The sequence below is a fragment of the Pseudomonas pharyngis genome (assembly GCF_021602345.1).
Taxonomy (GTDB): domain Bacteria; phylum Pseudomonadota; class Gammaproteobacteria; order Pseudomonadales; family Pseudomonadaceae; genus Aquipseudomonas; species Aquipseudomonas pharyngis.
On sequence record NZ_BQID01000004.1, the window covers coordinates 221599 to 275847 of the forward strand.

Sequence of the window (54249 nt, forward strand, 5' to 3'; positions counted from 1 at the left end):
ACGCCGGATTCCGAAGACAGGAAGATCACCCGGCCCCAGCCCTGTTCGACCATCGCCGGTACGTAATGCCGCGACAGGCGAACGCCGGAGATCACGTTGATTTCGTAGAAGCGCGTCCACTCATCGTCCGGCGCATCGAAGAAATCCACGGCGTTGTAGATGCCGAGGTTGTTCACCAGGATGTCGGCTTTCGGTTCAGCGGCGAACAGTTTCTGCGCGCCTTCGGCCGTGCCCAGATCCGCCGTCAGACCGCGCAGTTGCGCGCCCGGCACTTTGCCTCGAATGCTTGCCAGCGCCTGCTCGACCTTGGCCGCGTCGCGACCGATCACCACCACCGTGGCGCCCGCCTCGGCCAGCGACTGGCTGATGCCCAAACCGATGCCCGCCGTGCTGCCGCTGACAATCGCCAGTTTTCCGCTCAGATCGATCTTCATGCTTTCACCTCGTCGATGGGTAATGGTGCACGTTCGGACACCAGTTTCGCTTCACGCATGGCCTGCCAGAAACCGGCCGGAATGACCGCCGACAGCGCCGCCACATCTTCAGCGATGCGCCCCGGTTTGCTCGCGCCGGGAATCACGGCTGCCACGGCCGGATTGGCCAGCGAGAATTGTAGTGCAGCCGCTTTGACATCCACGCCATGGGCCGCAGCAATGCGTTTGATCTGCTCGACCTTCGCCACGATCTCAGGGCTGGCCTTCTGGTATTCGAAGTGCGCGCCGCCGGCCAGGATCCCCGAGCTGTAGGGACCGCCGACCACGATTTCAACATTCTGCGCCCGCGCCGAATCCATCAAACGCTGCAAGGCGCGGTCGTGGTCGAGCAAGGTATAGCGGCCGGCCAGCAGGAAGCCGTCAGGCTGCGCCTCGGTCAGGTCCAGCGTCAACTCGCACGGCTCGACCTTGTTCACGCCCAGGCCCCAACCCTTGATCACGCCTTCTTCACGCAGACGGGTCAGGACTTTAAAGGCGCCGGTGCGGGCCTGATTGAAGTACTCGAGCCATTGATCGCCGTAGAAATCCTGAGCGATGTCGTGGACCCAGACGATGTCGAGGCGATCGGTTTTCAGACGCTTGAGGCTGTCTTCGATCGAGCGCAGCGTGGCGTCGGCGCTGTAGTCGTTGACAATCTTGTTCGGGCGACCGTGTTCGAACACCCCACTTTTCTCGCCCAGATCCCGGGCGGCGGCGTCTTCGACTTCATCGAGAATCACCCGGCCGACCTTGGTGCTGAGCACATAGTCGTCGCGCTTGTAGCGGGACAGTGCTTCGCCGAGGCGGATTTCCGAGAGGCCCGAGCCGTAGAACGGTGCGGTGTCGAAGTACCGCACGCCGGCATCCCACGCTGCGTGCACGGTGGCTTGCGCTTCTTCTTCAGGAATGGCGCGAAACATGTTGCCCAGTGGCGCGGTGCCGAAGCCGAGTTGGCCGGGGAGTTTGTCTTTCAAGCTCATGATGCTGTCCTCGTAGTTCGTGGTCGGTGTTGACCGTTGAGCAAATCCTAGATTGCGCCACTCAGACCGTCCAAGACATAATCCGCAGCACTTGAGTCCCTGAAGGTCTGACATGATCGACATCCGCCAATTGCGCTACTTCGTCGCCGTCGCCGAGGAAGAACACGTCGGCCGCGCCGCCGAGCGCCTGCACATTTCCCAGTCGCCCCTGAGCCGACAGATCGCCCAGCTCGAAGAACGCCTGGGCCTGACCCTGTTCGAACGCAGCCAACAGCGCATTCGCCTGACCCGCGACGGCCAGACCTTTCTCGCCGAAACCCGCGCCCTGCTGACCCACGCCAACCGCCTGGAATCCCTCGGCAAACGCCTGGGCCGTGGCGAAGAAGGCGGCCTGTGCATCGGCTACATCGAGAACGCGATGCACGCCGGGGTTTTGCCCAATGCCTTGCGCGTACTGCGGTTCGATCGGCCTAACGTGCATGTCGCGCTGTACAACCTGAGTTCTGCCGAACAACTGGAAGGCCTGCGTCAGCGTAGCCTCGATATCGCGCTGGTCAGTGAACCGCCGACGATCGACGATCCCGACCTGCTGGGCTTTCAGGTGCTGGACGACCCGATGCTGCTGGCGCTGCCCGAAGGACACCCGCTGAACCAACTGGCGTCGCTGACCCCGGCGGATCTGGCCGATCAGGAATGGATCGGCGTGCAGCCACGCCAAGGGGCCGACGATGAGTTCGTCAGCGCCTGCATCCGTGCAGGCTTCACCCCGGATGTGCGGATGCAGGCCACCGAGCCGTTTACCGCGCTGGGGCTGGTCGCCTCGGGCCTGGGGATCGCGATGATCCAGAAAGGCCTGAGCCACAACGCACCGCCGGGCGTGGTGCTGCGGGAAGTGCCGTGGCTGGCGTTCACCACACCGTTGTGGGCGGCGTGGCACCGGATCAACCTGCGGCCGCTGGTGGAAACGTTTCGCAAGGTATTGACCGGCGTCGATCCCGCCCAGTGACCCGACAGCGAAAGACTTTGCTGCTTTACTGAAAAGACTCAAAAAAACAGCGAGTCTTCCGGCATGAACCGCAATGACCTGCGTCGCGTGGACATGAACCTGTTGGTGATTTTCGAAACCCTGATGTTCGAAAAGAACCTGACCCGCGCCGGGGAAAAGCTGTTCCTTGGCCAACCCGCCGTCAGTGCTTCACTGGCGAAACTGCGCGACCTATTTGACGACCCGTTGCTGGTGCGCAACGGTCGCGTGCTGGAGCCGACCCAGCGGGCGCTGGCGATCCTCAAGGAATTGCAGCCGGCGATGGACACCATTTCCGGCGCGGTCAGCCGGGCCAAGGATTTCGACCCGCTGAGCAGCCGCGACGTGTTTCGCATCGGTCTGTCGGACGATGCCGAGTTCGGCCTGCTGCCGCCGCTGCTCAAGCAATTGCGCGAGGAAGCGCCGGACGTGGTGGTCGTCATCCGCCGGGTTAATTTCCTGCTGATGTCGTCGATGCTGGCGTCCGGGGAGATTTCCGTCGGCGTCAGTTACACCACTGAACTGCCGGCCAATGCCAAACGCAAAAAACTGCGGGACCTGCGCTGCAAGATCCTGCGCGGCGATGATCGTCCCGGCGCGCTGACCCTCGACGACTACTGCGAACGGCCCCATGCGCTGGTGTCGTTTTCCGGCGATCTGGGCGGTGCCATCGACAACGATCTGGCGCGAATCAACCGTGCACGTCGTGTCGTGCTGGCAGTGCCGCAATTCGCTCCGCTGCGGGCGATTCTGGCCGGCACCGACATGCTCGCCACCGTGCCGGATTTCGCCGCTTGTGCGCTGGTCGAAGGCAGCAGCGTGCTGCGCGCCGACGACCCGCCGTTCGACATCGTGCCTTCGGAGCTTTCGATGGTCTGGAACGGGGTCAACGACAACGATCCGGCGGAACGCTGGTTGCGCTCGCTGATTGCCCATCACATGTCGGCGCCGCTTCCGCCACAGGCGCACTGATCGGCTTGAACCCCGGATCGACCTCGCGCAGGTACACCGGCAGGTCGGTCATCGGCGGCATCTGCGGGATCTCGAAATACATCTGCACCACCCAGCCACGGTGGTAGTTGTTGTGGTTGATCACGTGCATCAGGATCGCCCCGGCGTTCATGGTGCCGCCATCGCCGGAAACAAATTTGAAATCGATCGAGCGGTTCAGCGAGGCTTCGGTCTGCTGCGCGCTCCAGGTGCGATACCAGCCATCGACTTCCTGCTGGGCCTGGCGCAACTCGCCGAGGTCGGCGTGCACCAGATCATGGGACGTCGTGAAACCGTGCTCGCGCCCTTCGAGGTGCGCCTGCCAGATCCGGTCGACCACGTAGATGTGGTTCAGCGTACCGATCATGTTCTTGAAAACCGTCTTGCGCTCCCTCGTCGTCTCCCCCGCCGGCAGCGCTTGCAGGCTGTCGAACAGACGCTGATTGGCCCAGGTCTTGTAGTCCGTGAGCAGATGGGCCGTGGCCAGATTGATCATCGCGGGTCACCGTAGGCACGAAAAAGGGCTTCGCCTAGGATAGACCTCTCTCGCGGGAATGGCGGTGGTGCTGACTATTGGTCGAAGGGGAATACCTTCCGCTTTCGCTCAAGCGCCCAACCGCGCCCACCCCGCCACCAGTTGCGCACTGATACTTACCCCGCCACAAACAATGATCACCACATCCCGTGCCCCCGCCAGCGCCGGGAGGTCAAGATACGCCACCGCCAGTGAAATCCCGCACGCCGTTGATCCTCCATACGCCGTTGCCAGCGGCTAAACGCCGGGGATCGTGCCGGGATCTACACTGAACGGAACAGCCCGTGAGGTGCCTATGAAAATGTCTGCGCAAATGACCGTGGTCGCCGTGCTCGCCACCCTCGCCTATCTGGGCCTGGCGATGTGGGGCATCGGTGGCGTGGCGGTGTTTTTTTCTCACGGCGCATTGGTCGTGGTGGCCTTGGCCACGCTGGCCATGGTGGTGGCGTCGCTGTTCACGGAAGTGAATCTGAGCACCGGCGAGCGCGAGGACCGGGCCAATCGCTGGGTGATTCCGGCGTTCGCCGTAATCGGATTGGTCAGTGCCTTTCTGCCGGCTTATTGCGACCGCATCGGCTTTTGGACCATCGGCCGCGAAGGCACCCGTTGGCTGGGAGCGCTGTTGTTTATCGTCGGCGGCGGATTGCGTTTATGGCCGGTGTTTGTGCTGGGCCATCGGTTCAGCGGGTTGGTGGCGATTCAGCCGGGGCACAGGTTGGTCACCGAAGGCATCTACAGCATCTGCGCAACCCCAGTTATCTGGGGCTGGTGATCAATGCGATCGGCTGGGCACTGGCGTTTCGTTCGGTGGTCGGCCTGTTGCTGGCGGCGCTGACGCTGATCCCGCTGATCGCCCGCATCCACGCCGAAGAGGCCCTGCTGCGTGCGCAGTTCGGCGCCGAATACGACGCTTATTGCGCGCGCAGCTGGCGACTGGTGCCCTGGGTTTATTGAGGTTGCAGGCGCAGCTGGCCGTCGCTGTCGATGCTCAGCGCAATGTCGCGGTAACTGGCGATGGTCGCGTGTGCAGTTTCAAGCGGATGCTGGTGAGTCGTGGTGATGATCATCAACGGCGCACCGGCGGCTTCAGCGGCCTGGATGCCGACGGTGGCGTCTTCGAAAATCAGGCAGTCCGCCGGCTCAAGGCCCAGGCGTTTGGCCGCCAGTCGATAACCGGCCGGATCCGGTTTGCCGGCGCTCACGTCTTCAGCGGTGATCATCACCGCCGGTTCAGGAATCCCCGCCGCCGCCATCCGCCGCAATGCCAGATCCCGTGGCGCCGAGGTCACCATGGCCCAGCGATCCGCCGGCAACGACTTGAGAAACGCCGCAGCACCGGGAATCTCGACAATGCCTTCGACGTCTTCGATTTCCGCCGTGGTGATGAACGCCGCTTGCGCCTCGGCGTCCACGCCCGGCAGGTTCAAACGCGTGATGGTGTCGATGGCGCGCACGCCATGGATGGTCGGCAGGAACGTTTCGACGTTCACCCCGTGGCGCACGGCCCAGGCGGACCAGATCCGCTCGGCGGCGGCGATGGAGTTGAGGACGGTGCCGTCCATGTCGAACAGGAACGCGCCGAACGCGCGGTTGAAAATAGTCTCGTGAGCTGACAAAAGATCACTTCCTCGCAAGGGGCCGGGCAACGATGCCCGGCAATGTAGCACTTGCAGGACGCTTCAGTGCAGACGCGGCGCCCTGGATTTGAACGCACTGTCCACGCAATCGAGCAACTGGCCGATTGCCCAAGGCTTCTTGATGAACGCCACCGGATGTTTCACCCCTGAGGTTTCCGGCGTTTCATAACCGGACATGACCATCACCGGTTTGTCCGGCCAGCGATCGCCGACCAGATTGGCCAGGTCCGCGCCGTTAAGGGTGCCGGGCATGGTGATGTCGGTGAGCAGCAGCGCCACTTCCGGCGCGTGCTCTTCCAGGTATTGCGAGGCCGCATCGGCACTGGTCTGCGGCTCGACCTTGAAACCTTCCTCCTGAAGAATTTCGCAAAGAAACTCCAGAATCAACGGATCGTCCTCGACTACCAGAATCAATCCGCCAGGAAGGTGCGCGCTCGACGTCGAAATTGGACACATGAACTGGCACTCCCTGAATTGCATGAACGATTTAGCGGCTTGATCCCGCTGCTTATCTGGTATGAGCAGCGCCTTCTACAGAAATTCATTTTTGATACAGGTCTTTTCGATAACAGCCGTTCGACGGGCAGTCGCCGGCGCATAATTGCGGTTAAAATGCGCGCCCTTTTGCTGGCCGATCCTGATTGATGAACCCTCAAGCCCTCGCCGTTCTCCATGCCCACCTGCTCACTGCGCTGACTTCGGCCCCGGCCGAAACCCGGCGTCTGTTCCATGGGCGCGGGCGTTGCTGGCCGGGGCTGGAGCAAGTCACTGTGGATTGGCTGCAGGGCGTGGTGCTGGTGTCATTGTTCAAGGAGCCCGAGGCTTCGCAGCTGGACGACCTCAAGCGCCTGCTGCTGGAAATCACCGGTTCGGAGCCATGGCAGCAGTCCGGCGCCCACACCCTGCTGATCCAGCACCGTTACTTGCCGCAAAGCACCGCCGAATGGCTGCTCGGTGAAGAAATCGACGAAATGACCATCGTCGAAGGCGGGCTCAAATACCGCGTGGATCTGGGCCGCAAGCAGAACGCCGGGCTGTTCCTCGACATGCGTTACGGGCGCAACTGGGTGCGTGAGCAGGCGGCGGGCAAACGGGTGCTGAACCTGTTCGCCTACACCTGCGGTTTTTCGGTGGCAGCGATCAAGGGCGGCGCCAGTCACGTGGTCAACCTCGACATGTCCCGCGCCGCGCTGAGCCGGGGCCGTGACAATCACCGGCTGAACGGGCATGACCTGAGCAAGGTGAGTTTCCTCGGCCACGACCTGTTCAAGTCCTGGGGCAAGGTCATCAACAGCGGCCCGTATGATCTGGTGATAATCGACCCGCCATCGTTCCAGAAAGGCAGTTTTCTGCTGACCAAGGATTACCAGCGCGTGCTGCGTCGTCTGCCGGAATTGCTGACGGCGCAGGGCACGGTGCTGGCCTGCATGAACGACCCTTCGTTCGGTTCGGACTTCCTGATCGACGGCGTGACCCGGGAAGCGCCGAGCCTGCGCTTCGAGCAGCGGCTGGAAAATCCGCCGGAGTTTCCGGATATCGACCCGGAAAGCGGTCTGAAAGCGCTGCTGTTCAAGCAGATCGGCTGACCCGCTCAGCGCGGCCGCAACACCAGCGCAAACAACTCGCCATGCCCGGTGACGTTGAGCTTGTGATAGAGATTGCGCCGGTGCACCTTCACGGTCTCCGGCGAAATGTTCATGTGCTGGGCGATGGCCTTGCTGGAAAAGCCCTGGAGAATCAGACGAGCCGTGTCGATCTCGCGCGCGGTCAGGCGGGCGTCGAAGCGGTCGAGCAGCGCCGCAATATCGCCGACCGGCGCTTCGACCGCCGCGCCTTGCGGCGGCATCAACTGCACATGCCGACGCATCGCTGACAGCACCCAATCCCGCACGCAGAGCAGGCGCCCCTGCTCCTGCAAACTGAACGCCGTCGAGCGGCCCATCGACAAGCCGAGCACGCCGTCGTCGAGGTTGACCAGAAATTGCAGCTCATCCGCGCCGACCACCGAGCGGAAGTAACTCTGGTAGTACTCGCTGTGCAGAAACTGGTCCGGCGCCACGGATGCAAGGCTGTGCAAACCGTCGGAGATCCCGCCGCAGGCGGCCTGATAGAACGGATCAAGCAGGTACATTCCGGCACAGTAACCAGCCAGTTCTTCCTGCTCGTCGGCGCGGCCCTGGCTGTCGAAGTCGATCAGCAATTGCGGCGGGCGCCCCGTTTGCATCACCGCCACCAGCGCATTGTCCAGCGGCACCAGCAACCGCAGCGTATCGACCAGCGCCCGCCAGAAACCGTCCTGACCTACCGTAGCGAACACTCGCGACAGGCTCTGATGCACCGGCAATTCCTGCAGCAACGCGTCCACGCACTACCCCTTTTGAGTAACCCATGATGGGAATGGGTGCGGCGCGGCCCGCCCGATAGGCTGACCACTCCTGTTCATCACCGGCCTGCCAACAGGCCAGGAGTGCCGCATCATGCGTGGTCATCGTGGGTATATCAACCTGGGTCTGATGGGCGTTTTGTCCGCGGCGCTGAGTGCGCAGGCGGCCGATGCGCCGAGCGTGCATGTCTATAACTGGTACGACTACATCGGCCCGAACACCCTGCATGATTTCAAGCGTGACAGCGGTATCGAACCGGTCTACGACACCTTCGACAGTGCCGAAGTACTGGAAGGCAAACTGATGACCAGTCGCAGCGGCTACGACGTGGTGGTGGCGAGCAACTTCAGCCTGCCGACCCTGATCAAGGCCGGCGCCCTCGCCCCGCTGCCCCGCGATCAACTGCCGGGCTGGAAGAACCTCGACAACGATCTGCTGAGCAAACTGGCCAACAACGACCCCGGCAACCAGTACGCCGTGCCTTACCTGTGGGGCACCAACGGCATCGGCTACAACGTCGACAAGGTGCGCGCGGTGATGGGTGACAAGGCCCCGGTAGACTCCTGGGATCTGGTGTTCAAGGAAGAGAACCTGGCCAAACTCGGCGAATGCGGCGTGGCGATGCTCGATTCGCCGTCGGAAATGCTCCCGGTCGCGCTGCACTACCTCGGCCTGCCGCCGAACAGCACCAAGGCCGAGGACTATCAGAAAGCCGAAGCGCTGCTGCTGAAACTGCGCCCGCACATTGCCTACTTCAATTCCTCGAAATTCATCAGTGATCTGTCCAACGGCAACATCTGCGTGGCGGTCGGTTGGTCCGGCGCGATGCTCGAAGCCAAGACCACCGCCGAGCAGGCCGGCAACGGCGTGAAGATTCAGTACAGCCTGCCGAAGGAAGGCGCGCCGGTGTGGTTCGACACGCTGGTCTTGCTCAAGGACGCGCCGCATCCGGCCCAAGGCCTGGCGTTCATCGACTATTTGCTGCGGCCCGATGTGATTGCGCCGGTCAGCGATCACCTGTCCTACCCCAACGGCAACCGCGCTGCCACGGCGCTGGTTGCCCAGGCCACCCGCGACAACCCGGCGGTGTACCCGTCACCCACGGCGATGGCCACGTTGTACACCCTCGAGCCCTTGCCCAAAGCCACCGAACGGGTGCGCACGCGGGTGTGGAGCAAGGTCAAGAACGGTCAGTAACAGCCCTTCGAATCACTGCCTTCAATAGAGAGAACATCAATGAAACCACGTGCCCGCGATCTCCATATCCGCATCGGTCAATTGCAGCCTGGTCCGCTCAACGCCATCACCGACGTACCCGGCGTAAGGGTCGGCCACAGCAACGTGCGCGGCCGCAGCGCCAGCGGTCGTGACATCTGCAGCGGCGTCACCCTGATCGAACCACGCGCCGGTTCGACCAACGCACAACCGTGTTTCGCCGGCGTCCACGTACTCAACGGAAACGGTGATGCCACAGGACTGGAGTGGATTCGCGAAGCCGGTCTGCTGACCAGTCCGATCGCCTTCACCAACACCCACAGCCTCGGCGTGGTGCGCGATGCCTTGATCGAACTGGATCGCGCGCAGCAACCGGACGACGGTCGGCTCTACTGGAACATGCCGGTGGTGCTTGAAACCTTCGATGGGTTGCTCAACGACATCAACGGCTTTCATGTGAAGCCCAAACATGTGGCCGAAGCGATGAGCAATGCCGTTGACGGCCCGGTGCAGGAAGGCGCAGTGGGCGGTGGCAGCGGCATGATCTGTCATGAATTCAAGGGCGGGATCGGCACCGCATCACGCCGCTTGAGCAAGGCTCAGGGTGGCTGGACAGTGGGTGCCATCGTGCAGGCCAACCACGGGATTCGCAGCGAACTGCGAGTCGACGGCTACCCGGTCGGGCGCTACATGGAACAAGTGGATTCGCCGTTCCTGCGCGCTTCGTTGCCGCATCCTGGCATGGGCTCGATCGTAGTGGCCCTCGCCACCGATGCACCGCTGTTGCCGCATCAATGCACGCGACTGGCGCAACGGGCGAGCCTCGGTCTGGCGCGCACCGGCGGCGGCAATGAGGATCACAGCGGTGACATCTTCATCGCCTTCGCCACTGGCAACGGTCATATCCCGCCCGCCGCCTACGAAGGTAAAGGCGCATCGACCTGCGACGGCTTGCGGATGGTCAACAACGATCACATCAGCGAGCTGTTCCTGGCGGCGACCGAGGCGGTGGAAGAAGCGATCATCAATGCCTTGCTGGCCAGCGACAGCACCGAAGGCAACGGGCATTCGGTGCCGGGGCTGGATGCCGCCACCCTGCTCGCGGCCCTGGATAAAGCCGGCTGGCCGGGTGCGCGCTGATACCATGACGCCCTTATGCGCCCCCTCCGCCAGCGCCCCAACAGCAGGTGACTGACGGTACTTGAGCGCATCCCCCCACCTTCCTACGATGGAATGACGCAGCCGCTTGGCCCGCCAAACCGCTGCGTAGGTGCGGGTGCTCTGAACCCCAATCAAGCCCGCACCTGGCTTCATGCGCATCTTGAGCCTCGCGGGCTCTACTTCCTCCCCATCAAAGAGTCTTGAGGCTCTTTTTTGCCCTGACAAATGTAATCCACAAGAATTGCTACGCAGTGCTGGCGCTTTGACACCAAGCAGCCATACTCTATTTGTTTTGCGGGTTCAGTTGTCACGCCAAACAGGGAATCTGGGCGGCAGCGAAATTTTTCAGTCGTTTTTGCATATACCGCCAGGATGAATCTATTTAGCGGAAACTTTCCGCCTTTAGATAAAGGTATCGATATGCAAAATCTTGGAATCGCCGTGTTGCTAGCGCTGGCGTCAACTCTGGTCGCATGTTCCTCTCACCTTGAAACCCGGGAGTTTGTACCCGGCGGTGCAACACCCACTGGCGTACCCTACCGACTGACATTCAATCAGTACGACATCACGGTCAAGTGGCAGGCAACTGAATGCAATCGTCAAACTAACGAATTAGCCATAAAAATCAGCGCATCTCTTAAACAGAAGACAGCGCATGACCCGGAGGTTTATTACATTGATCCGCGATCACTTACCGGCTGGTTCAAAACAGGAGAAAGTACATTTGAGTGGCACCCCAATCGAGCAACCAAGTCGGTAAACGCTTCAGCTGACGACAAACTGGGTCAAGCCATAGTTAACATTGCTACAGGAATCGGAAAAATCATTCCTGCCACGATAGCCGGTGGATCACCCAGAGGCCAAACATGTACGAGCTTGATGGCACAGAACATTAACGATGTGGACTCTGCTCAGGACAAGGTATTACGTGCGAGCGATAACGTCGCCGCAATGACACTCGAACTGACACGTCAAAATTCGCGAATCACATCCATGGGATCAAATGTTGATCGAGCATCGAGCAAAGCCAAATCAAAAGCAGTGCGACAATTGGAAGTCACCACCCTTAATCTGGAACAAGAAAAACTGGCTCTGGAGCAGGCTCTGAAAAAAGTCAGCTTCCAACAAACCCAAACCTGGCCAGCCACACCTGACGAACTTAAATCAACAACAGCGTTAAAGTTACCAACTCTATTTGTGAAGAAATGGGGACTGTCCTCGGGCAAAAGCTCCGACACATTAAAAACAATTAATGATCTTGACGTGTACTTCCAGCTTTCCACCATTCACAACATGACATATCCCTCCTCTGCACCGGTAAAAATCGATTCGGAACGAGTTGCGAGTAAATCCGTTGATGTCCGTGGATGGAAGGGTCTTCCCTATAGGGAGCCGGTAGACGGAGTACTGACAGTTTGCGCAAAAAAAGCCTGTTCTCAATCGGGATCGATAGCCGTTGATTCCATTGAAGTACAGTCACTTCAGTTAGGGCCAATGCTTGTGATGCCGTTCGAGGGACGCCCCTTTGCATCCAACAAGGCTTCCGCCGTTTTCGCAGAGGACGGCACGTTGAGCTCCGCAGGCTATTCCCAGATAAGGTCGACAGCGGAGGGCGTTACCGAAACATTCAAAAACTCCTCGGAGCAATTGGCACCAGTCATTACTGCAGAGAGAGAGGAGGAGCTGAAAACTTTGACCTTGAAGGCGAACACAGCAAAAGCCAAAAAGGAACTTGAGGATGCACGAGCCAATCCGACCGCGGATGAAGCTCTTTTAAAATCGCTTGAAAGCGAACTTGCCCTGGCCGAGGCCGAAACAAAACTGATCAATGCAAAAAAAGCGTTGATTGCGGCTAAAAATGGAGGTGCGCAATGAGCCCCGCTAAAATAAAATCTGGCAGCCTCAACCCCGAACTCAGATCAGCCTTACTTGAAAAGGAGCTTACTTGGAAAGTAGCTGATCAAAAATCCCCCCCATTTATTGCCGAACCAGAAACTCTCGATATTCGCACCGTATCGCTTGAGAAAAACGTAATAGATGTTTTCGCCAAACACGTAGACATCGCATTCCCCCTAATCACCGACAAATCCAATTTTCAACCTGTTAAAGATCAGGGAGAAACTCAAGCGTGCACAAGTTTCGCTTTGGCATCCACAATAGAAGACCGCCTGCGTGTATCCAACAAAGCCACACTCAGCCTCTCGCCTCTTTTTATTCATTACTGCATTGCAGAGCTGACGTTGGATAGTCCGCTGGATTTAACCTACGCGATGGAAACCGACGCACCCAACGCCACATTCGCCTTGTCTGAATCGGGGGATTCCAAAGATTTACCCGCTCAGTGCGGTACCAGACAGGGTGCTGTTCGCTTGATAAATATTGCGCCAGTCACTGGTGACGAAGAAGCGCGTAACGCACTGCAAACAGGCCCGATCATCGCGACAATGGAAGACTGGGAAGACTTTCACAGGTTCTACGGCGGAGGTGTTTATCGGCATGCCTCGGGCGTCGGAAAACAACTACATACAATTGAGGTCGTGGGCTTCGATAGTGAGAGTTGGATAGTAAAAAACAGCTGGGGAACGTCATGGGGAGAAAAAGGTTTCGCCAGAATTGCTTTTGGCGAATGTAATCTTTTCAAGCTTGCAGCATTCAGCTTCGACCCCGTACTGACCTGATGCTTAGCGATGGCTAGCAAACCTGCCCGATCCGGGGCACAGGCCGGATCGGGTACCGCCGCCCTGGAGAAACCAATCAATGCAAGATCAGGCGCTGACGAACAAATTCTTCGGTGCGGCGGGTGACCTGATCCAGATGCCGGTCGCGCTGTTTCTCGGCATCGAGCATCGCGCGCTTGCCGTGCTTTTGCAGAAGGTAGGTGTGGATTTGCTGCACTTCCAGCGAACGGTAGATCGGTGTCGTGTCGATAAAACCGCGCAACCCGTTGCTGCGGTAATGCCGAGTGCTCATCAGCACCTGCGTTTCGAGCTGGCCCAGCACCTCGAAACCCAGCGCTTCGAAATACGGCACCTTGCCGACGCTGCAGGTCAGTTCGGCATGGGGGTAACGCGCCACCATGTCCGCGATCAACGAACGGGCCACACCCTGACGCCGATGCCCCTCGCGCACCGCCAGATAGGCCACGTTGCACGCCTCCCAATCGCCCTGCACCGGCAGGTACAACAGGAAGCCGATCACCTGCTCCGGATCATCGTCGTCGGTGGCCACCAGCAGCTCCACTTCGGTGCCCTTCTCGCCGTTCAACGCCTCCAGGTACAGATGAACCTCGTAGCCGACCGCGTACTGATAAACGTTGTACAGCAGATTGCTCGGGCCCAGCCCTACAGCGCTGATGTCGGTCAGATAGTCGACCACCATCTGCAGGATCTGGCTGTTGACGCCTTCGGGACATGGGGATTTGTAGTGGGTGATGCGGGGCATGGCGGGCGGACTCCAACGGTAAAACACAGGTTGCCGGGAGAGTTGAGCGACCGGCGAACCGCGACATCATACCTTGTGCACGCCTGACAAAAATTTCATCTGCCCGAGAACGGATCTTTCGCCGATTTGGCGTCCAATTTTTCAACTGCGTTCATTTCCCGACGCAGGCCTTGAGGAGTTGCCATGAACGTTCTGCGTTCCGCGAAAACCATCAAATCCTTGCTCGCTGCCGCGCTGGTAGCGATCACCCTCTCGGGCTGTGTCGTCGAACCGGTTCGCCCGCATCGGCCACCTCCGATCGTTGAGGTGGTTCCGGTCATGCCTGCGCCGGGTTATCACTGGGTCGCCGGGCATTACCGCTGGGCCGGCAACCAATGGCGCTGGATGCCAGGGCATTGGCGAGCGTACTGAGGCCAGTCACTGCGCGGGGGCAACGACCTTGAACTTGATGTCGATGTCCTTGGAAACCACGGTGTCCGCCCACTCCCCTGCACCAAGCCCGAACTGGTCGCGCTTGAGCACCAGTTCGCCGTCGAAAATGCCGATGCTGCTATCGGGTTTGAGTTGCACCGGCACCTGCACCTCACGGGTGATGCCTTTGAGCGTGAGATGGCCGTTAACCAGATAACGGTTGTCGCCGGCCGGGCTGAAGCGGGTCGATTCGAACACCGCCACCGGGAATTTCTCGGTGTCGAACCATGCCGGTTTCACCAGCTCGGTGTTGGCGTCTTCACTGCCGGCGTCGATGCTGGTCAGGTCGATGTGCAGCGTGGTGCGGGCATTGGCGAGATTGTCGCTGTCGAAATCCAGCGTCGCATCGAACTTGCCGAACGTGCCGTACATCCGCGAGCCCATCTGGTTGTAGGTGAAACTGATCTGACTGGCGGTGGTATTGACGCGGGTGTACTCCACCGCTTGCACAGCAGGGACGACAATCAGGCAACACGCGGCAGCCAATAACAATTGAATCGACATGGAGAGCTCCGGCGCCCGATGGGGCTCGAATGACTTAAGCAAACATCCGTCACTTGCGCCAGCCCCGCCAAGGCCCACCCGGCCCGTCACACCAATCGCTCGATCTTCTGATGCTTCCAGACTCGTTTGTAATACAGCGTCTGCAGCACCAGCATCCCCAGATACGCAATCGGAAACGCCATCCACACACCCTGCAGACCGAACTGCCCGTCCAGCCAATAGGCCGCCGGCAACTGCACGCCGAGCACGCAGATGATCGCCACGCCCACCGGCACCAGCACCGTGCCGCTGGCGCGCATGATGCCGCCGATGATCGCCTGGAAACCGAAGATCAACAGGCTCCACAACATGATGTGCAGCAGGTGCTCGGCCATCGCCCGGGTCGAGTCTTCGGTCAGGAACAACCCCAACAACCAGTGCGACAACAGGTAACCCGACAGGATCAAGCCACCGGTCAGGCACACGTTGATCCACAGCCCGGTGCGCAGGATCGGGCCCATTCGCTCCAACCGCCCGGCACCGATCGCCTGGGCGCCGAGGATCGACGCGGTGATCGCAATCGACAGCGCCGGGAACTGCACGTAGTTGACGATCTGCGTCACCGCACCATAGGCCGCCGTCGCCTGCGAGCCGTGCTGGTTGACCAGCGCCAGAATCACCAGCTCCGACAGCGACAGCACAATCATCTGCACCCCGGTCGGCAGGCCGATACGCAACACCTTGCCGAGAATTGCGCCGTCCAGTCGCAGCGCCGCGAAGAACTCACGATCCGGCGCCAGTGGATGACCCTTGCGGATCAGGCTCCATGACAGCCACGCCATCGACGTCAGCGTACCGGCCAGACCTGCAACCGCCGCGCTCTGGATGCCCAGTTGCGGCAAGCCGATCCAGCCGCGAATGAACGCCGGAGTCAGCGCCAGCCCGACAACGGTCGACAGCAGCAGCGCCAACATCGGCGACAGTGTGTCGCTCACCCCGCGTAACAACTGGGTGAACAGCACGTACACCAGCACAAACGGCAAGGTCCACATCATCACCCGGGCATAGGCCACCGCATCGTCCAGCACATCCGCCGGCGTGCCCAAACCCTGCAAGGCCTGACGCGCAAACACACTGCCCAGCACCGCCGCCACCAGCCCGATCAATACCCCAAGCAACAGCGTCGCTCCGGCAATCGCCTTGACCATATGCGACTCACGCGCGCCCCACGCCTGACCGATCAACACCCCTGCCCCGGCGCCCAGGCCGATGACCAGCGCGATAAAGAAAAAAATGATCGGAAACATCCCCGACACCGCCGCCAGCGCCTGCGTACCAAGCATCTGGCCGATGTAGATGCTGTTGACCGTGCCCGACATCGATTGCAGGAAGTTCGACAGCACCATCGGGGCCAGGAACAGCAGGTAGGTTTTCCAGAGGGGGGATTGAGCGGGGGTTTGCATTGAGGTCCGTCTCGGGTGGGAGCTGATGACAGAGTCTAAGGTATGCGATGCCGTTCAGGTCGTACCGGTTTGCATTAAAACTTCGTAATCTGCACCTCGACCAATGTGCATAGCCTCCCCATCACGACAGGAAGTGAATCCCCCCATGCGCCATTCCCCATTTCTGCTGAGTTGCACCTTATTGACTGTTCTGACGACGACTGCCCACGCCGCTCCCGCCCCCTCGCCCGAGGTGGTGCAAGGATTGGTGAACACGTTGAACGAACGCCTGAACATCGGCGACCTCGTCGCCCTGACCAAATGGGACAGCGGCAAGCCGATCCAGGACAGCCCCCGTGAGGCGCAGGTGATCGACAACGCCCGCAAGCTGGCCGCCGAACGCGAGCTCGACCCGGAAGACGTCGCGCAGTTGATCGCCGCACAGATGGAGGCCAACAAACTGGTGCAGTACGGTTTGCTCGCACAGTGGCAAGCGGCCGGTGCCGCGCCGGACACGCCGCGCCCGGATCTGGGCAAGCAGATTCGCCCGCGTCTGGATCAGTTGCAAACCCGTCTGCTGCAGCAATACGCCGACTTCACACCCTACCGTCACGACCCGAACTGCCCGGTGTGGCTGGCCAAGGCGCGCACCGGTCTGACCCGCGATGCGCTGCATGATCTGGCCCTGACCCGCGCCACCGGAGAGCTGTGCATTCGGCCGCTGGTGCCCTAGAACAAGGGTCTTGGCATTCATTGCTGGCGTCGATAGTCACCATCAGTTCAATGAAGTTCTCATAAAAAATCCGCGGCGTAACATCGGCTCCATACCAAACAAACAACACCCCTGGAGCACACGATCATGAAACGCCAAATCCTTCTCGGCATCGCTTTCTCGGTTCTTGCAGTCAACGCTTTTGCAGCAAAACCCGCCCACACCATGATCGCCGAAGGCGGTTCGGATCGGTTAATTGAAAGTCGTTTAGCTGAGGGTGGTTCGGATCGTTTGATCGAACGTCGTGTGGCTGAGGGTGGCGCTGATCGTCTGATTGAACGCCGCGTTGCTGAAGGTGGCTCGGATCGTCTGCAAGAACGTCGCGTTGCCGAAGGTGGTGCTGATCGTCTGCAAGAACGCCGCGTTGCCGAAGGTGGTGCTGATCGTCTGCAAGAACGTCGCGTTGCTGAAGGTGGCGCTGATCGTCTGATCGAACGCCGCGTTGCTGAAGGTGGCGCTGATCGCCTGATCGAACGCCGCGTTGCATAAGTAAGCAGCGCATAAAGATAAGCCCGGCCTGATCAGCCGGGCTTTTCTTTGCGCGCGCTTTTTGCGTTTGCTGGGTAAGCTCTTAGCCCGACGCTGCGAATTCAGGTTTCCCATGGACATTGAACGACTACGGAAGAAAAAACAGCTCAACGTGCAGGAGCAAAACGCAGTCGTTGCGCATCGTTTGATGCTTTGCGCCAGTGAATGGCGCAAACAGGGTGTGCCTGTCGCCCTGGCCCGATACGGAGAATCCCAAGGCACCGATTGGTCGTCGTCCATCGTGCTGGAACTGGAAATCGACTTTCCCGGCATGCCTCGCCTGTTCGGACTTTTGCTGGATCAAAACGAATGTTTCATCGCATTTGAAATCGATACGGACGCCTCCCATGAACACATTGAATCCGTGGATCGCTGGGAGGACGTCTCGTCGATGCAAAATACTTCGACATCTAATCCGGGCACAGGTAAAGGCTTTGCCTCGATCGCGCTGGACGTGAAGCGTCAGCTTGTTTGATCGCTCTTTGCGCAACGCTCACTCTTCGGCGTCTTGAAGTCGTCACTGGTTGAGTATCTACGCCTCATCAAAAGGAGCACTCATTGAACATGGGCCCGAAAACCGAAACGCTGATCAAGGTACTGAATGAGCTAATCAGTGTTCTGGAAAGCGACGGAGAAGCGCACTGGAGCGCGTGGATGCGAAAAGCTCGCGCACGATTGCTGGACTCCGATTATTCCGGAATCACGTGGCTGCTCTCGGCCTATGGCGGGATGGGGTCCTTCAATGATGTCGTGCTCGGACAAACCAGCATCAACGGTGCATTTGCCTGGAAGCGCGGCTATGGCGAACTGAATGCAAAATTTGCCGAACTCCGTGAGCAAGCCTACGAGCTGGCCAATGAAATCAGGCACATGCAGCGATAACGGCATTCATTGCTGGCGTCGATAGTAACCATCAGCTCAATGAAGTTCTCATAAAAAATTCGCGGCGTAACATCGGCTCCATACCCAACAAACAACACCCCTGGAGCATACGATCATGAAACGCCAAATCCTTCTCGGCATCGCTTTCTCGGTTCTTGCAGTCAACGCTTTTGCAGCCAAACCCGCCCACACCATGATCGCCGAAGGCGGTTCGGATCGGTTGATTGAAAGTCGCTTGGCCGAGGGTGGTTCGGATCGTTTGATCGAACGTCGTGTGGCTGAGGGTGGCGCTGATCGTCTGATTGAACGCCGCGTTGCTGAAGGTGGCTCGGATCGTCTGCAAGAACGTCGCGTTGCCGAAGGTGGTGCTGATCGTCTGCAAGAACGCCGCGTTGCCGAAGGTGGTGCTGATCGTCTGCAAGAACGCCGCGTTGCTGAAGGTGGCTCGGATCGTCTGCTGGAACGCCGCGTTGCCGAAGGTGGCGCTGATCGCCTGCAAGAACGCCGCGTCGCCTGAATCAAATGCTCTACCGCTGCACAAACAAAAAGCCCGGTCTGATCAGCCGGGCTTTTTCACATCCACCGCCGCTTACTGAACGGTTTTCAGCTTGACCACATCACCGGAGACCTTGGTGGTGTAGCCGCTCAGGACCCATGCCCAGAACCAGTTTTCCTGAATCTGAGTGTTGATCATGGCATCGCCGCCCTTGGCCTGGATGGCGGCCTCTTGCGCACGGACGAAACGGCTGTTCTGCCGGATCGGGATCACGCCGAACAGCATCAGGCCGGTGGCAGTGGCTTCGCTGTGGCCAATCACGGTGTATTGGCTGCTGTCGTAATGTCTGGTGTTCATCGGGGTGCCGGTGCAACCTGCCAGAACCACACCGAACAGTGCGGCGGCGACTACTTTGCTGAGGTATTTCACTGCAAGACTCCATGGGTAAACGCCCGGGATCCGTCTCTCGGGCGGCGCACACTCTACCGAACGAAGTGGCTCATTGATATCAGCCTCGGCAGATTTTCATTAAACGCCTTGCTGGCAGCCCGTCCACGATGTCGCATACCATGGCGCCACTCCAATAAAGACAGACATTTCTCCATGCTCAAAGCCAGTCTGCGCAGCCACCTGACCCTTTGGTTTGCCGGTTTGTCTCTGCTGACGCTATTGAGCGTGGGCTTTTACGTCGGTGATATCGCCACTGAACAAATGAAACGCGCCAGCGGCAATGCGCTGCTGAGTACCGCGCGGTCGGCGGCGACGCTGCTGGGCGAGCAGTTGCGCGAGCGGCAACTGGAGGTCTATCTGCTCAGCCGGGCGCCACATCTGGAACGCGGCGATCTGGACAATCCGACAATTCTCAAATCGATGCAGCTGCGCACCGAAGCCCGCTCCGAGTATGCGTGGATGGGGGTGACCGATGCTCAGGGGCTTGTGCATCAGGCAGTCAACGGTTTGCTGGTCGGTCAGGTCGTGCAACAGCGCCCATGGTTTCAGGCCGGTCTGCGCGGGGAATACACCGGCGATCCGCACGAAGCCGTTTTGTTGGCGAAACTGTTGCCAGGTCTGCCCAACGGCGAGCCACTGCGCTTCATCGACTTCGCCGCGCCCATCCGCAACGCCGATGGCCAGGTGATCGGTGTGCTCGGCGCCCATGCGCACTGGAGCTGGGTCACGCACATCGTCGAATCGGCAGCGATGTCGCACAAGGGGGCGGAGCCGGATATCGAAGCGCTGATAATCGATCACGACGGCAAGGTGCTGTACCCGGAAGCGCTGGTTGGCCAACAAATGCCGGCCAAGGATCCGAAGTCCCCAGGCTGGGTCGTCGGCAACGGGTACCTGACCAGCGAGGTGACTGTGCCGACGCCTACGGGCACTGCGCTGTCGTGGTCGATTGCGGTGCGTCAACCACTGGACACTGCACTGCAACCGGCGCGACTGCTGTTTTATAAATTGCTGTTGCTGGGTGTTTTCGCTGCCGTGGCATTCGGATTCGTGGCGTATTACCTGGCGCTGTACCTGAGTCGGCCCATCGAGCACCTCGCGCGCTCAGCCCAAAAAGTGCAGAACAACCAACCGGGGGCCCACTTCCCTCTCCAGCATCCCGTGCGGGAAATTGCCCAGCTCGGCCAGTCCATCGATGCCATGACCCAGTCGCTGCTTGCCAAGGAGCGTGAGCTGCAAGAGACCAACGCTTCGCTCGAAGCCACCGTCGCCCAACGCACGGCGGCCCTGACCCTGGCCAACGCCGAGCTGCTGAACCTGGCCACCCACGATGGCTTGACCGGTGTCTATAACCGCCGCCGCTTCGACGAAAAACTCACCGAATACAGCCTGCTGTTCCGTCGTACCGGGCGGCCGTTTGCATTGCTTCTGATTGATGCCGATCACTTCAAGCACATCAACGACACTCACGGCCATGCGGCCGGCGACGACGTACTGCAGCAATTGGCGCAGCTGATCCAGATCAGCATCCGGAGCACGGATTTCGTCGCCCGTTACGGAGGCGAAGAATTTGCGGTGCTGCTGCCGGAAATCGCCAAGCCCGATACGCCCGATATCGTCGCCGAAAAGATTCGATCAGCGATTGCCGCAGCGAGCTTTCCAACGGTCGGCCCGGTGACGGTCAGCATCGGTGTCGGCCTTGCCGACCCGGCCGACAATGCTCCGACAGCACTGCTCAAACGTGCTGATCAACAGTTGTATCAGGCGAAAGCCGCGGGTCGTAATCGCGTAGCCTTCCAGACGTCACTCACCGAAGTGAACGGACTCGGCTGACCTGCAATTGAATCAGGTGTTGGTCTTCACCCGGGTCCAGAGCCGTGTCGTCAGCCGGGCAATCGCCGCCGGCAGCTCTTCCACGGTAAACAACTTGTCCATCACCGCTTTCGGCGGATAGATCGCCAGATCCTGTTTCACCGCCGGCGTCAGAAACTCATCGGCCGCCGCGTTGGGGTTGGCGTAGTGAATGCTGTTGCTGATATTGGCGATCACCTTCGGCTCAAGTAGGTAGTTCATGTAGGCGTAGCCGTTCTTTTCGTGGGGCGCGCTTTTCGGCATGACCACCATGTCGAACCACAGCGTCGTGCCTTCGTCGGGAATCGAATAGGCGATGTCGATACCGTTCTTCGCCTCCCGGGCACTGGCAGCCGCCTGCGCCACATCACCGTTGAAGCCGATCACCGCGCAGACGTTCCCGTTGGCCAGATCGCTGATGTACTTAGACGCATGGAAGTACTGTACGTACGGGCGAATCTTGAACAATGCCGCCTCGGCCTTTTTGTAATCCGCCGGTTCGTGGCTGTGCGGCGGCAAGCCCAGATAATTGAGGGTGATCGGCAACACTTGAGTCGGGTTGTCGATGATCGCTACACCGCACTGGCTCAACTTCTTGATGTTGTCCTCTTCGAAAAACAGCTTCCACGAACGCGTGACATCGGTGTTGCCGAAGATCGCCTTGATCTTCTCGACGTTGTAGCCGATGCCGGCGGTGCCCCACATGTACGGATAACCGTATTGATTGCCCGGATCGTTGACTTCGAGTTTCTGCATCAACTGCGGATCGAGATTCTTCCAGTTCGGCAGTTGCGACTTGTCGAGTTTCTGAATGGCGCCCGCCTTGATCAGCCGCGACAGAAAGTGATTCGACGGGCTGACCACGTCGTAACCGGTATTACCGGTCATCAACTTCGATTCCAGCACTTCGTTGCTGTCGTGGATGTCGTAAGTGGCCTTGATGCCGGTGTCTTTGGTGAAATTCGCCAAGGTGTCGTCGGCGATGTAACTGCTCCAGTTGGAGATGTTGACGGTTTCATCGGCCAGGGTGAACCCGGAACCGGTGGCAAGCAAGACCGCCAGGGAAAGTGTGTGGACGCGCATGTTCTGTCACCTGAATTGAGTGGCTTTTGTTCTTGTGGGATGTGCGAATTTTCAGATTTCTGTTCTGGCCCTGACCGCCTCCACACGCATGCGCAGCATGGCACCGATGTCGAAGAAAGGTCGCGGCGGCAGCCAGCCGGGCTCGGCCCGTTGCCTCACCGACTGCAGCAGTGGCGAGTCGACGCCGGATGCCATTTCCGCCAGCAGCCGCCCCCACAGGGTTCCGCGCGCCACGCCTGAGCCGTTGCAACCGGCAACGGCAAACACGCCCTCTTCCACCTGGTCGAAATACGCCTGACCGCTGCGTGTCGCGCTCAAATGGCCGGTCCAGGTGTACTGGACGTCGTGCTCGCCGAGGAACGGAAAGCGCCGCTGCAAACCCCGGACATGGTGTTGCCGACGCAGCGCAAGCTCGCTGTTGGAGAGGTCCCGCGTACGATATTCGGCGGTGTTGCGGATCATCACTCGGCGATCCGGCGTCAGCCGAACCGTGGCGCCCAGCGGACGAGTCGACAGCACGCCCCACGGTTCGACCGAACCGATGGCGGCGAACTCCTGATCCGTAAGCGGGCGCGTCAGGCTGGCGCTCAGCTCCATCGGGAACGTGGCGCTGTCATCGATGCCGACCCGTGGAATGAATGCGTTCAGGCAGATCAGTACTTTTCCTGCCTCGATGCTGCCATCAAGTGAATTGGCCCGAATCCGTCCCTGACTCAAGCGCTCGAGCCCCGTGATGTCGGTGTTTTCGTACACGCTGACATTGTCCGGGAGTGCATCGAGCAAACCCTTCACGTATTTGGCCGGTTGCAGTAACGCGTTGCCGTTGCCGCACCAGATCGCTGCCTGATAGTGACGGGTACCGAGTTTGCGGCTCAGTTCTTCGCCTTGCAGAAACTCCGCGCGGGCACCGAGCACACGCAGCGTGGCCAGTTTGGCGTCTACCTGATTGAGCTTGGCCGGATCGTTGACCGCAAAGAAATAGCCGCTGTCGCGCAAGTCGCAATCGATGGAGTGACGGGCAATCCGTTGTCGGACTTCTTCATTGGCAGCGCGGGAAATCATCGTGTCGACTTCAAATCCGGCAAAGCCCTGTCCGCCGATCAATTCGCTGTCCGCCGGATGTTCATGGGCGACGACAAAACCCGAGTTGCGCGCCGAAGCGCCCTGCGCCGCCCGCTGTCGATCAACCACGATAATCCGTGCCTGCGGGTGCATCTCGGCCAGATTATGGGCAGCGCTGAGGCCGGTAATCCCGGCGCCGATCACCAGCCAGTCGGCCTTTTGCGCGCCGTTCAGGCGATCACGCTCCGCAGGGTTTGCGGTTTGCGCGATCCAGCCACAGACATTTTCCATGCATCACCTCATTCGACGGTCGTTCGGCAGCTTGTCTTCTTGCCAGAGCCATGCGTGAATTGCATGTCCACGTTGTGAAGATCACCACCCGAGCTAGAATCTATAAGGTCTTAGAGCGCCTCACCAACGCTAAGAAATCATCGAGCCATTCTGAAAACGCATGGATAAAATTCGCCACGTCCCATCGCTGCAAGCCATGCAGGCGCTGGTGGAAGTCGCCAACTCCGGCAGCTTCACCCAGGCCGCGCAGAAGCTGTGCCTGACCCAAAGCGCCGTCAGCCGGCAGATCCAGCAGCTGGAAAGCCATTTCAACGTTCCGTTGTTTTTGCGCACCAGCCGCAGCCTGCGCCTGACCCCGGAAGGCGAGCAGGTTCTGGTCAGCGCACGGAGCATTTTCGATCAGCTGAAAACTCTCGAAGAACGCCTGACACTGCAGAAACGCCCGTTCCGCATTCGCATGCATGTGTCATTGGCGGTGCGCTGGCTGTTGCCGAAACTCAGCGACTTTTATCTGCGTCATCCCGAGATTTCACTGGCGATCGAAACCGTCGCCACCGAAATCGTCGAGCCGACCAGCGACAGCGACGCCTACATCCTTTACCTGCCGACCGCATCGAGCGATCCGGATTGCCTGACGCTGTTTCAGGAAACCCTGGTGCCGGCATGCGCCCCGAGCCTTGCCGATGCGCCGCGCTCAGTGGAAGAACTGCTGCGTTTCCCGCTGCTGCATCGCTCGGCGGATCGTCAGGCGTGGATCGAATGGCTGGCGGCGAACGACGGCAAACCGCTGGACGATTACCGGCACATCCCGTTCAACCTCGATGAACTGGCACTGGACGCGGCGGCGCGGGGACTGGGGGTCGCGGTGACGGACATGACGCTGGCGGCGGAATCCATCGAGCGCGGCGTACTGGTGGTGCCGTTCGGGCAACCGCTGAAAACCGGGGGGATTTACTCGTTGTGCTTGCAGCCATCGGCGGCTGCGCATCCAGCTTGTACGGTGGTGATGGGGTGGTTTGCCGGGCAGGCCGAGCGCGCGACATGAGTGCCGTCGTCACGCTGGAGCTGCCTTGCGCAGCTCCCGCACCGGATCTTCATTACTGAGAAAAGGTCTGAAGATACGCCAACAAATTATCAATCTTCTCCTCGTCACTCAGCCCCCAAAAGATCATCCGCGTCCCCGGCACCACGCCCTTCGGATCCTTCAGATACTTCGTCAGCGTTTCACGATCCCAGGTCAGGCCGGAGTTTTTCATGGCGTCGGAGTACACGTAATTCGCCGACGTCCCCGCCGGGCGGCCGATGATGCCGTTGAGTTCCGGACCGAATCCCGGCCGGGCAGATTCGCCGACTTGATGACAACCGCCGCACAGGCGCGGGAAGATTTTTGCGCCGGCCTCGGCGTCACCAGCGGCCAGAACGGGTGTGCTGAGCAGGCCAGCGTTGAGGATCAGGGCGAAAGTCAGTGCAGCGTTTTTCATCAGGGATTTCCAGGTCTTCGGCGGCGCCAAGGGTAATCCTGCGCGGTCACTTGCGCTACAGGTAGGCGCCCACGACCTGGCGGACTTTGAGCAAGGCTTGACGCAGGGCAAGCATGTCCACCGAGCCCAACGCCAGACGAATCGCGTGAGACACATGGGCGGACACGGTGAAGGGCTCGGCGGTGGTGACGGAAACCTGTTCGTGCATCAACTCGACCACGATGTGGTCGGCCCGAACATCTTCCGGCAGCGGCAGCCAAAGAAAATACGAAGAGGGATGGCCGACAGTCGGCAGGCCTTCGAGGATCTGCGCGGCCAGAACTTGCCGGGCCTGGGCGTCGCTGCGCTTTTGCGCTTCGAGCAAGGTGACGGTGCCGTCGTCGAGCCAGCCGCAGGCGATGGCGGTCATCACGCCGGGGGTGTTCCAGGTGGTCGCGCGGATGATCCGCTCCAGCGCCGCCACCCGTTCGACCGGCGCGGCGATGAAGCCGACACGCAGGCCGGTGGCGATGTTTTTCGACAGACCCGACACGTAGACCGTGCGTTCCGGTGCCAGAACCGCCAACGGAGGTGGCGGGTTATCGACCAGAAAGGCGTAGGCCGCGTCCTCGATGATTGTCAGATCATGCCGGCGGGCAATCGCGATCAAATCCTCACGTTGTTCCAGAGGCATCACCCAGCCCAGTGGATTGTGCAGGGTCGGCATGCTGTACACCGCACGCACCGGTCGTTGGCGGCAGAGTTTGTCGAGGGCCGCCAGATCGGGGCCCTGCTCATTGACTGGAATCGCCACTACTTCCAGGTGCAGCGCTTCGGCCAACACTTTGAATCCCGAATAGGTCAAGGCGTCGGCGGCAATCACATCGCCGGGTTTGAGTAGCGCCATCAACGTGACTGCCAGCCCTTGCTGCGCGCCGTTGACGATCAGCACCTGCTCGGCCTCGACACTCAAACCGCGTGTTTGCAGATGCCGCGCCACCGAGGCCCGTTCATGCTGGCGACCGGCGTGGGGCTGATAGCGCAGCAGCGCTTCAAGGTCGCCGGACAACGCCAGCTGCCGCAACGCGGTGCGCAGCAACTCGGCCTGCCCCGGCAATGACGGGTAGTTGAAGTTCAGATCGATCATGCCCACCGCGACGTCTTTCTGGTCGATGCCCTGCCCCGGCAACAACGACGTTTCCCGCACGAACGTGCCGCGCCCGGCTTCGCCGCTGACCAGGCCCATGGCCTCGAGCTCGGCGTATACGCGCGAGGCCGTGACCAGCGCCAGCCCTTCGCTGGCTGCCAATTGCCGGTGAGTCGGTAAACGCGTGCCGGGCAACAGGCGGCCGGCGCGGATGTCGGCAGCATAGGTGTCGACGAGGGTCTTGTAGCGGGAGCGCGGCATGTCGGCTTGTATCCATGACAATTTTTTGATTGTGCTGATTCTCAGCCCTAGGATCGATCCAACGCAACCCACCTCCGAGCGCCACACCCATGGAACGAACCACCCACCTCGGCACCCCGGCCCTGGAAAAAACCAGCGGCTGGATCAATGGCCTCATCGGCGTCGTGATTTTCAGCGGCTCGCTGCCCGCCACGCGGTTGGCGGTGCTGGAGTTCGACCCGGTGTTTCTCACCGTCATCCGCGCGACCATCGCCGGCGCCCTGGCGTTGTGCCTGTTGTGGCTGTTTCGCGAACGACGTCCGGCGCGGGATCAGTGGTTGTCGTTGTTGATCGTGGCGCTGGGCGTGGTCGTGGGTTTCCCGCTGTTGACGGCCCTGGCGCTGCAATACGTGACGTCGGCGCATTCGATTGTGTTTGTAGGATTGCTGCCGCTGGCGACGGCGATTTTTGGTGTGTTGCGCGGTGGCGAACGGCCGCGTCCGGTGTTCTGGATTTTTTCGGTGCTGGGCAGTTCGCTGGTGGTCGGCTTTGCGATTTCGCAAGGCCTGACCGCTTCGCCCACCGGGGATCTGCTGATGCTGGCGGCGATTCTCGCCTGCGGCCTCGGTTATGCCGAAGGCGCCAAACTGTCGCGCACCCTCGGCGGCTGGCAGGTGATTTGCTGGGCGCTGGTGTTGTCGTTGCCGGTGATGGCCGTGCTGAGCGTATGGCTGGCGCCCGCCTCGTTCAGCGGTATCAGTGTGTCGGCATGGGTTTGCCTGGCGTACGTTTCGCTGTTCAGCATGCTGATCGGATTTGTGTTCTGGTATCGCGGGCTGGCTCAGGGCGGGATTGCGGCGGTCGGGCAACTGCAATTGCTGCAGCCGTTTTTCGGCCTGGCACTGGCCGCGACCTTGCTCCATGAGCATGTCAGCGTGGGCATGCTGGTGGTTACGCTGGGGGTGATCCTGTGCGTGGCCGGGGCGAAGAAATTCGCCAAATAGTCCTCAGCTCGCGCCGGATTTCCATTCTCGCGGACTGAGCCCGGTCTTGCGCCGAAATGCCCGGGCCAGCGCCGAGGGACTTTCATAGCCGACCTCTTCGGCGATCAGGGCGATCGGTCGTCCCTCGCGCAGGCGTTTCTGCGCGAGGCTGATCCGCCAGTTCACCAGATAATCCACCGGCGTCTGCCCCACCACCCGCCGGAAGTGGTCGGCGAAACCGGCGCGGGACAGGTTGGCGGCGCTCGCCAGTTCGGCGACGCTCCAGGCCTTGGCCGGCTGGTCGTGCATCAGGTTCAAGGCGCGGGAAATCTTCGGATCGGCCAGCCCCGCCATCATGCCGGGCTGCTGGTTGCGACTGCTGATGAGGTGGCGCAGCAACAGGATCACCAGCAACTCGACCAACCGATCCATCACCGCTTCGCGCCCGCAGTGGCCGTCGAAAGCTTCCTTGAACAGCCACTCCAGGGTGTTGGCCATTTCCGGAAGGTCGGCGAGTTTCAGCACCAGATAATCCGGCAGCGCTGCTGCCAAAGCATTGCCAGCGCCGCCGTCGAAGGTCAGCGAAGCACACACCAGTTGCGTGCCCATGGCTTCGTTGGCGAACAAGCGATGGGCCATGGGGCGCGGGAAAAAGATCAGGGTCGGTTCTTTGAGCGAGATTTCAGGATCATTTCCCGGTTTGAGCAACAGCTCTCCCGCCTGGAGCAAATGCACATGCCCGCACACCTGATCGCCGCCGTAGGCGCTCAACCCGCAGAACGTGCCGCTGTGAAAGGTGCCGGCATTGACGCCGAAATGGCTGAGCAACGTAGAAAGGCGATCCATGACTGATTCTCGCAAGGACAGGTTTGGACGATCTGTCGCATATCCTCGACGATTTGCACCCAAAGCACCAGCCGCGCTCAATAACATGACCTCCATCCCCGGTGCACTTCGCACCGGACTTTCGGAGAATCACCATGAGCCGCATCGCCCCTCTCAGCCTCGAAACCGCCACCGACGCCACTCGCCCGACACTTGAAGGCGTGCAGAAAAAAATCGGTTTCCTGCCCAACCTGTTCAAGACCCTGGCCGTCGCACCTGTCGCGCTGGATGCCTACGTGCAAATCTCGGCAACCCTGGGCAAGACATCCCTGAGTGCCAAGGAAAAAGAGGCGGTGTACCTGGCCACCTCGCAAGTCAACGGTTGCGACTATTGCCTGGCGGCGCACACCCTGTTCGCCAGCAAGGCCGGGCTGGCAGCAGAAGAAATCATCGAAGCGCGTCATGGCCGGCTCAATGCCTTCGCCACCCTCGCCCAACAACTGACCGAGACTCGTGGCCAATTGAACGATGAGCAGATCGCCGCCGCCCGCGCTGCCGGCATCGACGACAAGAAGATCATCGAAGTGATCGCCCTCGTCGCTGTGCAAACTCTCACTAACTACCTGAACAACGCGGCGCTGACCGACATCGATTTCCCGGCAATCGATGCCTGATCAGTGACCGGGGTCGATCTCAGTCGTGATCGACCCCGGCGCGTTTCAGCAATTTCTTGCAGCGCTCGGACAGGTGAAACACCTGCAACTGCTTGCCCGCCTTGGCGTAGCGTTCGCGAAGGGTTTTCAGCGCAGCGATGGCCGAGTAATCGACAAAGCTCAGGTGCCGACAATCCAGCGTCACCCGTTGCGGGTCACTGGCCGGGTCGAACTGATTGAGAAACGGCGTGGTCGAGGCAAAAAACAGCGTGCCGTGCAGGCGATAGAGTTTGCTGCCGTCCGCTTCCAGATGCTCATCGGCGTACAGCTCGCGCGCTTGCTGCCAGGCAAAATTCAGCGCCGCGATAATGATCCCGCACAGCACGGCCGTGGCCAGATCGGTGAACACGGTGATGGTCGTTACCGCGATGATCACCAGCACATCGTTGAGCGGCACTTTGTTCAGTACCCGCAACGAAGCCCAGGCAAACGTCTGCTGCGACACCACGAACATCACCCCCACCAGCGCCGCCAGCGGAATCCGCTCGATCAGCGGCGACAGAAACAGAATGAACAGCAGAATCAACACACCCGCCACTACGCCGGACAAACGCCCGCGCCCGCCGGAACTGAGGTTGATCACGGTCTGGCCGATCATCGCGCAACCGCCCATGCCGCCGAATGCACCGGAGACCACGTTTGCCGCCCCCAGCGCCACGCATTCGCGATCCGGGTAGCCACGGGTTTCAGTGATTTCGTCGGTGAGGTTGAGGGTCAGCAGGGTTTCCAGCAAACCGACCAGCGCCATCAGAATCGCGTAAGGCGCGATGATGCGCAGTGTGTCGAGATTCCACGGGATGTCCGGCAGCGCAAATTTCGGCAGGCCGCCGGCGATGTGCGCCATGTCGCCGAGGGTGCGGGTCGGCAGGCCAAGCAGATAAACCAGCAAGCCTACGCCGAGGATCGCCACCAGCGCCGGCGGCACCGCGCGGGTCAGGCGCGGCAGGATGTAGACGATGGCCATGGTCAGCAGCACCAGCCCGGTCATCAGGTACAACGGCGTGCCGCTGAGCCACTGTTCACCGCTCTTGAAATGCTCCAGTTGCGCCAGCGCGATGATGATCGCCAGGCCGTTGACGAACCCCAGCATCACCGGGTGCGGCACCATGCGCACCAGTTTGCCCAGCCGCAACAGCCCGAACGCCATCATGATCAAGCCGCCGAGCAACACCGTCGCCAACAGGTACTGCACGCCGTGCTGCACCACCAGCGCGACGATCACCACCGCCATCGAACCCGCCGCCCCGGAGACCATGCCCGGCCGGCCACCGAACAGCGCGGTCAGCGTGCAAATGATGAAGGCGCCGTACAGGCCCATCAGCGGATTGAGGTGAGCCACCAGCGCAAATGCAATGCATTCGGGCAACAGGGCAAACGAGGTGGTGAGTCCGGCCAGGACATCGGCGCGCAGACGAATCGGTTTCATGGCTTACCTGACAGAGCGGCCGACGGGCGCGGCCGCATGCATTGGCGCAAAAGAGCGCCGCGGAAAAAGAGGGTTGCGGATGTTACGCAAATGCACCGGCGTGGGCCAGTCATCGCTGACAACCGTCGGCACGCGCTTTATGCTGGCGCGCAGTTTTTGCCAGTGGAGCCTCGGATGCCGAGCGAATTGACCAGCCGCGAAGTGTGCCAGCGCTTGCGCGATGCCGCGCTGGGCGTGTGTGCCTTGCGGGTGATGGACGCGCGAGCGGATCGGGTTGCGGTCGACATCGAAGGCTGGCGCTTGCAACTGGACTTCGACGGCCAGCGCCTGCATCACTGCGCTGATTGTCTGTGCCCGGACGGTCGCGAATGGATGCTCGACACCCGGCAGCGCTTCGGCACCGATCCGGTCAGTCTGTTGAGTACCTGGGAACTAGCGCAGATCGAGGGCTTGTTGCGGCAACGTGAATGAGGGATGGCATTCAGAGTTGCCCAATGATGGCACTCTGCCCATAATTCGCCCCCCTCTTCTACGCGCAAGGAACTGCCGTGAAAAAATCGCTGTTGTTGATCCCGCTGTTTGCTCTGCTCCTGCAAGGCTGTGGCATGACCATGGCCCGTTACGAGCCAAGCTTCGACAATGTTCAGAAGCTCAAGCAGACCCCGCCGCTGCACGCGATCAGCAATCCACAGGTGACCGCTGAATCGGGCGAAGGCTCGTTGATGGTCCGCGCCAACCCGATCAAATCGCCGACCGGCAGCATCCCGGCGCACATCCAGGACGCGATCACCGAAGAACTGCGCAAGGCTGGTCTGCTTGATCCGCAGGCGACGCGTCATCTGCAAGTGCTGGTGGTGAAGAACCAGCTGAACGCCGGCATGGGTACCGGTGACGGCACCATCGCTGCACGCTTCACCCTGCGCAATGGCAACGACGTGGTGTACGACGCAACCAAAGATGTCAGCCATCAGTGGAACAGCAGCTTTTTCGGCTTTATCGCGATCCCCAACGCGACCAACGCCTACAACCCGATGCTGCAGGACTTGCTGAAGAATCTGTACAGCGATCCACAGTTCATTCAGGCCCTGAAGTAAAGGCCAAAAAAAAGAGCCGCGATTGCGGCTCTTTTTTTGCCCACTCGCTGGAGTGAGTCAGATACCCGAATACTTCGGACGGTTGCTGTCGGCCCATTCCTTGAGCAACGCATTGACCTGCCGAGTGAATGTATCGGTCACCGCCGCTTTCGGCGTATTGAACGCCAGCGGGAGGAACCAGATGCCCATCCAGGTGCCGACCGCGTCATGGTTGCTGGCGGTAGACAACGGCTGGCCTTGCTGATCGAGGGTTTCCAGGCTCATGGTGTACTGGTCGGTGGCATAGGCTGGAATGATCGTCATGCTCAGACCACTGATGAACGCCAGCACCAGCTGACCGCCATTCGGCGGATGGTTGTACATTTTCAGACGCAGGCTGTAGTCACCTGGCTGCTTCTCGAACTGGTCGAAGGTCACACGACCGAACAAACCGGAATCCTTCAGGACGGTCTGCAATTGCGGTTTGAGCATGTCCCGAGCTTGTGGCATTTCCACGGCGGAAGCGCTTTTCGGCTCGCCCTGGTAAAAGTCGAAATCGACATAGATGTTTGGCTTGTTGGCATAGCTGGCCATCGATGGCAGCGTGACCGGAGCCACTTCGTCCTGGGTGAAACTGGCACAGCCGCCCAGCGCGAGCACCAGACCCAGCGCCAGGATTTTCCCGAATTGCATGATGTCTTCCCTAAAAGTGATATCAAAGAGCCTCCATTGCGGAGCGCCGGGGGCGGATTCTAGTGATCGTCTACGTTCGGGGAAAGATCTGATTCGGGAAAACCCTGAAAAAGAGTGCGCCGGCTCAGCTTTGGCGCAAATCGAGGGTGTACGTGTAATAGCCCATATCGCGCACCCAACCGAGTGATTCGTACAAACCCTGTGCGCTGAAATTATCGGTGGCGGTTTCCAGCACCAGTCCCTTGGCGCCGGTTTCGACGGCGGAGTCGCGGGCGGTGTTCATTAATAGCCGCCCCACTCCACAGCCACGGGCGGCCGGCGTGGTGAACAGGTCACTGAGCAGCCAGGTGCGATGGGCATCAATCGAGGAAAACGTCGGGTACAGCTGCACAAATCCCAGCGCCTCACCGCCTTCATCCTCAGCCAGAAAAATCGCCGATTCATTGCCGACCATGCGCTCGGCGATGAAGGTCCGTGATTGCTCGAGATTCGATGGCTGGCCGTAAAAGCCGCGATAGGCGTCGAACAGCTTCGCCACTGCGTCAAGGTGAATCGTCGTGGCGCGCAGTGCCTGAAGTGTCATTGTGATTTTCCTGATGTGACTGAAATTGAAACCAGCATAGCGCTGAGGAACGAGTTCGCTGGCCTAATCGCTATATAGTTTTGTATATTGCGATCCCGAAATGGCCAGACCCTCCATGCCATCCATGAGCAGTATCCGCGAACGCAACCAGCAACTGATCCTGGCCGCCGCCAGTGAAGAATTCGCCGCCAACGGCTTCGACGCGACCCAGACCCGCGACATCGCCGCCCGCGCCGGTGTGCCCAAGGCCAATCTCTATTACTACTTCCAGAGCAAAGAAAACCTCTACGGCAAAGTGCTGCTCGGCTTCGTCGAACCGTTGCTGGAAGCTTCGGCGGTGCTGCGCGAAAGCGACGATCCGCTGCTCGGCCTGCGCGCCTACGTCGCCGCCCGCATCCGCATCGCCCGCGAGCATCCGGCGATCGCCAAGGTTTTCAGCTGTGAGTTGCTGCTCGGTGGCCGCCAGCTGCCCGACGAATGCCGCGACCTGCTGCACGGTGAGGCACGGCGGAATGTCGAGTGCCTGCGCAGCTGGATCGACCGCGGTCTGCTGGCGCCGGTCGATCCCGAGCATTTGATGTTGTTCATCTGGTCGGCGACGCGCACCTACACCAACATTGGCTGGCAGATGGGGCGCATCACCGGGCGGGAGGTGCCGCAGGATGAGGATTATGCGGTGGCGGCGCAGACGATTACGCGGCTGGTGTTGAGCGGTGCGGTGTCCGAGCCGGTGAGTGATGTTCGCAGGTTGATGTTTGCGACCTGATTTCAGGCAGTGGCAGTATGCCCTCCCACCCTCATCGTCATTTAAGGAGCAGCTCGTGGCCGCTTCGGATATTCACCTGTCGGACAGCTCTGACAGAGAACTCTTCACGCGCATTGCCGAGGAACTCCAACAGACACTGAACGGAACCTGGACGACCCAGGCCAGCGGGCTGGACCAGTATTACTGGGATCTGGCGGTCGATGGTCAGGTGATCACCCTGCACCTGGAGCATTATCTGGGGATCATGTTGTTGGTGGAGGACGCGGATCCGCAGTGGGTGGCGTCGGAACGGTTTCAGACCGTGGTGCGGCGGCTACAAATGGCGTGATCCGCATGCGTCATTGTGGGAGCGAGCTTGCTCGCGATGAGGGCAACACATTCAACATCATCGGTGGCCGAACGAATGCCATCGCGAGCAAGCTCGCTCCCACAAAGACTGCAGCAACCATCAGAACGTGATCTGCTCCGCCGGCCTTACATCGATCCGCGCCACGGAGCCGGTGAGGTGCGCCCAGTCCTTGTTGTGTTCGGCGATGATGTCTTCGGCGCTCATGTTGCCGTTGTCGACCGTCGTATGGGCGTCGGCCGCCAGCTCCACGTCGTAGCCCAACTGGTGGGCTTGACGCACGGTGGCGTTGACGCAGTAATCGGTTTGCATGCCGCAGATCACCAGGCGGTCGAAGTCTTCCCGGGGGATCAGTTTCTGCAGATTGGTCTGGTAGAACGAGTCGTTGGCAGTCTTGTCGACGCGCAGATCGCCAGGTGCAGTGTTCAGGCCTTCAGCCAATTGCCAGCCTTCGGCACCGTGGGCGAACGGGCTGTCCTTTTCGTTGTGCTGGATCAGCACCACCGGCACACCCGACTGGCGCGCACGGGCGCTGAGGCCGTTGATGGTGTCGATTACCCGTTTGGCGTCGTGGCACTCGTATTCGCCCGCGCACAGGGCGCGCTGGACATCGATGATCAGCAATGCGGTGGTCATGGTGAGCCTTCCTTGATCGGTCCTTGGATAGGGGCGGACCTGTGCCCGCCCCCTTTTTACTCCGCTCAGTAACCCAATGACAACCCGGTGTTGCGCCGTGGATCGTTGGCGCCGTAGAAGCGGTTCTTGCCGACCGGTTTGCCACCCAGCGACGGTGCGCCGACCAGAATCGCAGCGATGTGGTTGGCGTCCTGCGGACCCGCGAACTTGTGGCCCCAGCTCTCGAGAATCTTCTTCGTGTCGGGGCTGGCGGCGAAGTCTTCGAGGTTGGTTTCCTCCGGCATCCACTGCTGGTGGAAACGTGGCGCATCGACCGCTTCCTGCAGGCCCATGCCGTAGTCGATGACGTTGAGCATGGTCAGCAACGTCGCGGTAATGATGCGACTGCCACCCGGCGTACCGACCACCATCACCACTTTGCCGTCCTTGGTGACGATAGTCGGGCTCATCGAGGACAGCGGCGCCTTGCCCGGAGCAATGGCGTTGGCCTCACCCTGCACCAGGCCGTACATGTTCGGTACGCCGACCTTGGAAGTGAAGTCGTCCATTTCATCGTTGAGGATCACCCCGGTCTTGCTCGCCATCACGCCTGCGCCGAACCAGTCGTTGAGGGTGTAGGTGACCGAGACCGCGTTGCCCCACTTGTCGACGATCGAATAGTGCGTGGTGTTGCTGCCTTCATGGGGCGCGACGCCGGGTTTGAGTTCTGCCGACACACCGGCCTTCTGCGGCTGGATCGCGTTGCGCAGCTTGGTCGCGTAGTTCTTGTCCAGCAGGTGCTCGATCGGGTTCTTCACGAAATCCGGGTCGCCCAGATAACTGTTGCGATCCACGTATGCGTGGCGCATCGCCTCGATCTGATAGTGCATGCCCTGGGCCGAATGAAAGCCCAGATCCTTCATCGGATAGCCTTCGAGGATGTTCATAATCTGGCAGATCACGACGCCACCGGAGCTTGGCGGCGGAGCCGAGACAACGTGATAACCGCGATAGTCGCACTCCACCGGGGCCAGTTCACGGGTCTTGTATTTGTCGAGGTCGGCCTGGGTGATGATGCCCTTGTTGGCCTGACTGGAGGTGACGATGGCGTCGGCCACCCAGCCTTTGTAGAAGCCGTCGGCGCCTTTTTCGGAAATGGTGCGCAGGGTTTTGCCCAGGTCCTTCTGCACCAGTTTCTGCCCGACCTGCATCGGCTCGCCGTTGCTCAGAAAGATCGCGCCGGAATCCTTGATGTCTTTCTTGAACACGTCCGTGGCGTACTCCAAAAGCTCGACGTCGCCCTGTTCCAGTTCAAACCCGTCTTCGGCCAGTTTGATGGCGGGAGCGATCATTTCCTTGCGCGGTTTGGTGCCGTACTTGCTCAGCGCCAGCTCCATGCCGGACACGGTGCCTGGAACGCCGACCGCAAGGTGGCCACGGGTGCTCAGATCAGGGATGACGTTGCCGTCCTTGTCGAGGTACATGTTGGCCGTCGCGGCCAGCGGGGCTTTTTCCCGGAAGTCGAGGAAGGTCTTGCGTCCGTCCGCCAGTTGAATGGTCATGAAACCACCGCCACCGAGGTTGCCCGCCGCCGGGTAAACCACTGCCAGTGCATAACCCACGGCGACCGCCGCATCCACCGCGTTGCCACCACTTTTCAGCACGTCGACACCCACGTGAGTGGCCAGGTGCTGGGCGGTGACCACCATGCCGTTTTCGGCGGCCACCGGGGCAACCGAAGCCGCATGGGCCATGAGGCAGCTGAGCGCCAATGAGGTCGCAATCAGTGATTTGGCAAAAGGTTCGTACTTCATGAGTCGGTCTCTTCTTTTTATAAGGTAGGAAAGCGCTTCAAGAGCATCAGCCAGTATGGTCGCGATTGCGGTTTGCGCCTCCCCGATCCGGCAGTATGCTGGGCGCAGTTTCCGCCCCGTCCCGGAGTTTTGCCCATGGCCTACACGTTCATCACCCTGCCCTCGCCTGTCGGCGAGTTGAAGCTGGTCGCGAACGGATCACGTCTGGCCGCCATCCTCTGGGAAAACGACAAACCGAACCGGGTGCGCCTGGGGCTGATGAGCGAGGCACCGGACAATCCGCTGTTGATGAAAACCGCGCGACAGCTGGAAGAATATTTTGCAGGAACGCGAAACGCGTTCGATCTGGAGCTGGACTTTGCCGGCACCGAATTCCAGAAAAAGGTCTGGGCCGCGTTGCTGACCATTCCGTTTGGCGAAACCCGCACCTACAGCCAGATTGCCGAACAGATCGGCCACCCGAGTGCGGTGCGTGCCGTCGGCGCGGCGAACGGGCGCAATCCGATTTCGATCATTGCGCCGTGCCATCGAGTCATCGGTGCCTCAGGAAAACTGACCGGTTTTGCCGGAGGCCTGGAAGCCAAGGAGCGTCTGCTGACCCTGGAGGGTGGCCAGTGGTCGAACATTGGTAAAACCGGTGACTTGTTTTAACTGCCAAACAGGTTATTCATCGCCGCGTATTGCAGCAGCATGATGGTCTTGGCATCGCAGATCTCACCTCGCTGGAATGCCGCCAGCGCGTCGTCGAAACCCCACTCCAGCACTTCCAGTTCTTCGGTCTCTTCTTCCAGACCGCCCCCTTCACTGACCTTTGACGAGGCATCGTACTCGGCGATGAAAAAGTGCAATTTCTCGGTCACCGAGCCGGGGCTCATGTAGGCCTCGAACACCTTCTTCACGTCATGCACGCGGTAACCGGTTTCTTCCTCGGCCTCGTCGCGGATGCGCTGCTCCGGCGCCGCGCCTTCAAGCAGTCCGGCCGCCACTTCAATCAGCAAACCGTCGTGACCGTTGACGAACACCGGCAGACGAAACTGCCGGGTCAGCACCACGGTGCGTTGCTCGCGGTTGAACAGCAGGATCGCCGCGCCATTGCCACGGTCGTAGACCTCGCGCGTCTGGCGCTGCCAGTCCCCGTTGTTGCGGTGATAGTCGAAGGTGATTTTCTTCAGCAGATACCAGTCGTGGGACAACACCTGGGTATCGACGATGTTGACCCTCTCGGTTGTGTTGGACATGACGCCTGATCCTTTTTTGTCATCGGAAGATGGCCATGGTAGGTGAAATGTTGCGAACCGCCGACGAAAAAAAGCCCGGCAGCGCTACCGGGCTTTTCGTTCAATGACTACTGATGAGCGACGCTCACCGTTTCGGCATCAGCGCCCTGCACCGCAGACGGCGCCCCGTGAATCAGTGGTCCATAACGCCGACTGAATTCCCAGTTGTACGGCACGCGATCCTTGCTGGTGCCGTTGTCCCAGTTCACCGACCAGGTCATCAGGCCCTTGATCGGATGCCCTTTGACCGCCAGGCGTTTCATCGCGTTGCCGACCACGGTCTTGTCGATCACGTAACCGGTGGCGGCGGCATCGACGTTGGACGGCAGGCCGATGACGAACTTGTCCGCCGGGATCTTCGTGAAGCCGCGAGTGCCGGTGACCAGGCTCTCGGTCAGGTAATAGAGGAAATCCTCTTTCATCGCGTCGTTGTTCTGGGCGATCCACGCTCCGCTGCCGTTATTGGCTTCCGGCACCCAGACCCCGTCGCCACCCTGGTTGTAGAACTGCGGAGCGATGAAGTCGTAATAGCCTTCCAGTGCCTGCAGATATCCGACGTATTTGCCGGAGGCGGTCAAGTACGGAAATTCCGGCGCCATGCTGATGATGAAATGCTTGCCTTGGCCTGCGTAGTGATCCTTGACCAGTTTCAGCGCGGCAGGCAGGACGGTCTTGTTGGCAGCGAAATCAATCGCGCTCTGCTCAAGATCGATGTCCAGGCCGTCGAAACCGTAGGTTTCCACCAGACGGATGATTTCATTGGCCAGCGGTTGCTCCTGACCGGCGCGCAACTCGATGTGCGCATCGGCACCGCCCAGGGAAATCAGCACGGCCCGCCCCTGACTGTTGAGCACGCCGACCTGACGGCGAAACTCGGCATCGGAGACGTTGAACGGCTTGAAGGTCGGAATCCCGCTGCCCTTCATGAAGGCCACCGCGACCACGTTGTATTCCTTCGGGACGTTTTCCAGGGTGATGTTGGCGAACTGGCCGCGCTGGTAACCATCGCTCGGGCCGGCCGGCCAGTTGTGCCAGAAACCCATGAGGATCTTCTTGCCGGCAAGGCTCGGCATCAGCGATGCCGCATCGCTGGCCTGGTTATTCAATAGGGTGAAGTCAATGTTTGACATGTTCTAATCCTTCAGAACGTGTGGGTGGACGTTGCGGACTTATTTGAAGTCCACATCGAAGGCCTGATAGAAGGCGTTGCCGGTGTTGGCGACGATCCACATCAGAACGATGACGTGATGCCCCTGCTTGTTGCCCGGCAGTTGCACCGTGTGGGTGACCTTGGCTTTCAATTCCGCCGCATGACTGTAGTACGGCACTTGCGGATAGAAATCCTCGGCAAACGGTTGCGCTTCCAATTGCGCTCGGGTGATGCGTTGTTTCGGGTCCCAGCCATCTCTGGTGATCAGCCAGCGGTAACCGCGAGTGGTGTGCGGCGCGGTGTATTCCCATTTGACCTCAAGGGTCTGGCCGGGAGTGACATTGAGCAGTGGCCAGGAGAACGGGCGCCCGAGTTTCTTGCTCATTTCTTCTGCGGTGAAGTTCACACAGTCACGTGCGTCGTTCTTGCCGCCACTGAGAATATAGCCGTCAGCGGGCGGTACGACGCTCGGGTTGTCGCTTTCGAACGGCGCGGGGAACGGACCAGCCGCGAGTGCCGGGAAGTTCTTGCCGCCCTCCATTTCATTGACCTGCCAGCCACCGAGCAATCCTTGCTCGATGGCCACCGCGCCGCGGCTTGCAGGGGAAATGACGCGACCGTGTCGCAGTTGGGTTTGAGCTTGTGGTTGGTTCATGTTTTTCACTCCGTTGATTTAAGAACTCTCCAGTCCGAGGAGAGGCCTTCAAGCTAACGGAGGGGGATTTTTTGTCCATCGGCGGTTTTGTCGCAGTCGGCCTCGGCGAAACTTCAAAAATGCCGAAAACACTGTATATAAACACAGCTCGCTGCGACGACGCTCACTCAACGCATGGCAAAAAGACTACACCGCGTCATTACAAACACCTGCGTTCACCGGTTCAGGGAAGCTGCGCTCTGAACTCCTTTTCATACTGCCCGGCGAGCTGTTCCTTTTGCTTGTCGTCGAGCAGCTTGCCGGCCATCTGGAAGAATTTCTGCTCTTCCTCCTGCAAGTGGTGATGGACCTTATCCGCGAGCTTTTTTGCCATCGCCAGCCAGGCCGGGCTGGACATGTCGGTCTCGTCGAGCTCTTCCATCATCTCGTCCATTTCATGGTGTTCGGCAATGGCATGGCGACTGAGGTCGACACCCTTGTCGATCTCCATCAACGGAATATAGAAATGGCGCTCTTCGGCGGTTTCGTGGGCCTGAAGCTCAGCTTTCAGCTGTTTGTAGGCCTCAACCCTTTCCGGGGTGTCACCGCTGGTCTTGATCAACGATTTCGCGTAGGTCCGCTGACGATCGTGGCTTTCACGCAGGGCTTCGAAAATGTTCATGGAATCTCCCAGGCAAACGCGTACCGGATGGACGCCCTGAAGGGCTAGACCGCGGCGCAGGAGCGACGGTTCCAAGCGATTGCTTCAATCGGCTGTGGCGCGATAGGCTGCCGATTCATTACTACAAGGAAGACAACATGACGTTGCGGATCGAGCTGTCGCAGGACCCCACCGAAGAACAGCGCGCGGCCATCCTGGCGCCGCTGCGTGCCTACAACATTGCCAAGGCCGGGCCGTCGCTGTACGAACCGGTCGCGCTGCTGGTGCGCGACGACAACGACGCGATCCTCGGTGGCCTCTATGGGCACACGTTCTATCGATGGCTGTTTATCGAGTTGCTGGCGGTGCCGGAACAAGGCCGGGGACAGGGCATCGGCTCGAAGCTGATGAACATGGTCGAGGAGTTTGCACGGGAAAAGGACTGCGTTGGGATTTGGCTCGATACCTTTGATTTTCAGGCGCCCGGGTTCTACAAAAAACTGGGTTATAGCGAATGTGGCGAGATTGTGGATTATCCGCTGGGGCACAAGCGGCATTTCTTCCAGAAACGCTTGATTGATTGATTTCAGCGACCCTCGCCCGCAGGCTGGTGAGGGTCGCAAAATCAACGCATCCAGCCGCCCGTTACAGACAGGTCGCCAGCGCCGCCAAGCGGCGCTTGGCCACAAAATCATCCTTCTGCGCGTAGTAATTCAATACGGTACCGGACGCATCCGTGGTCAAGTCGACAAACGACTCCGCCGAGCGCGTATAGACCGTGGAACCGCCCTTCTTGCCCGGTTGCAGATACGCCGCCGCGTCCACGCCGAACACCGCTTCGTCCTGCCAGGCAAATTGCACGCACTGGGCCACGACTTTTTCGGGTTTGTCCGAATTCAGGGTCTTGTAAGGGGTTTGCGTGCGGGCGTCTTCCATCGCCGAACCCGCGCAACCGGCCAGCAGGGCTGCCGCCAGTGCCACCATCAGCATTCGCATTGCATTCGCTCATTCGGAAAAAACCGGACTGTACCACCGCAACGCCAAAAATCGTTCTGCTTTACTGCATTTAGAGCGCGACACATGCCGGCCGCTGCGGCACATTAACGGTCATCAGCCTTACAAGGAAAGCCCATGGCGCCTACTGACCAGCGACACGAACAGGCCCTGAAACTGTTTCTCGATGCGCGCCCGGAACTGCGCGAAGCTCTCGACCACCTCAATCCGCTGCTGGCCCAGGCCAAGGGCGAAACCCAGGCGCAGTACCGCGAAGAACGCCTGCACGAAGCCTTCGAAGCCGAGGCCGAAAGCCAGGGTCTGTTTGCCTGGGAACTGACGTTGCAGCTCACCGCCGCGACGCCCGAGGACTATCAGGCGCAACGCCTGGAAGTGCATCGCGAAGTGGCGGAAATGGCCGGCATGGACTGGCTGGAATATTGCGATCTGTATGGCATAGAACCGTAAACCCCGCTCAAGGACGCTGCCTCGATGCTGCCTTCCACCTCGACCCACCGCGCCAGCCCCGGACATCTTCACAAACAGAAATGGCGCGGCCGTGTGGGACTGGCGCTGGTTGCCAGCCTGTCGGTGCTGGCCGGCATGACCGACGCCATCGGCTTCATGGCCAGCGGCGATTTCGTTTCCTTCATGAGCGGCAACACCACGCGGCTGGCGGTGGCGATCAGTGATGGCGACAGCGGACTGACATTAAGGCTGATCCTGCTGGTCGCGACGTTCATTGTCGGTAATGCCCTCGGGGTTGTGGTCAGCCGACTGGGTGGTCGGCGGGCGCTGCCCTTGTTGTTGTCCATCGCCGCCCTGCTGTGTTTGGCAGCCTGGCCCTTTGACACGCAACTGCCGGCCCTGCTGGCGGCGATCATTGCGATGGGCATGCTCAACGCGGCGGTGGAAGAAGTGAACGGCCTGCCGGTCGGGCTGACGTACGTCACCGGCGCCCTGTCCCGATTCGGCCGTGGATTGGGCCGCTGGGTGCTCGGCGAACGGCGAAGTGGCTGGCGGGTGCAACTGGTGCCGTGGAGCGGGATGCTGGTCGGGGCCATTCTGGGGGCGGTGCTGGAACATCATCTGGGGCTCAAGGCGATGTTGGTCAGCGGTCTGTTCGCCGCCGTTCTGGGGCTGGTGACCTTGAAGATTCCGCGGCGTTGGCAGCTGGGCTACATGCCACGCTGAAGGACGCCTGCTCGTATCGAGACGGGCGCGGGAAACATCCACTTCGCCGCCCCGCCGAGAAAGCTTTATCATGGCCGCAGTTTTGCTGATCGAGTCCGTCATGAAGTTTGCCATTGCGCTGTTTTCCGCCGCCCATGCGCCCTCCTCGCGCCGCGCCCTGCTGTTCGCCCAGGCTGCGCTGGCCGGCGGGCATGAGATTGTCCGGCTGTTTTTCTATCAGGACGGGGTCCACAACGCGTCCGACGCCGTGGTCACGCCGCAGGACGAACTGGACCTGCCCAAACAGTGGCGAACCTTCATCAGCGAACAGAACCTCGATGGCGTGGTGTGCATCGCCGCCGCCCTGCGCCGTGGCGTGTTGAATGCCGAGGAAGCCGGGCGTTATCAGCGTGATGCCGTGGCCGTCAGCGCGCCGTGGGAATTGTCCGGCCTCGGCCAGTTGCATGACGCGGTGCAGGATGCCGACCGCCTCATCTGTTTCGGAGGCGCATGACATGGCCAAATCCCTTCTGATTATCAGCCGTCAATCGCCGTGGTCCGGTCCCGGCGCCCGCGAAGCGCTGGACATCGTGCTGGCCGGCGGCGCCTTCGATCTGCCGATCGGTCTGCTGTTTCTCGACGACGGCGTGCTGCAACTGGCAGCCGGGCAAAACGCCAAGGCCCTGCAACAGAAAGACCTGAGCGCCAACCTGCAAGCGTTGCCGATGTTTGGCGTCGAAGAGCTGTTCTACTGCGCCGACAGCGCCAGTGTTCGCGGCCTCGGCGATCGTTCGCTGGACGAGGCGCAGCCTTTGGCCGCCGAGCAAATCACCGCCCTCATTGACCGTTACGACCAGGTGATCACCCTCTGATGTCGACTTTGCATGTGTTGTCCCACTCCCCGTTCGGCGACGAACGCCTGACCAGTTGCCTGCGCCTGCTCGGTTCTGCCGATGCACTGTTGCTGTCTGGCGATGCCGTTTATGCGCTGCAGCCTGGCACCGCGCCGTTCAGTGCGCTGGAAATACGTCAGGTGAAATTGTTCGTGCTGGCCGAAGACGCGCAAGCCCGTGCCGTGCAGGTTCCGGACTGGGCCGAAGCCATCGATTACCCGACCTTCGTCGAACTGTCGATCCAATACGACAAGGTCAACAGCTGGCTATGAATGCGCTGACCGTCGGCGCCCGCGCCATTGAACTGGACAAGGACGGCTTTCTGGTCGACCTCAACGACTGGTCGGCCGAAGTCGCCAGCGCCCTCGCCGCTGCCGAAGATATCGAACTGAGCCCGGAACACTGGGAAGTCCTCGAATTGCTGCGCAGCTTCTACGCCGAATTCCAGCTGTCACCGGCCACCCGGCCGCTGATCAAGTACACCGCACTCAAGCTCGGCGCGGAGAAAGGCAACAGCCTGCACCTGAACCGACTGTTCAAAGGCACCCCTGCCAAACTCGCCGCGAAACTGGCGGGCCTGCCCAAACCGACGAATTGCCTATGACCGACTATCCAGCGCTGACCCTCGAAACGCCCGCCGAGCATCCATTCGCCCAGTTCGTGCGCATCCTCGGCAAGGGCAAGCGCGGCGCCCGCGACCTCACCCGCGAGGAAGCCCGGCAAGCCATGGGCATGGTGCTGGACGAAGCGGTCGAAGAAACCCAGCTCGGTGCTTTTCTGATGTTGCTGCGGCACAAGGAAGAAAGCGCTGAGGAAATGGCTGGCTTCACCGAGGCACTGCGCGAACGTTTGCAGGCGCCAGCGCTGAAGGTCGATCTGGACTGGCCGACTTACGCCGGCAAGAAACGCCATTTGCCGTGGTATCTGTTGGCCGCCAAGTGCCTGGCGCAGAACGGCCTGCGCATTTTCATGCACGGCGGCGGCGCACACACCGCCGGGCGCTTGTACTCCGAACAATTGCTCGGTGAGCTGAACATTCCGCTGTGCCGCAACTGGCAACAAGTCGGCGCGGCGCTGGATAACGGTGGCCTGGCGTTCATGCCGCTGGTGGACTGGGCGCCGCAGCTGCAACGGATGATCGACCTGCGCAACACCCTCGGCCTGCGCTCGCCGATCCACTCGCTGACGCGGATTCTCAATCCATTGGGCGCGCGTTGCGGCTTGCAGAGTATTTTCCACCCCGGCTATCAAGCGGTCCACCGCGATGCCAGCGGCCTGCTCGGCGACACGGCGATCGTGATCAAGGGCGACGGCGGCGAGATCGAGATCAACCCGGATGCCGACAGCCATTTGTACGGCACCACTGGCGGCGAGAGCTGGGATGAGGAATGGCCGCAGCTGTCGGCGCAGCGTCACGTCAAACCGGCGTCGCTGGATATCGAGCATTTGAAGGCCGTTTGGCACGGCGATGTGGTCGACAGTTACCCGCAAATGGCGTTGATCTCGACCATGGCGCTGGCACTGCGCGGCCTCGGTCAGAGCCGTGAACAGGCTTTCGAAACCGCCGAGCAATACTGGGCCGCGCGGGATAAATCGATTTAACCGATCATTAACGCCCGATCTTTGCGCTTTTTGTTCGAACTCATCGGAATAGACTCAACTCCAACGAATTATTGGTTTCTGGAGTCTTGATCATGGGTTTACTCGTCGACGGCCGCTGGCAGGACAAGTGGTACGAAAGCAGCAAGGACGGCGCGTTCCAGCGCGAACAGGCGCAGCGCCGCAATTGGGTCACTCGCAATGGCGAGCCGGGCCCGAGCGGTGAAGGCGGTTTTGCCGCCGAAGCCGGGCGTTATCACCTTTACGTTTCCCTCGCCTGTCCGTGGGCCCATCGCACGCTGATCCTGCGCAAGCTCAAAGGCCTGGAAAGCCTGATCGACGTTTCCGTCGTCAGCTGGCTGATGCTGGAAAACGGCTGGACCTTCGATCAGAACCTCGGTTCGACCGGCGACAAACTCGACCACTTCGATTTCATGCACCAGCGCTACACCGCCGACACCGCCGACTACACCGGCCGCGTCACCGTGCCGGTGCTGTGGGACAAGAAGCTCAAGCGCATCGTCAGCAACGAATCGGCGGAGATCATCCGCATGTTCAACAGTGCGTTCGATGACTTGACCGGCAACGATCTGGACTTCTATCCGGCGCCATTACGCAGTGAGATCGATTCGCTGAACGAGCGGATCTACCCTGCCGTGAACAACGGCGTGTACCGCGCCGGGTTCGCCACCTCACAGAAGGCCTATGAAGAAGCGTTCGATGATGTATTTGCCGAACTGGATCATCTGGAACAGGTGCTGGGCGCCAACCGTTATCTGACGGGTGAATACCTGACCGAGGCGGACGTGCGCTTGTTCACCACGCTGATTCGTTTCGACGCGGTGTACCACGGGCACTTCAAATGCAATCTGCGGCGGATCAGCGATTATCCGAATCTGTCGAACTGGCTGCGGGAGATGTACCAGTGGCCGGGCGTTGCCGAGACCGTGGATTTCCAGCACATCAAGAACCACTACTACGGCAGCCACAAGACCATCAACCCGACCGGGGTTGTGCCGAAGGGGCCGGAGCAGGATTTCACTGTTGCCCATGACCGGGACCGGTTGGGCGGGAAAGGGGTTTGGCGCCGAGGTTGAGAGCAGGATCGTTCCCACCGCGTGGGAACGATCCCTTCAGAGTCGTCAGATCTGACCCTGAGCGCCCTCGAACCACGCCAGTTTCTCGCGCAGTTGCACCACTTCGCCGACGATCACCAGCGTCGGCGCATGCACTTCATGCTCCGCCACCAGCCGCGGCAGGTCGGCCAGCGTGCCGGTGAAAACCCGCTGATTGACCGTGGTGCCCTGCTGGATCAGCGCTGCCGGGGTATCGGCCGCACGACCATGTTTGATCAACTGCTCGCAGATGATCGGCAATCCCACCAACCCCATGTAGAACACCAGCGTCTGCGCCGGCGCGACGAGGTCCGACCACGGCAGATCGGTCGAACCGTCCTTCAAGTGCCCGGTGACGAAACGCACCGACTGAGCGTAGTCGCGATGAGTCAGCGGAATCCCGGCATATGCCGCGCAACCGCTGGCCGCCGTGATCCCCGGCACCACCTGAAACGGGATGCCATGGGCCGCCAGTTCCTCGATCTCTTCGCCGCCACGGCCGAAGATGAACGGATCCCCGCCCTTCAACCGCACCACACGCTTGCCGGCCTTGGCCAGATCCACCAATTGCTGGTTGATCTGATCCTGCGGCACGGCGTGATCGGCGCGACGCTTGCCAACGTAAACCCGCTCGGCATCGCGGCGGCACAGTTCAAGAATCGCCGGAGCGACCAAGCGGTCGTACAGCACCACATCGGCTTGCTGCATCAGGCGCAAGGCGCGGAAGGTCAGCAGATCCGGATCACCCGGCCCTGCGCCCACCAGATACACCTCACCGGTCGTAACCATGGCTTCGCCGTCAATCTTGGCTTGCAGCAAACGTTCGGCTTCGGCGCCCTGTCCTGCCAGTTGCCGGTCGGCGATCGGCCCCTGGAACACGTCTTCCCAAAAACCGCGACGTTGCTGCACATCGGGAAACAGGCCTTTGACCTGATCGCGAAACCGCGCGGCCAGACCGGCCAGATGGCCGTAGGTCGAGGGAATCCAGGTTTCGATCTTGGCGCGGATCAGCCGGGCCAGCACCGGCGCATCGCCGCCGCTGGAAACCGCGATGATCAGAGGTGAGCGATCGACGATTGCCGGGAAAATCACGCTGCACAGCGCCGGCGCATCGACCACATTGACCGGCACGCAACGCCGATGGGCATCGGCGGAGACCTGCGCGTTCAACGCTTCGTCGTCGGTGGCGGCAATGATCAGCCCGCAACCGTCCAGATCCGTTTCGGCGTAGCCACGCAGCAGGCATTCGCCACCGCTGGCGGCGACCAGTTCGCGCAGTTGCGCTTCGATTTCAGGTGCGACCACCCGCAGCAGCGCACCGGCATCGGCCAGCAGGCGGGACTTGCGCAAGGCAATCTCCCCCCCACCGACGACCAACACACGACTGCCGCGCAGGTTGTGAAACAGCGGCAGATATTTCATTTAGCCGATGACCTCAAGGCCACCCATGTACGGCTTCAGCACGTCCGGCACACGGATCGAACCGTCGGCCTGCTGGTAGTTTTCCAGCACGGCCACCAGGGTACGACCGACTGCCAGACCGGAACCGTTCAGGGTATGCACCAGCTCAGGCTTGCCGGTTTCCGGGTTGCGGAAACGCGCCTGCATGCGGCGGGCCTGGAAGTCGCCGCAGTTGGAGCACGACGAGATTTCGCGGTATTTGTCCTGGCTCGGAATCCACACTTCCAGGTCGTAAGTCTTGACTGCGCTGAAGCCCATGTCGCCAGTGCACAGCGCCAGGGTGCGGTAAGGCAGCTCCAGCAGTTGCAGGACTTTCTCGGCATTGGCGGTCAGGCTCTCGAGCGCTTCCATCGATTTCGACGGCTCGACGATCTGGACCATCTCGACCTTGTCGAACTGGTGCTGACGGATCATGCCGCGAGTGTCACGACCCGACGCGCCGGCTTCGCTGCGGAAGCACGGAGTGTGGGCAACAAACTTGATCGGCAGCTGTTTCGAATCGACGATTTCACCGGCCACGATGTTGGTCAGCGACACTTCGGCGGTCGGGATCAGGTACAGATCGGCTTCGCCTTCGCGAGCGATCTTGAACAGGTCTTCTTCGAACTTCGGCAGTTGACCGGTGCCTTGCAGCGCCGGGGCCTGAACCAGATAAGGCGTGTAGGCCTCTTCGTAGCCGTGCTCGGTGACGTGCAGGTTGATCATGAATTGCGCCAGTGCGCGGTGCAGACGGGCAATCGGGCCACGCAGCAGGGCGAAACGTGCGCCGGACAGCTTGGCGGCGGTTTCGAAGTCGAGCCAGCCGAACTTCTCGCCCAGAGCCACGTGGTCCTGAACCGGGAAATCGAAGGCGGTCGGGGTGCCCCAGCGGCGCACTTCGACGTTGCCGTCTTCGTCTTCGCCGACCGGTACCGATTCGTGCGGCAAATTCGGGATGCCCAGCAGGATCGAATCCAGTTCGGTCTGGATCGCGTCCAGCTCGACTTTACCGGCGCTCAGTTCGCCCGCCATGCGCTCGACGTCCGCCATCAGCGGCGCGATGTCTTCGCCGCGCTGCTTGGCCTGACCGATGGATTTGGAACGCGCGTTACGCTCAGCCTGCAGTGCTTCGGTGCGGGTCTGGACGGTCTTGCGCTGTTCTTCCAGCGCTTCGATGCGCGCGACATCCAGGGCAAAGCCACGGGAAGCCAGGCGGTCCGCTACGTCCTGGAGGTTGCTACGTAACAGTTTGGAATCGAGCATGTCGGTTTCTCGTTATCAAAGTTTGGTCAGGGACAGGCCGGCCCAGGTCGCGAGCAGCCCGCCGAATACGCTGATCGCCGCATAGCCCAGGGCCAGCGGCACTTGCCCGCTTTCCAGCAGGCGCACCGTATCCAGTGAAAAGGATGAAAAAGTCGTCAGCCCCCCGAGGAAGCCGACCATCAACCCGGCACGTACCTCGATCGGTACTTCCGGGCGTATCAAAAACAGGCCGTACAGCACGCCAATCAGCAGACAGCCCACGATATTAACGGCCAGCGTCGCGGTATAGAAGTGCCGCGGCCAATTGGCGTTCACCCAATTACCGGTGGCGAAGCGCAACAAAGTGCCGGCAATCCCGCCGACGGAGACCGCAACAATCAATGGAACCACTATTTTCTCCGCTGCCGAGGGCTTAAACGATCAAGTTGGGCGAGGTGGTTGAGCTTCTCGCCGATCTTCAACTCCAGGCCACGGGGCACCGGTTGGTAGAACGGAATCGGGTCGAGTTCTTCCGGGAAATAGTCTTCGCCAGCCGCGTAGGCGTCCGGTTCGTCGTGGGCGTAACGGTATTCGTCGCCATAACCCAATTGCTTCATCAATTTGGTCGGCGCATTGCGCAAGTGCAGCGGCACTTCCAGCGAGCCATGTTCAGCAGCGGCGCGCAGCGCGGTCTTGAAGCCCATGTACACGGCGTTGCTTTTCGGCGCACAGGCCAGATAGGTGATGGCCTGGGCCACTGCCAACTCACCTTCCGGGCTGCCGAGACGTTCCTGCACCTCCCACGCCGCCAGGCACAGGCTCAGGGCGCGAGGATCGGCGTTGCCGATGTCTTCGCTGGCCATCCGCACCACCCGCCGGGCGAGGTACAGCGGATCGCAGCCGCCGTCGATCATTCGCGCAAACCAGTACAGCGCGCCGTCAGGATTCGAGCCGCGAACCGATTTGTGCAGCGCGGAAATCTGGTCGTAGAACGCTTCGCCGCCCTTGTCGAAACGCCGGCGAGTGTCGCCGAGCAGGCTTTGCAGCAGCTCGGTGCCCATCTCACTGTTGTCTTCGGCCAGGTCCGAGGCGTTCTCCAGCAGATTCAGCAAGCGCCGGCCATCGCCATCGGCGGCGGACAGCAGCATCTGGAAGCCTTCATCGCTGAGGGTCAGATGACGTTTGCCCAGGCCACGCTCTTCAGTCAGCGCGCGGTGCACCAACTTGCGCAACGCCGCCTCGTCGAGGCTTTTGAGTACGTAGACCCGCGCCCGCGACAGCAATGCGTTGTTCAGTTCGAACGAAGGGTTTTCAGTGGTGGCGCCAATGAAGATCAGGGTGCCGTCTTCAACGTACGGCAGGAAGGCGTCCTGTTGAGACTTGTTGAAGCGGTGCACTTCATCGACAAACAGGATCGTGCGCTTGCCGTACTGGCCGGCCTGCTGCTTGGCGATTTCCACCGCCTGACGGATCTCCTTGACCCCGGCCAGCACCGCCGAAACCGTTTCGAAGTGCGCATCCGAGACTTCTGCCAGCAACCGCGCCAACGTGGTCTTGCCCACGCCCGGCGGGCCCCAGAAGATCATCGAATGCAGGGCACCCTGCTCCAGCGCTTCACGCAGAGGCTTGCCGCGAGCGAGCACGTGTTCCTGACCGACGTACTCATCCAGATTGGTCGCCCGCAAACGGGCAGCCAGTGGCTGGGCAATCGGTGCACTGCGAAACAGATCCATCACGTACCGTTGAAACCTCTGTGTTTATTCCTGGATCACATCGGCACCCTTGGGGATGTCGAACTTGAACTTCGAGGCCGGGACCGCTTCGTTGGCCTTCACACCGGTAAACAGGATGTTGGTGCGCTGGCCGACGCTGTCGATCAGTTGCATGTCATTGACCAGACCGTTGCGGAACGACAGGCGCAGGCTGTCGAACAGCGTGTCCTTGGTTTTCGGCTTCAGGGTGAAGTCGATCACGCCACCGGCCTCTTTCGCGGTGATGTCAAAGCTCTGACTGATCTTCGATACGTCGCCAGACAGCAACAGCGCCGGGGTCTGGGTCAGACGTTCATCGAGCTTCTTGATGGTGGCCTGCTCCAGGTCCGGGTCCCACAGGGTGACTTTCTTGCCGTCGGACACCATGGTCTGCTCGGCTGGCGCATTGGTGTGCCAGTAGAACAGGCCCGGACGCTGCAGGGTCATGTCGCCGGTGGTTTCCTGCAACTGGGTGCCGCTGCCGTCGAGGGTCAGTTGGGAAAAATTGGCGGTCAGGGTCTTGGATGTTTCGAGCAATTGGGTCAGGCGAGCCACATCCTTGTCATCGGCGTGAGCCGTGAGGGTGGTCAGAGCCAGTACCGGCAGCAACATGCGGATAAGACGCATGGGAGTCCTCTTGAATACTCGTGGGAAAGTGGACGGCGCTTCATGCACCGCCCATTGCATTTGGATCAGGGTATCGAATCAGTCGCGTACCGGGCCAGGGGCCAGGACTTCGCGGGAACCGTTGGTGTTCATCGACGTCACGACCCCGGCCATCTCCATGGCTTCGATCATGCGTGCGGCACGGTTGTAGCCGATCTTCAGCTTGCGCTGTACAGCGGAGATGGAGGCACGGCGGCTTTCGAGCACGAATTGCACGGCTTCGTCGTACAGCGCGTCGGCTTCCGGATCGTCGCCGTCACCGCCGCCGCTGCTGCCTTCGAAACCACTGCCCGCCTCTTCGACACCGTTGAGGATGTCGTCGTTGTATTCCGGCGCGCCGCGCAGTTTCCAGGCTTCAACCACCCGGTGAACTTCATCGTCGGACACGAATGCGCCGTGAACCCGGATCGGCAGGCTGGTGCCCGGCGGCATGTAAAGCATGTCACCGTGGCCGAGCAGTTGTTCGGCGCCGCCCTGGTCGATGATGGTCCGGGAGTCGATCTTGCTGGATACCTGGAACGCCATCCGCGTCGGGATGTTGGCCTTGATCAGACCGGTGATCACATCCACCGACGGCCGTTGGGTCGCGAGGATCAGGTGGATACCGGCCGCACGCGCCTTCTGGGCGATACGGGCGATCAGTTCTTCTACCTTCTTGCCGACGATCATCATCATGTCGGCGAATTCGTCCACGACCACAACGATGGTCGGCAACTTCTGCAGCAACGGTGCTTCGTCGTGGATGCTTTCGCGCTTGTACAGCGGATCGCTCAGCGGCTCGCCGGCGTCCTGGGCTTCCTTGACCTTGGCATTGAAGCCGGACAGGTTTCGCACGCCCATCTTCGCCATCAGCTTGTAGCGACGCTCCATCTCGGCCACGCTCCAGCGCAGGGCGTTGGCGGCGTCCTTCATGTCGGTCACGACCGGGCACAGCAGATGTGGAATGCCTTCGTAGATCGACAGCTCAAGCATTTTCGGGTCGATCATGATCAGCTTGGCGTCATCCGGGCCGGACTTGAACAGAATCGACAGGATCATCGCGTTCACGCCCACCGACTTACCCGAACCGGTCGTACCGGCCACCAGCAGGTGCGGCATTTTCGCCAGGTCGGTGATGACCGGCTTGCCGCCGATGTCGTGGCCCAGGGCCAGGGTGACCGGCGATTTGAAGTTGTCATACTCAGGCGTCGACAGCACCTCGGAGAAGCGCACGATCTGCCGGTCTTCGTTGGGAATTTCGATACCGACCGTGGTCTTGCCCGGAATCACTTCCACCACCCGCACACTGGTCACGGCCAGCGAACGTGCAAGGTCTTTCGCCAGGTTGGCGATACGGCTGACCTTCACGCCCGCAGCAGGCTGGATTTCGTAACGGGTAATAACCGGGCCCGGATGGATCGAATCCACGGTGACTTCGACGCCGAATTCCTTGAGTTTGATCTCCAGCAAGTGGCCGACCGCCGCCAGGGATTCAGGCGAATAATTGAGTTGTTTCTTTTCCGCAGGATCGAGAATCGAGATCGGCGGCAAGGTGCCTTCCACGGCGCTGTCGACGAACAACGGCACCTGCTTCTCTTTCTGCACGCGCTTGCTTGGCTCCGGCGCTTTGACCGGGGCCGGGGCGATGACCGGCGGCACCTGTTTCTCGCGCTCGGACATGTGTTTGCTGAGGGCCTGTTCGCGCTCGATCAGACGTTCCTTGACCTTGGCCTGCTCGCGTTTGTCGGTGACCGTCGGTGCAACCACGTCATGCACGCGATCGTCGACTTCACGCAGCTGCGCGACCAGTTGCTTGCGCTCGGTACGCGCCGACCACCAGCGGTTTAGCGCGCCCTGGAACAGTTCGAACAGGTCAAGCGTGATCTTGCCGGTGATGTCCATCACCTTGAACCACGACAGGTCGGTGAACACCGTCAGGCCGAACAGAAACAGCGCGATGAACAGCAACGTGCTGCCCTGAATATTCAGGGCGTTGCGGGCCAGGTCACCGAGGCTTTCACCCAGCGCTCCACCCGCGCCGGCCGGCAATCCGGTGGCTGCATGGAAATGAATGTGCGCCAGTGCAGCGCCGGACAACACCAGAAACACCAGACCGATCAGGCGCCAGGAGAACAGCCAGCCGCTCCACTGCCACGGCTCATGACGCTGACGGAAGATCTGATACGCCTTGATCGCCAGCAGCAACGGAAAGATGTACGCGAAGTACCCCAGCACCATGAACAGGATGTCGGCGCTGTAGGAGCCCGCCGGGCCACCGAAATTCTGCACGTCGTCGATCTTGCTGTTGTGGCTCCAGCCCGGATCGTCCTTGCCGTAAGTCAGCAAGGCCATCATCAGGAACAGGCACAAGGCGCCGATGGCGATCAATGCACCTTCCTTGAGCCGGTAGTGCAACTGTTGACGCCATAGCGGAACGACTGTTTTTGGTGCTTCCGTGGATTTCTTCAAAACGCTTCTTTTCCTGCGCCAGAGGCGCGTCCATCTATTGAATGACGAAAAAAACTGCCCAATCCAGGCAGGTAAAAAAATTGACGTGCGCAACGGAGACTACTTTTAACACTGCGCCCCGCCTTTTATAAACACGGCACGCGGCGAATATTCTGTAACAGCCCGGCATTGTACGGGTTTGCGCGTTCGATGCCATGCTTCCAGGTCTCTGGTTCAAGCATAGCCAAACGCACAACACCCGGCGTTCAATTTGAGCATGCATTGTCTTTTGTGACAAAGGCTTATGAGGTGTATTTGATGAACGTAGCGAAGCATCCGCGCCTCATCTCCCATGAACGCCACAGATTGACGTCGGCAAGCTTGCTCGCACCGGTGTTGCGCCCGATTACGACCGCATCCGGATGCTCAAGTTGCAGCTACGCAAAAGCCGTACTGCAACGGAGGACATTCGCGTCATTTCCCGGCACACTTTACCGCGGGCCCACTGCCCACCGCCCTCCCCTTCTGCAAGCCTGGACGCCATGCTGACTTGGTTACAACGCAACTCACTGACTTTCCCGCCACTGGAAAAGGCCATGCGCGATCCCAACGGATTGCTGGCAGCCGGCGGCGACCTGTCCGCCGATCGCCTGATCCAGGCCTATCGCCACGGCTGTTTTCCGTGGTTTTCCGAAGGTCAGCCGATTCTCTGGTGGTCGCCGGATCCGCGCACCGTGCTTTTTCCCGACGAACTGCACGTCTCGCGCAGCCTCGGCAAATTGATGCGCAAACAGCGTTATCAAGTGACCTTCGATCAGGATTTCGAAGCCGTGATCCGCGCCTGCGCCGCCCCCAGGGAATACGCCGACGGCACCTGGATCACCGAAGCAATG

General features: G+C 60.5%; 62 protein-coding genes and 3 pseudogenes (2 of these 65 cut by a window edge). 33 read left to right on the forward strand and 32 right to left on the reverse strand.

What is annotated here, in order from left to right:
• Together L6D74_RS10830 and L6D74_RS10835 are read right to left on the reverse strand one after the other, a co-directional pair.
• On the reverse strand, positions 1 to 434 hold the 5' portion of the coding sequence (locus L6D74_RS10830) for an SDR family NAD(P)-dependent oxidoreductase (protein WP_064597620.1). The gene continues 364 nt to the left of window position 1, outside the view; the window shows 434 of its 798 coding nt (coding positions 1-434); the start codon lies at positions 432 to 434; its stop codon lies beyond the left edge, outside the window.
• Positions 431 to 1453, reverse strand: coding sequence for an aldo/keto reductase (locus L6D74_RS10835; protein WP_236189145.1), 1023 nt, complete (start codon positions 1451 to 1453; stop codon positions 431 to 433). The genes L6D74_RS10830 and L6D74_RS10835 overlap by 4 nt, the downstream gene beginning before the upstream one ends.
• A 112-nt stretch (positions 1454 to 1565) precedes the next feature.
• Here L6D74_RS10835 and L6D74_RS10840 point away from each other — a divergent pair, with 112 nt between their 5' ends.
• The gene (locus L6D74_RS10840) at positions 1566 to 2459 is read left to right on the forward strand and encodes a LysR substrate-binding domain-containing protein (RefSeq protein WP_236189146.1); all 894 of its coding nucleotides are present in this window, start codon (positions 1566 to 1568) and stop codon (positions 2457 to 2459) included.
• Positions 2460 to 2522: 63 nt separating this feature from the next.
• Entirely contained in the window at positions 2523 to 3449 is a 927-nt protein-coding gene (locus tag L6D74_RS10845) for a LysR substrate-binding domain-containing protein (protein WP_221397638.1), read from the forward strand.
• Here the strand turns inward: L6D74_RS10845 and L6D74_RS10850 are convergent.
• Positions 3364 to 3963 (reverse strand): DinB family protein, encoded by a 600-nt coding sequence (locus L6D74_RS10850; RefSeq protein WP_039767301.1) that lies wholly within the window; start codon positions 3961 to 3963, stop codon positions 3364 to 3366. The genes L6D74_RS10845 and L6D74_RS10850 overlap by 86 nt on opposite strands.
• A 108-nt stretch (positions 3964 to 4071) precedes the next feature.
• Positions 4072 to 4209, reverse strand: a pseudogene (locus tag L6D74_RS10855) (pyridoxal-phosphate dependent enzyme); the annotation flags it as partial.
• An 88-nt stretch (positions 4210 to 4297) separates the two neighbouring features.
• Between L6D74_RS10855 and L6D74_RS10860 the strand changes: the two are divergent.
• Positions 4298 to 4956, forward strand: a pseudogene (locus L6D74_RS10860) (methyltransferase family protein).
• Here L6D74_RS10860 and L6D74_RS10865 read toward each other — a convergent pair.
• Both L6D74_RS10865 and L6D74_RS10870 read right to left on the reverse strand, forming a co-directional pair.
• Entirely contained in the window at positions 4950 to 5618 is a 669-nt protein-coding gene (locus L6D74_RS10865) for an HAD family hydrolase (RefSeq protein ID WP_236189147.1), read from the reverse strand. The pseudogene L6D74_RS10860 and the gene L6D74_RS10865 overlap by 7 nt on opposite strands.
• Positions 5619 to 5681: 63 nt before the next feature.
• Entirely contained in the window at positions 5682 to 6095 is a 414-nt protein-coding gene (locus L6D74_RS10870) for a response regulator (RefSeq protein ID WP_039767308.1), read from the reverse strand.
• 188 nt (positions 6096 to 6283) lie between these two features.
• Between L6D74_RS10870 and L6D74_RS10875 the strand changes: the two genes are divergently transcribed.
• The gene (locus tag L6D74_RS10875; protein WP_236189148.1) at positions 6284 to 7225 is read left to right on the forward strand and encodes a class I SAM-dependent methyltransferase; all 942 of its coding nucleotides are present in this window, start codon (positions 6284 to 6286) and stop codon (positions 7223 to 7225) included.
• Between the two features lie 5 nt (positions 7226 to 7230).
• Here the strand turns inward: L6D74_RS10875 and L6D74_RS10880 are convergent, their stop codons facing one another.
• Positions 7231 to 8004 (reverse strand): helix-turn-helix transcriptional regulator, encoded by a 774-nt coding sequence (locus tag L6D74_RS10880; RefSeq protein ID WP_236189149.1) that lies wholly within the window; start codon positions 8002 to 8004, stop codon positions 7231 to 7233.
• A gap of 112 nt (positions 8005 to 8116) precedes the next feature.
• On the opposite strand from L6D74_RS10880, the gene L6D74_RS10885 reads away from it, so the two are divergent.
• From L6D74_RS10885 to L6D74_RS10900, 4 genes are all read left to right on the forward strand, one after another.
• Positions 8117 to 9220, forward strand: coding sequence for a polyamine ABC transporter substrate-binding protein (locus tag L6D74_RS10885; protein ID WP_236189150.1), 1104 nt, complete (start codon positions 8117 to 8119; stop codon positions 9218 to 9220).
• A gap of 39 nt (positions 9221 to 9259) precedes the next feature.
• A complete protein-coding gene (locus L6D74_RS10890) occupies positions 9260 to 10378 on the forward strand; it encodes a DmpA family aminopeptidase (protein WP_039767318.1) in 1119 nt (372 codons plus the stop codon).
• A gap of 441 nt (positions 10379 to 10819) precedes the next feature.
• Positions 10820 to 12274: a hypothetical protein gene (locus tag L6D74_RS10895; protein ID WP_236189151.1), complete on the forward strand. Its 1455-nt coding sequence runs from the start codon at positions 10820 to 10822 to the stop codon at positions 12272 to 12274.
• Positions 12271 to 13077 carry a C1 family peptidase gene (locus L6D74_RS10900; RefSeq protein ID WP_064597643.1) on the forward strand — a complete coding sequence of 269 codons (807 nt, stop codon included), beginning with the start codon at positions 12271 to 12273 and terminating at the stop codon, positions 13075 to 13077. Before L6D74_RS10895 ends, L6D74_RS10900 begins: the two co-directional genes overlap by 4 nt.
• Positions 13078 to 13153: 76 nt before the next feature.
• On the opposite strand, the gene L6D74_RS10905 is transcribed toward L6D74_RS10900, so the two are convergent.
• Entirely contained in the window at positions 13154 to 13840 is a 687-nt protein-coding gene (locus L6D74_RS10905; protein ID WP_064597645.1) for a GNAT family N-acetyltransferase, read from the reverse strand.
• Positions 13841 to 14023: 183 nt separating this feature from the next.
• On the opposite strand from L6D74_RS10905, the gene L6D74_RS10910 reads away from it, so the two are divergent.
• Complete coding sequence (locus L6D74_RS10910) at positions 14024 to 14251, forward strand: YXWGXW repeat-containing protein (RefSeq protein ID WP_039767335.1); 228 nt, start codon at positions 14024 to 14026, stop codon at positions 14249 to 14251.
• A gap of 6 nt (positions 14252 to 14257) precedes the next feature.
• On the opposite strand, the gene L6D74_RS10915 is transcribed toward L6D74_RS10910, so the two are convergent.
• Together L6D74_RS10915 and L6D74_RS10920 are read right to left on the reverse strand one after the other, a co-directional pair.
• Positions 14258 to 14815, reverse strand: a complete 558-nt coding sequence (locus L6D74_RS10915; protein WP_236189153.1) for a YceI family protein — start codon at positions 14813 to 14815, stop codon at positions 14258 to 14260.
• Positions 14816 to 14901: 86 nt separating this feature from the next.
• Positions 14902 to 16257, reverse strand: a complete 1356-nt coding sequence (locus tag L6D74_RS10920; RefSeq protein ID WP_236189154.1) for an MATE family efflux transporter — start codon at positions 16255 to 16257, stop codon at positions 14902 to 14904.
• A 145-nt stretch (positions 16258 to 16402) separates the two neighbouring features.
• Between L6D74_RS10920 and L6D74_RS10925 the strand changes: the two genes are divergently transcribed.
• The 5 genes from L6D74_RS10925 (at position 16403) to L6D74_RS10945 (ending at position 18935) form a co-directional block, all read left to right on the forward strand.
• Positions 16403 to 16969 carry a chorismate mutase gene (locus tag L6D74_RS10925; RefSeq protein ID WP_236189155.1) on the forward strand — a complete coding sequence of 189 codons (567 nt, stop codon included), beginning with the start codon at positions 16403 to 16405 and terminating at the stop codon, positions 16967 to 16969.
• 126 nt (positions 16970 to 17095) lie between these two features.
• Positions 17096 to 17497: a hypothetical protein gene (locus tag L6D74_RS10930; protein WP_236189156.1), complete on the forward strand. Its 402-nt coding sequence runs from the start codon at positions 17096 to 17098 to the stop codon at positions 17495 to 17497.
• A 112-nt stretch (positions 17498 to 17609) separates the two neighbouring features.
• Complete coding sequence (locus tag L6D74_RS10935) at positions 17610 to 18011, forward strand: hypothetical protein (protein WP_236189157.1); 402 nt, start codon at positions 17610 to 17612, stop codon at positions 18009 to 18011.
• A gap of 89 nt (positions 18012 to 18100) precedes the next feature.
• Positions 18101 to 18418 carry a DUF6966 domain-containing protein gene (locus L6D74_RS10940; RefSeq protein WP_011334909.1) on the forward strand — a complete coding sequence of 106 codons (318 nt, stop codon included), beginning with the start codon at positions 18101 to 18103 and terminating at the stop codon, positions 18416 to 18418.
• Between the two features lie 115 nt (positions 18419 to 18533).
• Positions 18534 to 18935 (forward strand): hypothetical protein, encoded by a 402-nt coding sequence (locus L6D74_RS10945; protein WP_236189158.1) that lies wholly within the window; start codon positions 18534 to 18536, stop codon positions 18933 to 18935.
• Positions 18936 to 19007: 72 nt separating this feature from the next.
• Here the strand turns inward: L6D74_RS10945 and L6D74_RS10950 are convergent, their stop codons facing one another.
• Positions 19008 to 19343, reverse strand: a complete 336-nt coding sequence (locus L6D74_RS10950) for a hypothetical protein (protein WP_039767351.1) — start codon at positions 19341 to 19343, stop codon at positions 19008 to 19010.
• Positions 19344 to 19517: 174 nt separating this feature from the next.
• On the opposite strand from L6D74_RS10950, the gene L6D74_RS10955 reads away from it, so the two are divergent.
• Positions 19518 to 21197 carry a sensor domain-containing diguanylate cyclase gene (locus L6D74_RS10955; protein ID WP_236189159.1) on the forward strand — a complete coding sequence of 560 codons (1680 nt, stop codon included), beginning with the start codon at positions 19518 to 19520 and terminating at the stop codon, positions 21195 to 21197.
• Positions 21198 to 21209: 12 nt separating this feature from the next.
• On the opposite strand, the gene L6D74_RS10960 is transcribed toward L6D74_RS10955, so the two are convergent.
• On the reverse strand, positions 21210 to 22298 hold the full coding sequence (locus tag L6D74_RS10960) for a polyamine ABC transporter substrate-binding protein (RefSeq protein WP_236189160.1): 1089 nt from the start codon (positions 22296 to 22298) through the stop codon (positions 21210 to 21212).
• Between the two features lie 51 nt (positions 22299 to 22349).
• Positions 22350 to 23651: an NAD(P)/FAD-dependent oxidoreductase gene (locus tag L6D74_RS10965; protein ID WP_236189162.1), complete on the reverse strand. Its 1302-nt coding sequence runs from the start codon at positions 23649 to 23651 to the stop codon at positions 22350 to 22352.
• A gap of 160 nt (positions 23652 to 23811) precedes the next feature.
• Here L6D74_RS10965 and L6D74_RS10970 point away from each other — a divergent pair, with 160 nt between their 5' ends.
• A complete protein-coding gene (locus L6D74_RS10970) occupies positions 23812 to 24696 on the forward strand; it encodes a LysR family transcriptional regulator (RefSeq protein WP_236189164.1) in 885 nt (294 codons plus the stop codon).
• Between the two features lie 52 nt (positions 24697 to 24748).
• On the opposite strand, the gene L6D74_RS10975 is transcribed toward L6D74_RS10970, so the two are convergent.
• Together L6D74_RS10975 and L6D74_RS10980 are read right to left on the reverse strand one after the other, a co-directional pair.
• On the reverse strand, positions 24749 to 25132 hold the full coding sequence (locus tag L6D74_RS10975) for a c-type cytochrome (RefSeq protein WP_103385921.1): 384 nt from the start codon (positions 25130 to 25132) through the stop codon (positions 24749 to 24751).
• A gap of 55 nt (positions 25133 to 25187) precedes the next feature.
• The gene (locus L6D74_RS10980) at positions 25188 to 26519 is read right to left on the reverse strand and encodes an aminotransferase-like domain-containing protein (RefSeq protein ID WP_236189165.1); all 1332 of its coding nucleotides are present in this window, start codon (positions 26517 to 26519) and stop codon (positions 25188 to 25190) included.
• An 89-nt stretch (positions 26520 to 26608) separates the two neighbouring features.
• Here L6D74_RS10980 and L6D74_RS10985 point away from each other — a divergent pair, with 89 nt between their 5' ends.
• On the forward strand, positions 26609 to 27502 hold the full coding sequence (locus tag L6D74_RS10985) for a DMT family transporter (protein WP_236189167.1): 894 nt from the start codon (positions 26609 to 26611) through the stop codon (positions 27500 to 27502).
• A 3-nt stretch (positions 27503 to 27505) separates the two neighbouring features.
• Here the strand turns inward: L6D74_RS10985 and L6D74_RS10990 are convergent, their stop codons facing one another.
• Complete coding sequence (locus L6D74_RS10990) at positions 27506 to 28327, reverse strand: cupin domain-containing protein (RefSeq protein ID WP_236189169.1); 822 nt, start codon at positions 28325 to 28327, stop codon at positions 27506 to 27508.
• 134 nt (positions 28328 to 28461) lie between these two features.
• On the opposite strand from L6D74_RS10990, the gene L6D74_RS10995 reads away from it, so the two are divergent.
• A complete protein-coding gene (locus L6D74_RS10995) occupies positions 28462 to 28980 on the forward strand; it encodes a carboxymuconolactone decarboxylase family protein (RefSeq protein ID WP_236189171.1) in 519 nt (172 codons plus the stop codon).
• 19 nt (positions 28981 to 28999) lie between these two features.
• Here L6D74_RS10995 and L6D74_RS11000 read toward each other — a convergent pair whose 3' ends face one another.
• On the reverse strand, positions 29000 to 30445 hold the full coding sequence (locus L6D74_RS11000) for a SulP family inorganic anion transporter (protein ID WP_039767363.1): 1446 nt from the start codon (positions 30443 to 30445) through the stop codon (positions 29000 to 29002).
• A gap of 174 nt (positions 30446 to 30619) precedes the next feature.
• Here L6D74_RS11000 and L6D74_RS11005 point away from each other — a divergent pair, with 174 nt between their 5' ends.
• Both L6D74_RS11005 and L6D74_RS11010 read left to right on the forward strand, forming a co-directional pair.
• On the forward strand, positions 30620 to 30916 hold the full coding sequence (locus tag L6D74_RS11005; protein ID WP_236189173.1) for a DUF7693 family protein: 297 nt from the start codon (positions 30620 to 30622) through the stop codon (positions 30914 to 30916).
• 77 nt (positions 30917 to 30993) lie between these two features.
• A complete protein-coding gene (locus L6D74_RS11010) occupies positions 30994 to 31539 on the forward strand; it encodes a hypothetical protein (protein WP_039767367.1) in 546 nt (181 codons plus the stop codon).
• Between the two features lie 57 nt (positions 31540 to 31596).
• Here L6D74_RS11010 and L6D74_RS11015 read toward each other — a convergent pair whose 3' ends face one another.
• Together L6D74_RS11015 and L6D74_RS11020 are read right to left on the reverse strand one after the other, a co-directional pair.
• On the reverse strand, positions 31597 to 32211 hold the full coding sequence (locus L6D74_RS11015) for a hypothetical protein (RefSeq protein WP_074688914.1): 615 nt from the start codon (positions 32209 to 32211) through the stop codon (positions 31597 to 31599).
• A gap of 124 nt (positions 32212 to 32335) precedes the next feature.
• On the reverse strand, positions 32336 to 32794 hold the full coding sequence (locus L6D74_RS11020) for a GNAT family N-acetyltransferase (RefSeq protein WP_236189174.1): 459 nt from the start codon (positions 32792 to 32794) through the stop codon (positions 32336 to 32338).
• A gap of 124 nt (positions 32795 to 32918) precedes the next feature.
• Between L6D74_RS11020 and L6D74_RS11025 the strand changes: the two genes are divergently transcribed.
• On the forward strand, positions 32919 to 33560 hold the full coding sequence (locus L6D74_RS11025; RefSeq protein ID WP_236189254.1) for a TetR/AcrR family transcriptional regulator: 642 nt from the start codon (positions 32919 to 32921) through the stop codon (positions 33558 to 33560).
• A gap of 55 nt (positions 33561 to 33615) precedes the next feature.
• Positions 33616 to 33888 carry a DUF3630 family protein gene (locus L6D74_RS11030; protein WP_085648290.1) on the forward strand — a complete coding sequence of 91 codons (273 nt, stop codon included), beginning with the start codon at positions 33616 to 33618 and terminating at the stop codon, positions 33886 to 33888.
• Between the two features lie 120 nt (positions 33889 to 34008).
• Here L6D74_RS11030 and L6D74_RS11035 read toward each other — a convergent pair whose 3' ends face one another.
• Both L6D74_RS11035 and ggt read right to left on the reverse strand, forming a co-directional pair.
• Entirely contained in the window at positions 34009 to 34542 is a 534-nt protein-coding gene (locus tag L6D74_RS11035) for a cysteine hydrolase family protein (protein WP_236189175.1), read from the reverse strand.
• A 65-nt stretch (positions 34543 to 34607) separates the two neighbouring features.
• The gene (gene ggt, locus L6D74_RS11040) at positions 34608 to 36335 is read right to left on the reverse strand and encodes a gamma-glutamyltransferase (protein ID WP_085746000.1); all 1728 of its coding nucleotides are present in this window, start codon (positions 36333 to 36335) and stop codon (positions 34608 to 34610) included.
• 135 nt (positions 36336 to 36470) lie between these two features.
• Between ggt and L6D74_RS11045 the strand changes: the two genes are divergently transcribed.
• A complete protein-coding gene (locus L6D74_RS11045; RefSeq protein ID WP_236189176.1) occupies positions 36471 to 36986 on the forward strand; it encodes a methylated-DNA--[protein]-cysteine S-methyltransferase in 516 nt (171 codons plus the stop codon).
• Here the strand turns inward: L6D74_RS11045 and L6D74_RS11050 are convergent.
• The 4 genes and pseudogenes from L6D74_RS11050 to L6D74_RS11065 form a co-directional block, all read right to left on the reverse strand.
• On the reverse strand, positions 36983 to 37573 hold the full coding sequence (locus tag L6D74_RS11050; RefSeq protein ID WP_236189177.1) for an NUDIX domain-containing protein: 591 nt from the start codon (positions 37571 to 37573) through the stop codon (positions 36983 to 36985). The two genes, L6D74_RS11045 and L6D74_RS11050, sit on opposite strands and share 4 nt — an antisense overlap.
• Before the next feature lie 143 nt (positions 37574 to 37716).
• A pseudogene (locus L6D74_RS11055) lies at positions 37717 to 38742 on the reverse strand (chitinase); the annotation flags it as partial.
• 39 nt (positions 38743 to 38781) lie between these two features.
• Complete coding sequence (locus tag L6D74_RS11060; RefSeq protein ID WP_039767385.1) at positions 38782 to 39417, reverse strand: lytic polysaccharide monooxygenase auxiliary activity family 9 protein; 636 nt, start codon at positions 39415 to 39417, stop codon at positions 38782 to 38784.
• A gap of 223 nt (positions 39418 to 39640) precedes the next feature.
• Complete coding sequence (locus L6D74_RS11065; RefSeq protein ID WP_039767386.1) at positions 39641 to 40078, reverse strand: hemerythrin domain-containing protein; 438 nt, start codon at positions 40076 to 40078, stop codon at positions 39641 to 39643.
• A 137-nt stretch (positions 40079 to 40215) separates the two neighbouring features.
• Here L6D74_RS11065 and L6D74_RS11070 point away from each other — a divergent pair, with 137 nt between their 5' ends.
• Positions 40216 to 40641 (forward strand): GNAT family N-acetyltransferase, encoded by a 426-nt coding sequence (locus L6D74_RS11070; RefSeq protein WP_074688926.1) that lies wholly within the window; start codon positions 40216 to 40218, stop codon positions 40639 to 40641.
• A gap of 61 nt (positions 40642 to 40702) precedes the next feature.
• Here the strand turns inward: L6D74_RS11070 and L6D74_RS11075 are convergent, their stop codons facing one another.
• Entirely contained in the window at positions 40703 to 41053 is a 351-nt protein-coding gene (locus L6D74_RS11075; protein ID WP_039767389.1) for a hypothetical protein, read from the reverse strand.
• Positions 41054 to 41188: 135 nt separating this feature from the next.
• Between L6D74_RS11075 and L6D74_RS11080 the strand changes: the two genes are divergently transcribed.
• From L6D74_RS11080 to L6D74_RS11115, 8 genes are all read left to right on the forward strand, one after another.
• Positions 41189 to 41518, forward strand: coding sequence for a DUF6388 family protein (locus L6D74_RS11080; RefSeq protein WP_210709787.1), 330 nt, complete (start codon positions 41189 to 41191; stop codon positions 41516 to 41518).
• A 24-nt stretch (positions 41519 to 41542) separates the two neighbouring features.
• Positions 41543 to 42244, forward strand: coding sequence for a YoaK family protein (locus L6D74_RS11085; RefSeq protein WP_236189178.1), 702 nt, complete (start codon positions 41543 to 41545; stop codon positions 42242 to 42244).
• Positions 42245 to 42344: 100 nt separating this feature from the next.
• On the forward strand, positions 42345 to 42737 hold the full coding sequence (gene tusD / locus L6D74_RS11090) for a sulfurtransferase complex subunit TusD (protein ID WP_074689306.1): 393 nt from the start codon (positions 42345 to 42347) through the stop codon (positions 42735 to 42737).
• Between the two features lies 1 nt (position 42738).
• Positions 42739 to 43095 carry a sulfurtransferase complex subunit TusC gene (gene tusC / locus L6D74_RS11095; RefSeq protein WP_039767393.1) on the forward strand — a complete coding sequence of 119 codons (357 nt, stop codon included), beginning with the start codon at positions 42739 to 42741 and terminating at the stop codon, positions 43093 to 43095.
• Positions 43095 to 43388 (forward strand): sulfurtransferase complex subunit TusB, encoded by a 294-nt coding sequence (tusB, locus tag L6D74_RS11100; RefSeq protein ID WP_236189180.1) that lies wholly within the window; start codon positions 43095 to 43097, stop codon positions 43386 to 43388. The genes tusC and tusB overlap by 1 nt, the downstream gene beginning before the upstream one ends.
• Entirely contained in the window at positions 43385 to 43720 is a 336-nt protein-coding gene (locus L6D74_RS11105; protein ID WP_007958196.1) for a TusE/DsrC/DsvC family sulfur relay protein, read from the forward strand. Before tusB ends, L6D74_RS11105 begins: the two co-directional genes overlap by 4 nt.
• Positions 43717 to 44718 carry a glycosyl transferase family protein gene (locus L6D74_RS11110; RefSeq protein WP_236189182.1) on the forward strand — a complete coding sequence of 334 codons (1002 nt, stop codon included), beginning with the start codon at positions 43717 to 43719 and terminating at the stop codon, positions 44716 to 44718. The genes L6D74_RS11105 and L6D74_RS11110 overlap by 4 nt, the downstream gene beginning before the upstream one ends.
• Positions 44719 to 44810: 92 nt before the next feature.
• Positions 44811 to 45812: a glutathione S-transferase family protein gene (locus L6D74_RS11115; protein WP_103385910.1), complete on the forward strand. Its 1002-nt coding sequence runs from the start codon at positions 44811 to 44813 to the stop codon at positions 45810 to 45812.
• Between the two features lie 45 nt (positions 45813 to 45857).
• Here the strand turns inward: L6D74_RS11115 and cysG are convergent, their stop codons facing one another.
• The 6 genes from cysG to L6D74_RS11145 form a co-directional block, all read right to left on the reverse strand.
• Positions 45858 to 47252, reverse strand: coding sequence for a siroheme synthase CysG (gene cysG / locus L6D74_RS11120; protein ID WP_074688936.1), 1395 nt, complete (start codon positions 47250 to 47252; stop codon positions 45858 to 45860).
• A complete protein-coding gene (gene serS / locus L6D74_RS11125) occupies positions 47253 to 48533 on the reverse strand; it encodes a serine--tRNA ligase (RefSeq protein ID WP_074688938.1) in 1281 nt (426 codons plus the stop codon).
• A gap of 15 nt (positions 48534 to 48548) precedes the next feature.
• Entirely contained in the window at positions 48549 to 48923 is a 375-nt protein-coding gene (gene crcB / locus L6D74_RS11130) for a fluoride efflux transporter CrcB (RefSeq protein ID WP_007958188.1), read from the reverse strand.
• Positions 48923 to 50245: a replication-associated recombination protein A gene (locus tag L6D74_RS11135; protein ID WP_007958186.1), complete on the reverse strand. Its 1323-nt coding sequence runs from the start codon at positions 50243 to 50245 to the stop codon at positions 48923 to 48925. Before L6D74_RS11135 ends, crcB begins: the two co-directional genes overlap by 1 nt.
• 24 nt (positions 50246 to 50269) lie before the next feature.
• Positions 50270 to 50890, reverse strand: a complete 621-nt coding sequence (lolA, locus tag L6D74_RS11140; protein ID WP_011334944.1) for an outer membrane lipoprotein periplasmic chaperone LolA — start codon at positions 50888 to 50890, stop codon at positions 50270 to 50272.
• 78 nt (positions 50891 to 50968) lie between these two features.
• On the reverse strand, positions 50969 to 53377 hold the full coding sequence (locus L6D74_RS11145; RefSeq protein ID WP_011334945.1) for a DNA translocase FtsK: 2409 nt from the start codon (positions 53375 to 53377) through the stop codon (positions 50969 to 50971).
• A gap of 521 nt (positions 53378 to 53898) precedes the next feature.
• Between L6D74_RS11145 and aat the strand changes: the two genes are divergently transcribed.
• Positions 53899 to 54249, forward strand: the 5' portion of a protein-coding gene (gene aat, locus L6D74_RS11150) for a leucyl/phenylalanyl-tRNA--protein transferase (protein WP_085648277.1). The gene runs 330 nt beyond the window's last position; the window shows 351 of its 681 coding nt (coding positions 1-351); its start codon is at positions 53899 to 53901; the stop codon falls past the right edge of the window.

Bases quoted from the DNA above. Each gene is read 5' to 3' on its own strand.
- L6D74_RS10835 (WP_236189145.1), bottom strand. From the start codon at position 1,453: ATGAGCTTGAAAGACAAACTCCCCGGCCAACTCGGCTTCGGCACCGCG.
- L6D74_RS10840 (WP_236189146.1), top strand. From the start codon at position 1,566: ATGATCGACATCCGCCAATTGCGCTACTTCGTCGCCGTCGCCGAGGAA.
- L6D74_RS10845 (WP_221397638.1), top strand. From the start codon at position 2,523: ATGAACCGCAATGACCTGCGTCGCGTGGACATGAACCTGTTGGTGATT.
- L6D74_RS10850 (WP_039767301.1), bottom strand. From the start codon at position 3,963: ATGATCAATCTGGCCACGGCCCATCTGCTCACGGACTACAAGACCTGG.
- L6D74_RS10870 (WP_039767308.1), bottom strand. From the start codon at position 6,095: ATGTGTCCAATTTCGACGTCGAGCGCGCACCTTCCTGGCGGATTGATT.
- L6D74_RS10875 (WP_236189148.1), top strand. From the start codon at position 6,284: ATGAACCCTCAAGCCCTCGCCGTTCTCCATGCCCACCTGCTCACTGCG.
- L6D74_RS10885 (WP_236189150.1), top strand. From the start codon at position 8,117: ATGCGTGGTCATCGTGGGTATATCAACCTGGGTCTGATGGGCGTTTTG.
- L6D74_RS10890 (WP_039767318.1), top strand. From the start codon at position 9,260: ATGAAACCACGTGCCCGCGATCTCCATATCCGCATCGGTCAATTGCAG.
- L6D74_RS10895 (WP_236189151.1), top strand. From the start codon at position 10,820: ATGCAAAATCTTGGAATCGCCGTGTTGCTAGCGCTGGCGTCAACTCTG.
- L6D74_RS10900 (WP_064597643.1), top strand. From the start codon at position 12,271: ATGAGCCCCGCTAAAATAAAATCTGGCAGCCTCAACCCCGAACTCAGA.
- L6D74_RS10905 (WP_064597645.1), bottom strand. From the start codon at position 13,840: ATGCCCCGCATCACCCACTACAAATCCCCATGTCCCGAAGGCGTCAAC.
- L6D74_RS10910 (WP_039767335.1), top strand. From the start codon at position 14,024: ATGAACGTTCTGCGTTCCGCGAAAACCATCAAATCCTTGCTCGCTGCC.
- L6D74_RS10915 (WP_236189153.1), bottom strand. From the start codon at position 14,815: ATGTCGATTCAATTGTTATTGGCTGCCGCGTGTTGCCTGATTGTCGTC.
- L6D74_RS10920 (WP_236189154.1), bottom strand. From the start codon at position 16,257: ATGCAAACCCCCGCTCAATCCCCCCTCTGGAAAACCTACCTGCTGTTC.
- L6D74_RS10925 (WP_236189155.1), top strand. From the start codon at position 16,403: ATGCGCCATTCCCCATTTCTGCTGAGTTGCACCTTATTGACTGTTCTG.
- L6D74_RS10930 (WP_236189156.1), top strand. From the start codon at position 17,096: ATGAAACGCCAAATCCTTCTCGGCATCGCTTTCTCGGTTCTTGCAGTC.
- L6D74_RS10935 (WP_236189157.1), top strand. From the start codon at position 17,610: ATGGACATTGAACGACTACGGAAGAAAAAACAGCTCAACGTGCAGGAG.
- L6D74_RS10940 (WP_011334909.1), top strand. From the start codon at position 18,101: ATGGGCCCGAAAACCGAAACGCTGATCAAGGTACTGAATGAGCTAATC.
- L6D74_RS10945 (WP_236189158.1), top strand. From the start codon at position 18,534: ATGAAACGCCAAATCCTTCTCGGCATCGCTTTCTCGGTTCTTGCAGTC.
- L6D74_RS10955 (WP_236189159.1), top strand. From the start codon at position 19,518: ATGCTCAAAGCCAGTCTGCGCAGCCACCTGACCCTTTGGTTTGCCGGT.
- L6D74_RS10960 (WP_236189160.1), bottom strand. From the start codon at position 22,298: ATGCGCGTCCACACACTTTCCCTGGCGGTCTTGCTTGCCACCGGTTCC.
- L6D74_RS10965 (WP_236189162.1), bottom strand. From the start codon at position 23,651: ATGGAAAATGTCTGTGGCTGGATCGCGCAAACCGCAAACCCTGCGGAG.
- L6D74_RS10970 (WP_236189164.1), top strand. From the start codon at position 23,812: ATGGATAAAATTCGCCACGTCCCATCGCTGCAAGCCATGCAGGCGCTG.
- L6D74_RS10975 (WP_103385921.1), bottom strand. From the start codon at position 25,132: ATGAAAAACGCTGCACTGACTTTCGCCCTGATCCTCAACGCTGGCCTG.
- L6D74_RS10980 (WP_236189165.1), bottom strand. From the start codon at position 26,519: ATGCCGCGCTCCCGCTACAAGACCCTCGTCGACACCTATGCTGCCGAC.
- L6D74_RS10985 (WP_236189167.1), top strand. From the start codon at position 26,609: ATGGAACGAACCACCCACCTCGGCACCCCGGCCCTGGAAAAAACCAGC.
- L6D74_RS10990 (WP_236189169.1), bottom strand. From the start codon at position 28,327: ATGGATCGCCTTTCTACGTTGCTCAGCCATTTCGGCGTCAATGCCGGC.
- L6D74_RS10995 (WP_236189171.1), top strand. From the start codon at position 28,462: ATGAGCCGCATCGCCCCTCTCAGCCTCGAAACCGCCACCGACGCCACT.
- L6D74_RS11000 (WP_039767363.1), bottom strand. From the start codon at position 30,445: ATGAAACCGATTCGTCTGCGCGCCGATGTCCTGGCCGGACTCACCACC.
- L6D74_RS11005 (WP_236189173.1), top strand. From the start codon at position 30,620: ATGCCGAGCGAATTGACCAGCCGCGAAGTGTGCCAGCGCTTGCGCGAT.
- L6D74_RS11015 (WP_074688914.1), bottom strand. From the start codon at position 32,211: ATGCAATTCGGGAAAATCCTGGCGCTGGGTCTGGTGCTCGCGCTGGGC.
- L6D74_RS11020 (WP_236189174.1), bottom strand. From the start codon at position 32,794: ATGACACTTCAGGCACTGCGCGCCACGACGATTCACCTTGACGCAGTG.
- L6D74_RS11025 (WP_236189254.1), top strand. From the start codon at position 32,919: ATGAGCAGTATCCGCGAACGCAACCAGCAACTGATCCTGGCCGCCGCC.
- L6D74_RS11035 (WP_236189175.1), bottom strand. From the start codon at position 34,542: ATGACCACCGCATTGCTGATCATCGATGTCCAGCGCGCCCTGTGCGCG.
- ggt (WP_085746000.1), bottom strand. From the start codon at position 36,335: ATGAAGTACGAACCTTTTGCCAAATCACTGATTGCGACCTCATTGGCG.
- L6D74_RS11045 (WP_236189176.1), top strand. From the start codon at position 36,471: ATGGCCTACACGTTCATCACCCTGCCCTCGCCTGTCGGCGAGTTGAAG.
- L6D74_RS11050 (WP_236189177.1), bottom strand. From the start codon at position 37,573: ATGTCCAACACAACCGAGAGGGTCAACATCGTCGATACCCAGGTGTTG.
- L6D74_RS11060 (WP_039767385.1), bottom strand. From the start codon at position 39,417: ATGAACCAACCACAAGCTCAAACCCAACTGCGACACGGTCGCGTCATT.
- L6D74_RS11065 (WP_039767386.1), bottom strand. From the start codon at position 40,078: ATGAACATTTTCGAAGCCCTGCGTGAAAGCCACGATCGTCAGCGGACC.
- L6D74_RS11070 (WP_074688926.1), top strand. From the start codon at position 40,216: ATGACGTTGCGGATCGAGCTGTCGCAGGACCCCACCGAAGAACAGCGC.
- L6D74_RS11075 (WP_039767389.1), bottom strand. From the start codon at position 41,053: ATGCGAATGCTGATGGTGGCACTGGCGGCAGCCCTGCTGGCCGGTTGC.
- L6D74_RS11080 (WP_210709787.1), top strand. From the start codon at position 41,189: ATGGCGCCTACTGACCAGCGACACGAACAGGCCCTGAAACTGTTTCTC.
- L6D74_RS11085 (WP_236189178.1), top strand. From the start codon at position 41,543: ATGCTGCCTTCCACCTCGACCCACCGCGCCAGCCCCGGACATCTTCAC.
- tusD (WP_074689306.1), top strand. From the start codon at position 42,345: ATGAAGTTTGCCATTGCGCTGTTTTCCGCCGCCCATGCGCCCTCCTCG.
- tusC (WP_039767393.1), top strand. From the start codon at position 42,739: ATGGCCAAATCCCTTCTGATTATCAGCCGTCAATCGCCGTGGTCCGGT.
- tusB (WP_236189180.1), top strand. From the start codon at position 43,095: ATGTCGACTTTGCATGTGTTGTCCCACTCCCCGTTCGGCGACGAACGC.
- L6D74_RS11105 (WP_007958196.1), top strand. From the start codon at position 43,385: ATGAATGCGCTGACCGTCGGCGCCCGCGCCATTGAACTGGACAAGGAC.
- L6D74_RS11110 (WP_236189182.1), top strand. From the start codon at position 43,717: ATGACCGACTATCCAGCGCTGACCCTCGAAACGCCCGCCGAGCATCCA.
- L6D74_RS11115 (WP_103385910.1), top strand. From the start codon at position 44,811: ATGGGTTTACTCGTCGACGGCCGCTGGCAGGACAAGTGGTACGAAAGC.
- cysG (WP_074688936.1), bottom strand. From the start codon at position 47,252: ATGAAATATCTGCCGCTGTTTCACAACCTGCGCGGCAGTCGTGTGTTG.
- serS (WP_074688938.1), bottom strand. From the start codon at position 48,533: ATGCTCGATTCCAAACTGTTACGTAGCAACCTCCAGGACGTAGCGGAC.
- L6D74_RS11135 (WP_007958186.1), bottom strand. From the start codon at position 50,245: ATGGATCTGTTTCGCAGTGCACCGATTGCCCAGCCACTGGCTGCCCGT.
- lolA (WP_011334944.1), bottom strand. From the start codon at position 50,890: ATGCGTCTTATCCGCATGTTGCTGCCGGTACTGGCTCTGACCACCCTC.